Annotated in this window: 51 protein-coding genes (1 of these 51 running past the window's edge); 20 read left to right on the top strand and 31 right to left on the bottom strand. The window is 63.6% G+C overall.

The window, feature by feature from the left end:
* The 4 genes from JQ628_RS03430 to JQ628_RS03415 all read right to left on the bottom strand — a co-directional run.
* Window positions 1-116 carry the start of an ABC transporter permease gene (locus JQ628_RS03430; RefSeq protein ID WP_212219142.1) on the bottom strand. The gene continues 733 nt to the left of window position 1, outside the view, so 116 of the gene's 849 nt are visible here — the first part of the coding sequence; it begins with the start codon at window positions 114-116; its stop codon lies off the left edge, out of view.
* Entirely contained in the window at window positions 113-862 is a 750-nt protein-coding gene (locus tag JQ628_RS03425) for an ABC transporter ATP-binding protein (RefSeq protein WP_212219380.1), read from the bottom strand. The genes JQ628_RS03430 and JQ628_RS03425 overlap by 4 nt, the downstream gene beginning before the upstream one ends.
* A 68-nt stretch (window positions 863-930) precedes the next feature.
* Window positions 931-1,905, bottom strand: coding sequence for a YVTN family beta-propeller repeat protein (locus tag JQ628_RS03420; protein WP_212219136.1), 975 nt, complete (start codon window positions 1,903-1,905; stop codon window positions 931-933).
* Window positions 1,906-1,919: 14 nt separating this feature from the next.
* On the bottom strand, window positions 1,920-3,101 hold the full coding sequence (locus tag JQ628_RS03415; RefSeq protein WP_212219133.1) for an ABC transporter substrate-binding protein: 1,182 nt from the start codon (window positions 3,099-3,101) through the stop codon (window positions 1,920-1,922).
* A 162-nt stretch (window positions 3,102-3,263) separates the two neighbouring features.
* Between JQ628_RS03415 and JQ628_RS03410 the strand changes: the two genes are divergently transcribed.
* Window positions 3,264-3,773: a DUF3280 domain-containing protein gene (locus JQ628_RS03410; protein ID WP_212219130.1), complete on the top strand. Its 510-nt coding sequence runs from the start codon at window positions 3,264-3,266 to the stop codon at window positions 3,771-3,773.
* Between the two features lie 138 nt (window positions 3,774-3,911).
* On the opposite strand, the gene fghA is transcribed toward JQ628_RS03410, so the two are convergent.
* Together fghA and JQ628_RS03400 are read right to left on the bottom strand one after the other, a co-directional pair.
* Window positions 3,912-4,757: an S-formylglutathione hydrolase gene (gene fghA, locus JQ628_RS03405; RefSeq protein WP_212219127.1), complete on the bottom strand. Its 846-nt coding sequence runs from the start codon at window positions 4,755-4,757 to the stop codon at window positions 3,912-3,914.
* 27 nt (window positions 4,758-4,784) lie between these two features.
* A complete protein-coding gene (locus tag JQ628_RS03400; RefSeq protein WP_212219124.1) occupies window positions 4,785-5,405 on the bottom strand; it encodes a response regulator transcription factor in 621 nt (206 codons plus the stop codon).
* 223 nt (window positions 5,406-5,628) lie between these two features.
* Here JQ628_RS03400 and JQ628_RS03395 point away from each other — a divergent pair, with 223 nt between their 5' ends.
* The 3 genes from JQ628_RS03395 (at window position 5,629) to JQ628_RS03385 (ending at window position 11,195) form a co-directional block, all read left to right on the top strand.
* Window positions 5,629-6,984 (top strand): histidine kinase, encoded by a 1,356-nt coding sequence (locus tag JQ628_RS03395; RefSeq protein WP_212219120.1) that lies wholly within the window; start codon window positions 5,629-5,631, stop codon window positions 6,982-6,984.
* Window positions 6,985-7,112: 128 nt separating this feature from the next.
* The gene (locus JQ628_RS03390) at window positions 7,113-9,569 is read left to right on the top strand and encodes a TonB-dependent receptor domain-containing protein (protein ID WP_212219117.1); all 2,457 of its coding nucleotides are present in this window, start codon (window positions 7,113-7,115) and stop codon (window positions 9,567-9,569) included.
* 15 nt (window positions 9,570-9,584) lie between these two features.
* The gene (locus JQ628_RS03385) at window positions 9,585-11,195 is read left to right on the top strand and encodes a hypothetical protein (RefSeq protein ID WP_212219114.1); all 1,611 of its coding nucleotides are present in this window, start codon (window positions 9,585-9,587) and stop codon (window positions 11,193-11,195) included.
* A 37-nt stretch (window positions 11,196-11,232) separates the two neighbouring features.
* Here the strand turns inward: JQ628_RS03385 and JQ628_RS03380 are convergent, their stop codons facing one another.
* The 21 genes from JQ628_RS03380 to JQ628_RS03280 all read right to left on the bottom strand — a co-directional run bounded on the left by JQ628_RS03380 (window position 11,233) and on the right by JQ628_RS03280 (window position 33,428).
* The gene (locus JQ628_RS03380) at window positions 11,233-11,448 is read right to left on the bottom strand and encodes a hypothetical protein (RefSeq protein WP_212219111.1); all 216 of its coding nucleotides are present in this window, start codon (window positions 11,446-11,448) and stop codon (window positions 11,233-11,235) included.
* Between the two features lie 365 nt (window positions 11,449-11,813).
* Window positions 11,814-12,440 carry an FMN-dependent NADH-azoreductase gene (locus tag JQ628_RS03375; RefSeq protein ID WP_212219108.1) on the bottom strand — a complete coding sequence of 209 codons (627 nt, stop codon included), beginning with the start codon at window positions 12,438-12,440 and terminating at the stop codon, window positions 11,814-11,816.
* Between the two features lie 12 nt (window positions 12,441-12,452).
* Window positions 12,453-14,024 carry an isochorismatase family protein gene (locus JQ628_RS03370; protein WP_212219105.1) on the bottom strand — a complete coding sequence of 524 codons (1,572 nt, stop codon included), beginning with the start codon at window positions 14,022-14,024 and terminating at the stop codon, window positions 12,453-12,455.
* An 11-nt stretch (window positions 14,025-14,035) separates the two neighbouring features.
* Window positions 14,036-14,884, bottom strand: coding sequence for an MBL fold metallo-hydrolase (locus JQ628_RS03365; RefSeq protein ID WP_212219102.1), 849 nt, complete (start codon window positions 14,882-14,884; stop codon window positions 14,036-14,038).
* Between the two features lie 101 nt (window positions 14,885-14,985).
* Window positions 14,986-16,107, bottom strand: a complete 1,122-nt coding sequence (locus JQ628_RS03360; protein ID WP_212219099.1) for a vWA domain-containing protein — start codon at window positions 16,105-16,107, stop codon at window positions 14,986-14,988.
* On the bottom strand, window positions 16,104-16,985 hold the full coding sequence (locus JQ628_RS03355) for an AAA family ATPase (RefSeq protein WP_212219096.1): 882 nt from the start codon (window positions 16,983-16,985) through the stop codon (window positions 16,104-16,106). Before JQ628_RS03355 ends, JQ628_RS03360 begins: the two co-directional genes overlap by 4 nt.
* Before the next feature lie 9 nt (window positions 16,986-16,994).
* A complete protein-coding gene (locus JQ628_RS03350) occupies window positions 16,995-18,017 on the bottom strand; it encodes a xanthine dehydrogenase family protein molybdopterin-binding subunit (protein WP_212219092.1) in 1,023 nt (340 codons plus the stop codon).
* Between the two features lies 1 nt (window position 18,018).
* Window positions 18,019-19,605 (bottom strand): xanthine dehydrogenase family protein molybdopterin-binding subunit, encoded by a 1,587-nt coding sequence (locus tag JQ628_RS03345; RefSeq protein ID WP_212219088.1) that lies wholly within the window; start codon window positions 19,603-19,605, stop codon window positions 18,019-18,021.
* A gap of 11 nt (window positions 19,606-19,616) precedes the next feature.
* Window positions 19,617-20,096, bottom strand: coding sequence for a (2Fe-2S)-binding protein (locus tag JQ628_RS03340; protein ID WP_212219084.1), 480 nt, complete (start codon window positions 20,094-20,096; stop codon window positions 19,617-19,619).
* 4 nt (window positions 20,097-20,100) lie between these two features.
* Window positions 20,101-20,916 carry an FAD binding domain-containing protein gene (locus tag JQ628_RS03335; protein ID WP_212219081.1) on the bottom strand — a complete coding sequence of 272 codons (816 nt, stop codon included), beginning with the start codon at window positions 20,914-20,916 and terminating at the stop codon, window positions 20,101-20,103.
* 16 nt (window positions 20,917-20,932) lie between these two features.
* On the bottom strand, window positions 20,933-21,376 hold the full coding sequence (locus tag JQ628_RS03330) for an SRPBCC family protein (RefSeq protein WP_212219078.1): 444 nt from the start codon (window positions 21,374-21,376) through the stop codon (window positions 20,933-20,935).
* 2 nt (window positions 21,377-21,378) lie between these two features.
* Window positions 21,379-21,816, bottom strand: a complete 438-nt coding sequence (locus JQ628_RS03325) for an SRPBCC family protein (RefSeq protein WP_212219074.1) — start codon at window positions 21,814-21,816, stop codon at window positions 21,379-21,381.
* 12 nt (window positions 21,817-21,828) lie between these two features.
* Entirely contained in the window at window positions 21,829-24,720 is a 2,892-nt protein-coding gene (locus JQ628_RS03320; protein WP_212219072.1) for a flotillin family protein, read from the bottom strand.
* A 27-nt stretch (window positions 24,721-24,747) separates the two neighbouring features.
* Window positions 24,748-25,581, bottom strand: a complete 834-nt coding sequence (locus tag JQ628_RS03315) for a phosphoenolpyruvate hydrolase family protein (RefSeq protein ID WP_212219068.1) — start codon at window positions 25,579-25,581, stop codon at window positions 24,748-24,750.
* A gap of 3 nt (window positions 25,582-25,584) precedes the next feature.
* Window positions 25,585-27,801 carry an ABC transporter permease gene (locus tag JQ628_RS03310; RefSeq protein WP_212219064.1) on the bottom strand — a complete coding sequence of 739 codons (2,217 nt, stop codon included), beginning with the start codon at window positions 27,799-27,801 and terminating at the stop codon, window positions 25,585-25,587.
* Window positions 27,794-28,576 carry an ABC transporter ATP-binding protein gene (locus tag JQ628_RS03305; protein WP_212219061.1) on the bottom strand — a complete coding sequence of 261 codons (783 nt, stop codon included), beginning with the start codon at window positions 28,574-28,576 and terminating at the stop codon, window positions 27,794-27,796. Before JQ628_RS03305 ends, JQ628_RS03310 begins: the two co-directional genes overlap by 8 nt.
* A complete protein-coding gene (locus JQ628_RS03300) occupies window positions 28,569-29,648 on the bottom strand; it encodes a branched-chain amino acid ABC transporter permease (RefSeq protein WP_212219058.1) in 1,080 nt (359 codons plus the stop codon). The genes JQ628_RS03305 and JQ628_RS03300 overlap by 8 nt, the downstream gene beginning before the upstream one ends.
* Before the next feature lies 1 nt (window position 29,649).
* Window positions 29,650-30,660: a branched-chain amino acid ABC transporter permease gene (locus JQ628_RS03295; RefSeq protein ID WP_212219055.1), complete on the bottom strand. Its 1,011-nt coding sequence runs from the start codon at window positions 30,658-30,660 to the stop codon at window positions 29,650-29,652.
* A 232-nt stretch (window positions 30,661-30,892) separates the two neighbouring features.
* On the bottom strand, window positions 30,893-31,720 hold the full coding sequence (locus tag JQ628_RS03290; RefSeq protein ID WP_212219052.1) for an AraC family transcriptional regulator: 828 nt from the start codon (window positions 31,718-31,720) through the stop codon (window positions 30,893-30,895).
* Between the two features lie 140 nt (window positions 31,721-31,860).
* Window positions 31,861-33,111: an ABC transporter substrate-binding protein gene (locus tag JQ628_RS03285; protein WP_212219049.1), complete on the bottom strand. Its 1,251-nt coding sequence runs from the start codon at window positions 33,109-33,111 to the stop codon at window positions 31,861-31,863.
* A 140-nt stretch (window positions 33,112-33,251) separates the two neighbouring features.
* The gene (locus JQ628_RS03280; protein WP_212219046.1) at window positions 33,252-33,428 is read right to left on the bottom strand and encodes a hypothetical protein; all 177 of its coding nucleotides are present in this window, start codon (window positions 33,426-33,428) and stop codon (window positions 33,252-33,254) included.
* Here JQ628_RS03280 and JQ628_RS03275 point away from each other — a divergent pair.
* From JQ628_RS03275 to JQ628_RS03220, 12 genes are all read left to right on the top strand, one after another.
* Window positions 33,427-33,819, top strand: coding sequence for a VOC family protein (locus tag JQ628_RS03275; RefSeq protein ID WP_212219043.1), 393 nt, complete (start codon window positions 33,427-33,429; stop codon window positions 33,817-33,819). The two genes, JQ628_RS03280 and JQ628_RS03275, sit on opposite strands and share 2 nt — an antisense overlap.
* Before the next feature lie 615 nt (window positions 33,820-34,434).
* Window positions 34,435-36,375 (top strand): AMP-dependent synthetase/ligase, encoded by a 1,941-nt coding sequence (locus tag JQ628_RS03270; protein WP_212219040.1) that lies wholly within the window; start codon window positions 34,435-34,437, stop codon window positions 36,373-36,375.
* A gap of 2 nt (window positions 36,376-36,377) precedes the next feature.
* Window positions 36,378-37,202, top strand: coding sequence for an ABC transporter ATP-binding protein (locus JQ628_RS03265; protein ID WP_212219377.1), 825 nt, complete (start codon window positions 36,378-36,380; stop codon window positions 37,200-37,202).
* A gap of 9 nt (window positions 37,203-37,211) precedes the next feature.
* Window positions 37,212-38,114, top strand: a complete 903-nt coding sequence (locus tag JQ628_RS03260; protein WP_212219037.1) for a branched-chain amino acid ABC transporter permease — start codon at window positions 37,212-37,214, stop codon at window positions 38,112-38,114.
* A gap of 22 nt (window positions 38,115-38,136) precedes the next feature.
* Window positions 38,137-39,201: a branched-chain amino acid ABC transporter permease gene (locus JQ628_RS03255; RefSeq protein WP_212219034.1), complete on the top strand. Its 1,065-nt coding sequence runs from the start codon at window positions 38,137-38,139 to the stop codon at window positions 39,199-39,201.
* 50 nt (window positions 39,202-39,251) lie between these two features.
* On the top strand, window positions 39,252-40,601 hold the full coding sequence (locus JQ628_RS03250) for an ABC transporter substrate-binding protein (protein WP_212219031.1): 1,350 nt from the start codon (window positions 39,252-39,254) through the stop codon (window positions 40,599-40,601).
* A gap of 82 nt (window positions 40,602-40,683) precedes the next feature.
* A complete protein-coding gene (locus JQ628_RS03245) occupies window positions 40,684-41,532 on the top strand; it encodes an ABC transporter ATP-binding protein (protein ID WP_212219028.1) in 849 nt (282 codons plus the stop codon).
* Between the two features lie 297 nt (window positions 41,533-41,829).
* Complete coding sequence (locus JQ628_RS03240; RefSeq protein WP_349628012.1) at window positions 41,830-43,287, top strand: calcium-binding protein; 1,458 nt, start codon at window positions 41,830-41,832, stop codon at window positions 43,285-43,287.
* A gap of 160 nt (window positions 43,288-43,447) precedes the next feature.
* On the top strand, window positions 43,448-45,136 hold the full coding sequence (locus tag JQ628_RS03235) for a type I secretion system permease/ATPase (RefSeq protein WP_349628013.1): 1,689 nt from the start codon (window positions 43,448-43,450) through the stop codon (window positions 45,134-45,136).
* Window positions 45,133-46,470, top strand: a complete 1,338-nt coding sequence (locus JQ628_RS03230; protein ID WP_249127419.1) for an HlyD family type I secretion periplasmic adaptor subunit — start codon at window positions 45,133-45,135, stop codon at window positions 46,468-46,470. The genes JQ628_RS03235 and JQ628_RS03230 overlap by 4 nt, the downstream gene beginning before the upstream one ends.
* 41 nt (window positions 46,471-46,511) lie before the next feature.
* Window positions 46,512-47,678, top strand: coding sequence for a helix-turn-helix transcriptional regulator (locus tag JQ628_RS03225; protein ID WP_212219022.1), 1,167 nt, complete (start codon window positions 46,512-46,514; stop codon window positions 47,676-47,678).
* Window positions 47,679-47,710: 32 nt separating this feature from the next.
* Window positions 47,711-48,724 (top strand): M23 family metallopeptidase, encoded by a 1,014-nt coding sequence (locus JQ628_RS03220; RefSeq protein ID WP_249127418.1) that lies wholly within the window; start codon window positions 47,711-47,713, stop codon window positions 48,722-48,724.
* A gap of 66 nt (window positions 48,725-48,790) precedes the next feature.
* On the opposite strand, the gene JQ628_RS03215 is transcribed toward JQ628_RS03220, so the two are convergent.
* Entirely contained in the window at window positions 48,791-49,570 is a 780-nt protein-coding gene (locus JQ628_RS03215) for an alpha/beta fold hydrolase (RefSeq protein ID WP_212219019.1), read from the bottom strand.
* A gap of 273 nt (window positions 49,571-49,843) precedes the next feature.
* Between JQ628_RS03215 and JQ628_RS03210 the strand changes: the two genes are divergently transcribed.
* From JQ628_RS03210 to JQ628_RS03200, 3 genes are all read left to right on the top strand, one after another.
* Window positions 49,844-50,029, top strand: coding sequence for a hypothetical protein (locus JQ628_RS03210; protein ID WP_212219016.1), 186 nt, complete (start codon window positions 49,844-49,846; stop codon window positions 50,027-50,029).
* Window positions 50,030-50,153: 124 nt separating this feature from the next.
* Window positions 50,154-51,323 (top strand): Gfo/Idh/MocA family protein, encoded by a 1,170-nt coding sequence (locus tag JQ628_RS03205; RefSeq protein ID WP_212219013.1) that lies wholly within the window; start codon window positions 50,154-50,156, stop codon window positions 51,321-51,323.
* Window positions 51,324-51,571: 248 nt separating this feature from the next.
* Window positions 51,572-52,597 (top strand): helix-turn-helix transcriptional regulator, encoded by a 1,026-nt coding sequence (locus tag JQ628_RS03200; protein ID WP_212219010.1) that lies wholly within the window; start codon window positions 51,572-51,574, stop codon window positions 52,595-52,597.
* A 43-nt stretch (window positions 52,598-52,640) separates the two neighbouring features.
* Here JQ628_RS03200 and JQ628_RS03195 read toward each other — a convergent pair whose 3' ends face one another.
* Entirely contained in the window at window positions 52,641-53,951 is a 1,311-nt protein-coding gene (locus JQ628_RS03195) for an ABC transporter substrate-binding protein (protein WP_212219007.1), read from the bottom strand.
* Window positions 53,952-54,211: 260 nt separating this feature from the next.
* Window positions 54,212-54,499, bottom strand: coding sequence for a hypothetical protein (locus tag JQ628_RS03190; RefSeq protein WP_212219004.1), 288 nt, complete (start codon window positions 54,497-54,499; stop codon window positions 54,212-54,214).
* Window positions 54,500-54,726: 227 nt separating this feature from the next.
* On the opposite strand from JQ628_RS03190, the gene JQ628_RS03185 reads away from it, so the two are divergent.
* Window positions 54,727-55,149 (top strand): DOPA 4,5-dioxygenase family protein, encoded by a 423-nt coding sequence (locus JQ628_RS03185; protein ID WP_212219001.1) that lies wholly within the window; start codon window positions 54,727-54,729, stop codon window positions 55,147-55,149.
* 142 nt (window positions 55,150-55,291) lie between these two features.
* On the opposite strand, the gene JQ628_RS03180 is transcribed toward JQ628_RS03185, so the two are convergent.
* On the bottom strand, window positions 55,292-57,331 hold the full coding sequence (locus JQ628_RS03180; protein WP_212218998.1) for an acetoacetate--CoA ligase: 2,040 nt from the start codon (window positions 57,329-57,331) through the stop codon (window positions 55,292-55,294).
* Between the last annotated feature and the right edge of the window lie 340 nt (window positions 57,332-57,671).

Below are 57,671 nucleotides of genomic sequence, written 5' to 3'. Positions count from 1 at the left end.
CGTTCGCGCTGGTGCAGGAAGCGCAGGGCTTCGCGCCACACGATGCCGTTCAGGCAGGTGACGTACTGCGCCAACGAAAACCCGCTGCGTTCCTGGCTAACGGTCACTGAGCTCATGGTGCAGCCATCCCGGATTCTCCTGCCGCTCCCGTCAGGCGCATGAACGCGGCATGGATGTCATCTGCTCCGGCGTTTGCAATGACATGCGGGACCGGTCCTTGCGCAAGCACGCGTCCCTGATGCAGCACCACGAGATCGTCGCTGGCGCTGATCTCGTCGAACAGATGGGTCGCCCACAGCACGCCGATGCCTTGCTCCGTCACCAGTTGTCGGACATGGCCGATGATGTCGGCGCGGGCCTTGACGTCGAGCCCGACGGTCGCCTCGTCGAGCAGCAAGAGGCGCGGCCGGTGCAGCAGCGCGCGCGCGATTTCCAGCCGCCGCATCTGGCCGCCCGAGAGGTCGCGCACCTTGCTGCCGGCGCGATCGGCAAGGCCGAGGCGCGAGAGCACCTCTTCCCCGCGCAGACGCGCATCGGCTCGCGCGATGCCGTGCAGGGCGGCGTGATAGAGCAGGTTCTGCATGACGGAGAGATCGAGATCGAGCGTGCGCGGCTGAAACACCACGCCGAGCAGGCGCAGCGCCTCGCCGGGCGCGGTGTGGATGTCATGGCCAAAAATGCCGATGCGTCCGGCCTGAATCCCGAACAGCCGCGTAACAAGCGAGAACAGCGTGCTCTTGCCGGCGCCGTTGAGGCCGAGCAAGGCCGTAAAACTTGCAGGGGCGACGGCGAAGCTGATGTCGACGAGAGCGCGCCGTGGACCATAGGAATGGCTGACGCCGTCGATCGACAGCGCAGGCATCCCGGCCGGATCGCGCCGGGGAAGGGCGTTCGGTGGTGGCTTGCCGGCGGCAGATGCGGAGGATGCTGTCATGGCTGCGGTGCAATCGTGATGCCCCACGGCAACTCGCCGACCTGGATCGTCTTGATCACCCTTTGCGCCGCCACGTCGATCACGGAGATGTCGTTGGAGACGCCGTTGGTCACCAGCAGATATTTTTCGTCCGGGGTGAACGCCATGTGCCAGACCCGCTGGCCGACCAGAAGATATTTGGTCACCGCGTGGCTAGCGGCATCGACGACGGCGACACGGTTGGCAGGGCCGAGCGCGATGAACGCCGTCTTGCCGTCCTTGGTGATGCCGATGCCGACCGGCTGGATGGCTTCGCTCCGCAGCCCCGGAATGTTGAAGCTGATCTTCTTGGTGATGCTGCGCTTGGCGGGGTCGATAATCGACACGGTGCCGCCGATCTCCGACGACACCCATAATTCGGAGCTGTCACTCTTGAATTCGGCAAACCGCGGCCGCGCATCGACCAGCACATTAGCGACGATCTCGCGCGTCGCCGTGTCGATGAAATGCGCCATGTTGGTGGTCTCGGAGGTGTTGATCAGGATCTTGCCGTCCGGGCTGAGGGTCATGCCTTCGGGCTCGACGCCGACCTGAATTTCGCCCACGCGGACCCGCTTGGCGAGGTCGATGACCGTGACCGTGTTGTCGTTCTCGTTGGCGACATAGAGCGTCTTGCCGGCGGCATCCTGGGTGAAGAGTTCCGGATCGGGGCCGGAGGGCAGGGAATCCACCACCTGCTGGCTCTTCGCGTCGATCACCTCGATCTTGTCGTCATCGCCGACCGCGACGAACACGGACTTGCCGTCCCTTGAAAATTCGATGCCGCGTGGGCGCTGGCCGACCTTAATCGTTTTGGTGACGGTCCATTTGTCGGTGTCGATCACCGAGACGGTGTTGCTCTTCTCATTCGAGACATAGGCGACAAAGGCGGAGGCCGGCATCACGGCTGCGATCCAGCCGATCAATCCACAAAGCAGGTAGGAACGCCACATGCGCTTCTCCGTCCTCAACGCAGCTTGCACTTGGTCTCGGGCCGGTCGAACCCGAGCGTATCGAGCTCCGATACCTGATGCAGAAAACCCTCCTGCGGCGAGACCGAGACCACCATGCGGCCGTCGACCAGCAGGATGGGCTGGCGAAGCTGCAGATTCCAGTCCCGCAGCGTCAGCCGCTGTCCCTTGAACGCGGCAACGGAAAAATCCGGACGCTTGAGAAAGTCAAACACGGCTTTCGGGTCACCGGAATTGGTGCGCGATGTTGCTTCCCCGATCATGCGCACCGCGGTCCATGCCTGCATGTCGAGATCAGTCATCCGCCGCGAATTCAACTTCATGAACCGGTTCTGCATCTGTATCGCGCCCCATTGGTCGAGCGCGGGGTCCCAGCTCTTCGGCACCAGGCCCGCCGAGCCCGCGACCGGCCGCGGGTCCCATGTCCGGTAGGGCAGATAGGCGGCGAACACCTCGCTCTCGTCGGCCGCGACGAGGACGTCGTAGGCCGGCGCCTGCTGCGTGAAGAGGGGCATCTGGCGCTGGATCAGTGTTACGCCGCTGTCGGTGCGCCGGGCGCCGCCGGTATCCTCGAACACTCGTTCCTGGACAATTTTGGCTCCGAAGCGCGTGGCCGCGCGCCGCAGCGCCTCGGCATACAGCTTGTCCCGATCGTGCGAGCCGACCACCAGCAGCCAGCGCTTCCACTGCTTCCACACGAGATATTGCGCAAGCGCATCCGCAAGCATTGCGCGGGTCGGCGCAACATGGATCACATTGGCGCGGCAATCCTGCTCGCGCAGCCGCTCGTCGATCGATCCCGCATTGAACAGAACGGTCCCGCGATCGCGCAGCGCGTCGGCGGCCTTGAGTAGCGCATCTGCGGGGAGATCGGCGATGATGAAGCCGTTGCGGCTGGCGAGCTCCGTCGCCGCCTTGGCAACCTCCTCGCCCTCCTTCAGCCTGACCTCCTCCAGGGCAAACCGCTGATTGAGGAATCGGCCGGTCGTGTTGTTGTCCTCGATCGCGAGGCGCGCGCCGGCAATGCCGTTGTTTTCCGCGGGCTGTTCGATCAGGGACAATGTCGATTTGAGGCCGGCCTGACCGAGATAGCCGATGCCGATCTCGATCGGGTCGGCCGCAACCGCATGGGTCGCCACGATGCAGAAACCGATCGCGCCGACCAACCATCGGATCATCGTTCCTCCCTGACACTCGCGCGACTTGGCCGGCGATGAATGGAACCGTTGACTGGCAAGGACGTCAGCTTGCCGTCACTCTTGACTTGAACCATGACTGAATTGGCTTAGCTTGCAACCCCGCATTTTGCCGTTGCGCCGTCCGACGCCGGGATCACGTTCATGAAAGCACTGTTCGCCATCGTCACGCTGGTGCTGCTGATATCGGCGCCGGCCCGCGCCGAGCCGCCGAAAACCGCCATCTTCGATTTCGAATTGCTGGATACGAGCCTCGAGGGCGAGATGAGGGGGCCTCAGGCCGACGAGCATGATCGGCTGATCCGCATCAGCGATCTGGTGCGCCGGCAGCTGGCGGAATCCGGCAAATTCCAGCTGCTCGACATCGCTCCGGTGAAGGCGGCGGCGGAAGGCGCCAATTTGCAGGCCTGCGGCGGCTGCGACGTCCAGTTTGCGCAGCGGATTGGCGCCGACCTCGTCATCACGGGCGTGATGCGGAAAGTCTCGACGCTGATCCTCAATCTGACCATCTTCGTACGCGATGCGCATAGCGGACAGCTGATCACCGCGATGAACGCCGATTTCCGCGGCAACACCGATGAATCCTGGACGCGGGCGACCAGCTATCTCGTGCGCAACCGCTTGCTGGCGCCGAACTACGGCAAGCCGCAATAGCGCATGATCCGGAAAAGTGGGCACCGGTTTTCCCTGCGACAAACGCGAAGCGTTTGCGCGGAGATCATGCGTAAAACAAAAAGATAGAGCGAGATGACGATTCGAAGAGAAGTCATCTTGCTCTAGCCCGCGCACAATTCATGCCTCCAGGCGCGCGGCGTGCCAGCGCAGATGATCGTCCATGAAGGTGGAGATGAAGTAGTAGCTGTGATCGTAGCCGGCCTGGCGGCGCAGGTTGAGGGGAATACCCGCTTTCTCGCAGGCCGCTTGCAACAATTCGGGGCGAAGCTGCTCGGCCAGAAACGAATCGGCATCGCCATAATCCACCAGCAGATCGGAAAATCTGGCGCCATCCTCGATCAGCGCGACTGCATCGTGCTTGCGCCACGCCTGCTTGTTGTCGCCGAGATAGCCGCCCAGCGCCTTGATGCCCCATGGCACCTGTGAAGGGGCAACGATGGGCGAGAACGCGCTGGCGGCGCGGTAGCGGTCGGGATGGCGCAACGCAACGGTCAGCGCGCCGTGACCGCCCACGGAGTGGCCGAAGATGGATTGCCTGACGGCATCGACCGGAAAATGTTCGGCGACCAGTTTTGGCAGCTCTTCCGTGACATAGCTCCACATCCGGTAATGGCGCGCGAACGGCTGCTCCGTTGCGTCGACATAGAAGCCGGCGCCGAGCCCGAAATCGTAGGCGTTTTGTGGATCGCCCGGCACACCGTCGCCGCGTGGGCTGGTGTCCGGTGCAACGAAGATCAATCCGAGCTCTGCGCATGAGCGGCGGAATTCGCCTTTTTCTGTCACATTGGCATGGGTGCAGGTCAATCCCGACAGATACCAGACCACGGGCAGCCTCGCACCGTCCTCGTGAGGTGGGACATAGACCGAGAAGGTCATGTCTGTCCCTGTCTCGCGACTGGCGTGCCTGTAGACGCCCTGCATGCCGCCATGAGACTTGTTGAGCGAAACGGTCTGGATTGTCATGTTCTCGGTCTGCGGCGCGGGTCTATCTCAGGCCACGCGGTTCTCGATGGCCAGCCGCACCAGTTCGGCGGAGGTCCGCACGCCGAGCTTCTGCCGCATGATCGAGGACGTGTTGGCGACCGTCTTGTAGGAGGAATGCACCAGCCACGCAATCTCGGCGAGGCTTTTGCCGGTGCTGAGCAGGCGCAATATCTCCATCTCGCGCGAGGTCAGTTTTGCAAGCGGGCTTTGCGCATAGGCCGGTCCCGCGAAGGCGATGCTTCGCGCCATCGCCGGCGGCAAATAGTGCCCGCCGCGCGCAACCTCACGGATGGCGTCGACCAAGTCCTGCGGATCGCCCGCTTTTGAAACATAGCCCTTGGCGCCGACCTCGATGGCGCGTGCGGCGAATACCGGATCATCGTTCATGCTGAACATGATGATGCGCGCGGACGGGTCGCGCGTGAGGATGCGCCGCGCCAGTTCATAGCCTGATACGGTCGGAAGATTGATATCGAGAACGCAGACGTCGGGATGCTTCCGTTCGAAGACGCGCTCGCCGCTCTCGGCGTCGGACGCTTCCAATATCTCGATGTCGGGATCCTCGGCGAACAACGCGCGGCAACCTGACGCAACGATGCGATGATCATCGACGATCAGGACGCGCATGGCGTTGCTCCCCGGCTACCACGTCAATACTGTTGACGCACCGCGTCAGGTGAGTGCAGCGAGCAGGAACGATACTTGCCGTTGACTGCCGTGCAACCTGCGCGATGTTACTGTACGCTTTCAATTAGATCGTCGGCTTTTTTGTCTGTCAACGCTTCACTCGCCAGGAACCGAAGGCGACTTCGCTCTCAGACAAAGGCGACTTCTCTCTTGGACAAACGACATGTGGCAAAAGCTTTCCTTGCGCGCCCGGGTCAATCTGCTTCTCGCGGTTGTCCTTGCACTGGGCCTGGCGATCAATGTCGGGCGGCTGGTGCTCGAGGCGGGGCCTCGCGTTCAGGCCGAAGATCAAAGCGTGATACGGCTGGCGCGTGAATTCATTGAAACGATCGTTGCCGGATTGAACGAGGCGCCGGACGGGGAAGCGCGGCTGAACCAGATTGTTCATGATCTCAACCGTCTGCGCCACGTCAGCATCACGCGGCAGGGAGAGGCCGCCGGCGGGGCCGCGGACACAGATCGCTCCGACAACGATACCCGTTCGCCGCCCGCCTGGTTCGTTGCGCTCGTTCATCCCCAGAAGACGGCCGTAAGCGTGCCGATTTCGCTGAGGGGCAAGCCAGGCTCGCTGCTGATCACCTCCCATCCGAACGATGAGATGGCCGAGATATGGGACGGCATCGTCACCCAGCTCCTGATCGGCTCGGGCGTTGCGATCGTTCTCTTTCTGATCACGAGCATGGTCGTTGGCCGCGCGCTCTCGCCGCTCGAGGCGCTTTCGCAGGCGATCACGAAAATCGAATCCGGCAGCTATGACACCCGTGTGAAGCCGGAGGGCTCGCCGGAGCTTGCCGCCATCTGCGAAAAACTGAATCATCTCGCCGCCGCGCTGGGCGGTGCCGTCGACGACAAGAGGCGGCTGGCCGAGCGCGTGGTCTCGCTCCAGGATGCCGAGCGCAAGGAAATCGCGCGGGAACTGCACGATGAATTCGGGCCCCATCTGTTTGCGTTGCGGGCCCATGCCAGTGCGCTGACGCGGATGGCGGATACGAGCGAGCCAAATCGCGGCGCATTGCGCAAGCATGGCGGCGCCATCCTGGAGCAGGTGGACACATTGCAGCAATCCAATCGGCGCGTGCTCGAACGGCTGCGTCCGGTGGGGCTCGCGGAACTGGGCCTCCGCCAGGCGCTCGGTGCTCTCTTTCGTCTATGGGGCGAGTCCCACCCGGGTGTCGTCGTCGAGGCGGCTATTTCGCCTGTTCTCGGCGACACCGGGGAGACGGTCGATTTGACGATCTACCGCGTCATTCAGGAAGCCCTGACAAATGTGTTCCGGCACGCCAATGCGACGCACGTCAACGTCACCGTTGAGCCCGCGGAGACGACATCGGACGACCGCGGCTGTGCACGGGTGCGCGTGATCGACGATGGCTGCGGATTGAAGTCGGATCACAAGCTCGGCCTTGGTCTTACTGGCATGCGCGAGCGCATCCTGGCGCTGGGAGGCTCGCTTACGATCGCTTCCGGAGGGAATGGAGTGACGGTCGAGGCGCTGATTCCAAAAGGCTCCGTCTGCTGATCCGGGAATTTTTCCCGATTCCACCGGGAAGAAGGCGCTCGGTCGAGTGAGACGTTTTGAACGTAGCGCAATGTTGCCGACGCCCTAATATCGCTTGCACCTGACCGGCAGGGGACCAGGCAGCCGGAATGGTGGGGATGAAGTGGATGGGTGCTCGATTCCTGTCGATCGGGGCGTTGTCGATCTGTCTGGTTGCGGTGAACGATCGTGTTCAAGCCCAGGACAGGGCCGGGGAACTCGAGGCCTTACCCTCCATCGAGGTAACCGCCCCGCCGACGGCGCCAGCCGCCAGACCGTCTCGCAGCAGAAGCGCGCCGCGTACCCCCACCGCCGCCAGGAATGTGCGACGGGTTTACGTCTATCCGACGGCGCCCACGCCGACGGTGGGCTCGGGAATGAACGTCGACAAGGTGCCGGCGGCCATCAATGCCGTTGGCGCCGCGCAGATCGCGCGCACCGACTCGCTGAACATCGCGGATGCGCTACAGCAACAGGTGCCGGGTATCATCGTCAGCGATACGACCGGCAACCCGTTCATGCCGGATATCCAGTTTCGCGGCTTTGTCGCATCGCCCGTCTCCGGCACGCCGCAAGGCCTCGCGGTCTACCAGAACGGGGTGCGCGTCAATGAAGCGTTCGGCGACACCGTCCATTGGGATTTGATTCCGACGGCCGCGATCAGGTCCGTCACCGTCGTGACCAACAATCCCGCATTCGGACTCAATGCGCTGGGCGGTGCCGTCAACGTGCAGATGAAGGATGGCTTCAACTACCAGGGCGCCGAAATCAACACGATGGGCGGCTCGTTCGGACGCATCCAGAGTTCGGCGCAGTATGGCAAGCAGTTCGGCAATGTTTCCGTCTATGGCGCATTGGAAGGCGTGCGCGACAACGGATACCGCAATTTTTCGGAGTCCGCGATCCGCCGCTTCTATGGCGATGTCGGCTACCGGACCGACAGCGGCGAGTTTCACCTCAACGTAGGTGCCGCCAAGAACAATTTCGGCGCGGCTGCGACCGTGCCGGTCGAATTGCTCCAGAAATATTGGGGCGCGACCTATACGACGCCCCAGACCACGGACAACCGCGTTGCCTATGCCAACCTGACCGGAAAGGTCGATGTCACGCCGACCTGGACGATCGAAGGCTCGGCACGGGTTCGTGCATTCAGGCAGAAGACGGTAGACGGCAACCCGACCGAGACGGAGCCATGTGCGGCCCCCAATGACGCGTTCCTTTGCTTCAACGACGATACTTCCTTCGCGAATGGTCTCAACGGAGTCCCGATCGTAAATCCCTTTCCCGCCGACGCCGTGCTGGGGCAGATCGACCGGACAACGACCCGCTCGACGACGACGGGAGCAACGCTACAGGCGACCAACACCGACCAGTTGTTCGGTCACAACAATCAGTTCATGATCGGCACCAGTTTCGATTCCGGCGTCACCCGTTTCGGGGCCAGCGCGGAATTGGGCACGATCAACCCGAATTACGTCGTCAGCGGCAGCGGCATATTTCTCGGGCGATCCGGCACGCCGGTTTCGATCGGCCCGGTCGATCTTCGCGCCACCAACCGATACACTGGCCTCTATATGCTCGATACGTTCGACGTGACGGATGCGTTTTCGATCTCGGGCGGCGGCCGGTTCAATTATGCAAGCATCGTCCTTCAGGATCTGATCGGCACCGATCTCAACGGCAGCCATACGTTCAGCCGCTTCAATCCGATGATCGGCGGCACCTACAAGATCACGCCGGGCCTGACGGCCTATGCCGGCTATTCCGAAGCCAATCGCGCACCGACGCCGCTGGAGCTCGCATGCGCCGACCCGGCGCGCCCGTGTATCGCTGCCGCATTCCTCATCTCGGACCCGCCGCTGAAGCAGGTCGTGTCGCGTACCGTTGAGGCCGGTTTCCGCGGCACGACGGAGCTCAATGTCGGCACGCTCAGTTGGAAGGTCGGCGCGTTCCGCGCCACCAATGCCGACGACATCCTCGCGATCCCGAGCCCGGAGCTACAGGGCTTCGGCTATTTCCAGAATGTGGGAAGGACGCGGCGCCAGGGCATCGAGGCCCAGGTCAATCTGACGTCGAAGACGCTACAGCTATATGCCAGCTATACCCTTGTGGACGCGCGCTTCCTCGATGCGATGCAACTCGGCTCCAACAGCCCGTTTGCGGTCGACGGCAATATACAGGTTGTGCCGGGCAACCGAATTCCGGCGATCCCCCGCAATCGAATCAAGGCCGGCATCGACTACTGGATCACCGATGCCTTCAAGGTTGGCGGAGACGCGCTGTTCGTCAGCAACCAGTTCTTTGCCGGGGATGAATCCAACCAGTTCCCGAGGCTGCCGGGTTACGCCGTTTTCAACGTCCACGCCTCGTATCAGATCAACAAGACATTTCAGATTTATGGGCGCGTGAATAACATCTTCGACAATCGCTACGCGACTTACGGTACTTTCTTCCAAACCGATGACGTGCCGAACTTCTACAATGGCGGCGCGCCATTCGTTGATCCGCGCTCGGTCAGTCCGGCGCAGCCGCGCGCGTTCTACGCAGGTCTCAAGGCGACGTTCTAAAACTGACGGCGCGAGATGGTCTCTGTTCTCAACAATTGCTGCGGCAGATGCCCGCGGAAATGGCCGATCCGAGCACTGGCCGCCGCTGCGGCAATTGCCGTCGCCGCGCTCGCGGCAACGGAGGGCGCCGTTGTCCAGGCGCCAACGATTGAGGTCGCTCCTTCACGGCTACCCCGTCTCGGAACGATCGGCGAGCGCTTTCAGTCCTACAATGTGGAGATGGTCGAGGTTACCGGCGGAGAATTCTGGAAGCCGTACGCGGTCAGCGCTTCCGCTGCATCGAGCCCTGACGCTGCCAGCGCCGGCCGCTCCGACCTCTTCAAATATCGCGCGCCGATCGACCTGCTCAACCCGCGGCTACGCACATTGGCTGCTGCTCTCGGCCCGGCCTACATGCGTGTAAGCGGCACCTGGGCCAACACGACATATTTTGCCGACAGCGATCACGCGCCGCCCGCGCCGCCGCGCGGTTTCACCGCCGTGCTTGGTCGCGACCGCTGGAAGAGCGTCATTGATTTCGCCCGCGCCGTTGACGCGGACATCGTGACCTCCATGGCAATAGGCTCCGGTGTTCGGAATGCGGCGGGTCAATGGCAGGGCGATCAGGCTCGCCGCTTCCTTGCTTATACGAAATCCGTCGGCGGCAGAGTTGCCGCTGCCGAGTTCATGAACGAACCCACGCTGCCGGCGATCGGGGGAGCGCCAAAAGGCTACGACGCCACGGCCTACGGGCGCGACTTCAAAATCTTTCGGGCGCTCATCAGGGAAAGCGATCCGGATTTGACCGTGCTGGGCCCCGGCTCGGCCGGAGAAACCGCGGCATCGCCGTCAGCGGCGCAGCCCGGCTCCGACACCATCAGCACACGGGATATTCTTACGGCATCCGGACCCGGCATCGACGTCTTTTCGTATCATCACTATGGCGCGGTCTCGCAACGGTGCTCCGGCATACCGGGCCGGGTCACGGCCGAAAATGCCCTGTCGGAAGATTGGCTGGCGAGCACGGACCAGACTCGCGCGCTTTACCAAACGCTCAGGGACGAGTTCGAGCCGGGCAAGCCGATATGGGTCACTGAAACCGCTCAAGCCGCCTGCGGAGGTGACGCTTGGGCCTCCACATTCCTCGACAGCTTTCGCTATCTCGATCAGCTTGGCCGCCTCGCCAGGGCCGGCGTGCAGGTGGTCGCGCACAACACGCTCGCTGCGAGCGATTACGGCCTGCTTGACGAGACGACGTTAAAGCCGCGGCCGAACTATTGGGCGGCGCTGCTCTGGCGCAGGCTCATGGGCACGACTGTTCTCGATGCCGGCGAGCATCGCGGGACGCACGTCTATGCGCATTGCCGGCGTGGCATTGCCGGAGACGTCACATTGCTGGCGATCAATACAGCGCGAACGTCCGCCGCGATCCTTCAACTGCCGCTTCCCAGCGAGCGCTACACACTGTCGGCCGAGCATCCGGAGGGCGCCGAAGTGAAGCTCAATGGAGCAGTGCTCGAACTCGATCCAGAAGATCGTCTTCCGTCCCTTGCTGCGATCAGATCGCCGGCCGGTTCAGTCGAGCTTGCGCCGGCCACGATCACTTTCCTCACCATCGCAGATGCCGGAAATGCGGCCTGCAAGTGAATGGATCGTGCGCGGCCGTTCGATCAGCCGTGCGGACTCAGGCCTCTTTCTTCGGGACGTATGTGCCCAGAACGCATTTGTAACGTTCCAGCTTCCATGCGTGGTACGGCCCTTTGGCAAGCCAGTCGGCGATCCCGATCTGGCCATGGACCGCGCAGGCCGTCATGGTGATGCCTGACTGCTCACTGGTTGTAACGACCTTCTCCAGGCAAAGCTGGCCATTGCAGAGAATAGCGACAAGAGTAACGAGCATGGTGTCCTTCGTAGTGATGCAAGTGCTGGCTTGGCCTATGCAGAGTTCGTGCCACTGGCCCACCCGTAGTCATACGGATGCTTCGCCGGCCGCGAGGCGCACGAGCCAAACGGCTCGACGGCGTTAGGCAGCAACGCACGATACCCAGCCGAACCGGCAGGCCATTCCGCCTATGACGGGTTCTCAAAGCGTTGAACACGCAGGGAAATTTCTCTCGGCAAGGAGAACGTCGCGTTAGGTATTGCAATGTCGCGGACAAACGGATCAGCCCCCCCGGCTGAGTGCCCACTATGAAGTGATTCCGGTGATCATCCAATCGTGAGTGGGCAGCGAGCAGCGGGTTTTCCGGCAGTTTGCGGCAGCGTTCAAAAACTCGCCGCCAGTGAGATGAGGCGCTGATGGACGCTTTCGCGCGCAGCCCTGATCGGCTCGGCCGGTCCGGCGGTCGGGCCGATCGGCACGAAGCGCACATTGCTGACGCCGATGAAGCGAAGCGCCTCGCGCAAATAGGGCGTTGCCATGTCGATGCGGCCGCGGTTCATGCCGGTGACGAAATCGCTGCCGCTGGCGATGATCACGACCGTCGGCCGATCCTTGAGTAGCGGCAAGTAGCCTTGCGCGGGATCGAACCGGAATGTCAATCCGGGCTGCGTGATCACGTCGATCCATTGCTTGAGCTTGTAGGGAATGCCAAAATTCCACATCGGCGTCGAAATCAGCACGCGTTCGGCCAGCGAGAAGCGAACCGCGATGCGCTCGGCGACGGCAAAGGCATCGCGCTGCGAGTCGGTGAAACCGCGCCCACCGATGCGGGAATATTTGGCTTCCAGGATGTAGCCTTCGAATTCCGGCAGGTAATCCTTCCAGAGGTTCATCGCGTCGATGTCCCAGTCCGGCCGCGCCGTTCGGAAACGATCCAGGAAAACGCGCGCGGCTGCGGCCGATTCAGAATCGGCGCGCGGCGAGCAGGCGATGTGAAGCAGTTTTGGCACCCTGCGTGCCTTTCAGCCGAGCGCCTTGATGACGGCCTCGGCGTTGGTCACGATCGAGACGTTCTGTAGCGCGAAGTTGATCGATGCGTTGTGCCAGTCGGCGTTCATCGTCGAGCAGCAATCCTCCGGCACGATCATGAAATAGCCTTTGTCGGCGCCGGTGCGCGCGGTGTGCTCGACCGACATATTGGTCCAGGCTCCGGTATTGATGATCATGTCGCGGCCGGTCGCCTTCAAAATGGTTTCCAGCCTTGTGCCTTCCCAGGCGCTCATGCGCATCTTTTCGACCACGAAATCGCCGCCGCGCGGCTCGAGGCCTGCGACCGGCGCCGCGCCCCAACTGCCGCGCACCATCGCCTTGCTGTCGACCAGCCCCTCGAACAGCGGCGCGTTGAGGGTGACGCCGGGTGCGCCGGCCTCGACGATGAACCAGACATGGATGATGACGACGCCGCGTGCGCGGGCGGCGTCTGCGAGGCGACGGACATTGTCGACGACACGCTGCTGGCGGGCGTGGCCGGGCGATCCTGAATCTGCGAAGGCGCCGCCTTCCATGATGACGTCGTTCTGGAGATCCTGGATGATCATCGCGCAGCGTTTTGGATCGAGCTGCATATCGCCGCCGTTTAGAATAGGTGCTGGTGCAGCGGAAGCTGCGCCGGCGCCGCTAGGTTTGCCGCTCATATAGGGTTCGTGACGCGGTCCGACCCTGGTCGGGATCGCATAGACCGAATGGGTCGCGGTCAGATAAAGCGTGCGGAAATCGGCGCCGCCCCAGGCGAGGTTGGCGACCAGTTCGGGAAGGCGGACCTTACCGAGCAGATCGCCGGCGGGGGAATAGACCCAGACGCCGCCGGGCGCCGTGACCCAGACATTGCCGCGCTGGTCGCATTTCATGCCGTCGGGCAGCCCAGGTTCGAGTTCGGAGCGGATGCCGCTTGCAAACGTGCGGGGATTGGAAAGTGCGCCATCGGCCTCGACATCGAAGGCGCGGATCACCGCCTGCACGGTGTCGTTGACGTAAAGTACGCGCTCGTCGGGCGAGAAGCACAATCCGTTCGGCTGCTCGAATAGATGGCGGTCGACCAGTAATTTCGGCGCGCCCCCGGCGGGCGGAATGCGATAGACGCCCTGGAAACCGAGCTGCCGCGGCCGCTCGACGCCATAGACCGGCATGCGCCCGTACCAGGGATCGCTGAAATAGATCGCGCCGGAGGAGTGCACGCAGACGTCGTTCGGGCTGTTGAACTCCTGGTTCTCGAAATGCGAGGCGAGCACCTCGCGCCGTCCGTCGGGCCGTTCGCGGATGAGGGAAGAGGTCGCGTGCTCGCAGACGATCAGGTTCAACTCGGCGTCATAGGTCATGCCGTTGCATTTGTTCGAAGGACGCCTGACCTCGACCACACCGCGCCTGATATCCCAGCGCCGGCGCACATCGGCCGGCATGTCGGAGAACAGCAGATACTGATCCACCGGATGCCAGATCGGCCCTTCCGTGAAGTCAAAACCCGTCCCCACCTGGCCGACCGGCGCGTAGGGATCGATCAGGTCTTCAAATCCGGTCCGCAGGGTGACATGCGTCATCGGTTGCGTCCTTATGCCGGGAACCAGTCACGCCGCGGCAAGGTCTGGACCACGGGGCCGGGCACCTGGTCGTGCAAGCGGCCGACCACGACGCCACCTTCGATCTTGGCGGGGCGGTCGTGCACCGGCAGCAGATATCGCGAGCTGGAGAGCAGCTTCTTGATCGCGGCTTTTTCTGCGCGCTTGCTGGTGCCATGATTGCCTGTCGTGCGAGGCTCCCAATCGTGGATCTCGTTGAAGGGCGTAACGATCTGGTCGTTGAAATCATAGATCACGTCGCCGCAGATGGTGGCGATGCCGTCGGCGGTGTGGACGATGATGTTCATCGAGCCTTCGGTATGGGCATTGGCGGCGTCGCAATAGACGCCTGGCATCAGCTCGATCGGACCGGTGATCTCGAGATCGAGGAAGCGCAGAGCGCTTTTGGTGTGCAGGCGATCGATCAGATGCTTGATATCGGGCGCCGGATATTGCGGATGCATGAGGCCCGAAACGGAATATTCCAATTCGCGCCGGTTGAGCACGACCGTCGTGTTCATCGGGAACAGGTCATCCTTGCCGGCGTGGTCGATGTGCAGATGGGTGTGGCAGACAAAGCGGACGTCGCCCATGCGCACGCCGTGGCGCGCTAACTGGTTCTCGATCATGTTCTCGTGGTACTGCAAGCCGCGCATGCCCAGCGTTTCCATGATCTGGTTGGAGCGATAGCCGGTGTCGACGACGACCGGATAGGGGCCGCCAACGATCAGGAAGCCCAGCGTGAGGACGCGGCGGGTGCGGCCGCAATCCCGGCCGAGCACGAGAAAACTCGATTCCAGCTCGATGTCGCCATAATCCAGAATCTTGATCTCCAGCGGCATTCATCCCTCCCTTGTCTCTGTTGTTCCCAACCGTCCGTGGCGCATCGCTGCACGCGCATGGCGGTGCTCTTGAAAATTTCCTCGCGCGGCTCGGGGCGGAGTCACGCCGCTTTCCTCCGTGCCAGCGACAGGACATGCGAGACGATCGCCGCGCTGGAGCCGCCGCCGGCGAGATCGTCGACAAAGCGCGCGATCGCGAGCAGCGCTTCGGTCTGCGGCTGAAAGCCGGGCCCGGTCGCGAGCGGCGTCAGCCAGCTCAGCCGCCATGCCTGGAGCGACAGCTTTGCAACCGCATCGCGCAAGGCGGAAACATCGCCGCGCTCCAGTCCATCGGAGAGAATCACGACGGCGGCACCGCGCGCGTAGGCGGCAAAGCGCGGCACCGCGAGAAAGGCCTGTAGCGCATCGCCGATGCGGGTGCCGCCGTCCCAGTCGCTGACCAGATGCGCCGCCGCATTGAGCGCCTGTTCGGCCCGCTTCACGCGCAGCGCGCGGGTGACGCGCGTCAGCCGCGTTCCGAAGGTAAAGACCTCGACATTGGGCGCCGCATGCATCAGGGCATGGGCGAGCCTCATGTTCTCTTCGGTCCGCTGTTTCATCGAGCCGGAGACGTCGATCAGCAGCAGCACCTTGCGCGGCCGGCTGCGCCGCCTCAGCCGTCCAAGCCGCAATATCTCGCCGTCATTGCGCACGCTGTCGCGCAAGGTGCGGCGCAGATCGGCGAACGGGCCGCGGCGCGCGCGCATGCGCCGGTGGCCGCGTCTCCGCGGCAATCGGCGCGGCGCCTCGCGTGCGAGCCGGCGCAGGGCATCGCCCGTCAAACCTTGCGCGAAACGCCGGTCAACCAGCGCTTCGGCGCGGGCGGCGGTCAGGCCGGATTCGTTGATGTCGTCGGACGCGAGCGGTTCTTCCTGCCCGCGGCCTTCCTCCTGGAGCCGCACGATCTGCTCGTCTTCATCCGAGGCTGTGCCCTCGAAGGAATCGCTGCCGCGAAAATGCAGATCGAACAGCCGGTCATAGGTCGCGCGGCGCTCCGGCGGAGGGGCGAGCGTCGCAAGTCCGGCCTGGCGGATATCTTCAACATGTCGGGGGCCGAGCAACTCGATGGCCGCGAGAAACGCGGTGGTCTGTTCCGGCGCGACGGCAAAGCCGTTCACGCGCAGCAGCGCCGCGAAGGAGATGAACACGCCCACGGCGCGCGGCAACTGCGGCCCGGCGATCATGCGGTGGCCTCTGCGAGCAGCGCGTCCAGCCGCGGCGAGATGAAGTGAAGATCTTCCTCGTCCTTGAGCGCCACGCCGATCGAGCGCCGGAAGGCGTCCGGCCAGCGGGCGCCGCCCTGATGCAGCAGCGTTGCAGCTTCCGCCCAGTCCACCGCCTCCGCGATACCCGGCGCCTTGGCGAGCGGCTCGCGCCGGAGCTTGCCGACCGCGGCGACCACGGCGCGCGCGGTCGCTTCCGCGACGCTGGAGGCGCGCATCATGATGATGTGCGCCTCGCGCTCCGCATTGGGATAGTCGATCCAGTGATAGACGCAGCGGCGCCGCAGCGCCTCGTGCAGGTCGCGGGTGCGGTTCGAGGTCAGCACCACGACCGGCCGCTCCACCGCCCGCACTGTGCCGCGTTCGGGAATGGAGATCTGGAAGTCGGACAAAAATTCGAGCAGGAAGGCCTCGAACTCCTGGTCGGCGCGGTCGATTTCGTCGATCAGGAGCACCGCCGAATCTGGCGCGCGCAGCGCGGCCAGCATCGGCCGCTCGATCAGGAACGTCTCGCCGTAGATGTCGATGGTCTCGTCACCGGCCTGCCGGATCGCGAGCATCTGGCGCGGATAGTTCCACTCGTAGAGCGCGGCCGAGGCGTCGATGCCTTCATAGCATTGCAGGCGGATCAGGCGCCGCCCGAGCACCGCGGCAATGGCCTTTGCGGCTTCGGTCTTGCCCACCCCCGGCGCGCCCTCGAGCAGGAGCGGTTTGCCGAGCGCGAGCGCCAGGTAGGCGGCGGTCGCGAGCCCGTCGTCGGCGAGATAATAAGCGGCGCGCAACGCTCGCTCCAGCGCCTGCGGGCTGTCGATGCCGACGATGTTGCTGCGCACGGCCATATCGGGACCTTAGCGCCGCGCCTGCGGCCGCGCGCCGCCTTGCGCCTTGATCGCGCGCAGCACTTTCTCCGGTGTGATCGGCAAGTCGTCGATGCGCACGCCGACGGCATTGAAGACGGCATTCGCGATCGCCGGCAGCACCGGATTGGCGCACATCTCTCCCGGGCCCTTGGCGCCGAACGGCCCGTCCGGGGCAGGGCGCTCCAGCACGGCGATATCATGCGGGCAGATGTCGCCGGGCCCAGGCATCAGATACTCGACGAAGTCGCGCGGTCCATGCTTCGGGTCCGGATAATACGGCTCCGGCGTTTCATACAGTGCGTGGCTGACGCCCATCCAGGCGCCGCCGACCAGTTGCTGTTCCACCAGGCGCGGGTTGAGCGCGCGCCCGAGCTCATAGGCGCTGTCCATCCGGATCATCGCGACCTCGCCGGTTTCGTCATCGACCTCGACTTCGGCCACGAGGCAGGCATGGGCGTAGCAGGTGGCTGGCGACATCTCGCCGGTCTCGGGATTCACGTCGGAGAGCGGCACCAGAAAGATGCCGCGGCCGGAGATCGTCTTGCCCTGTTTGAACTGCGCCGCGATCGCCACGTCCTTGGTCGAGATCGAACGGTGCGGTGCGCCTTTGACATGAATATTGCCGCGGCCGTCGGTCTCGAGATCGGCGGCGTTGACCTCGAGTTCCTCGGCCGCCGCTTCCATCATCACGCCGCGCGCTTCCCTCGCCGCGGCCATCACCGCATTGCCGACGCGGTGGGTGCCGCGCGAGGCAAAGGAGCCCATGCAGTGCGGCCCGGTATCGGAATCGGCGGTGTCGACATAGACGTCTTCGACCGGCACGCCGAGCGTCTCCGCGCAGATCTGCCGCGTGACCGATTTCATACCCTGGCCGAGATCGATGGAGGACAGCGCCACCGTGAACTTGCCGCTGGGATTGGAATGAACCAGCGCCTGGCTGGGATCGCCGCCGAGGTTCATTCCGATGGGATAGTTGACCGATGCGATGCCGCGTCCGCGATGCCTTGTCATGTCAGCGCCTCCGCGTGCCGAATACCGAGGAGAAACGGGTCGCGCCGTGCGACGGCGCGGCCGGTTGCGGCGGGGAAGGCGGCGGCGGTGGCGGCTCGCGCGGCGGTTCATTGAGCGGCGCGGCAAGGCTGCGATCGTAGGCCGTGCGCTGTTGCGCCGGCGCCGTGGGCCGGGGACGCGTTTCGCCCGGCGTCGCCGGAATGGCGGCGCGGCCGCCGCCGCCGTCCTTGCGCGAGGACATCCGCCTGAACTCCTCGCGCAGCGTCCATTTGGACTTCTCGGCCGCGACCTGCACGCACTCGATCAGTGCGCAGTTCTTGGCTTCGCGCCGGTGCGCCTTCATGTCGCCGTCGCGATAGGCGTTGAGGATCCGGAATTCCATCGGATCCATGCCGACGAGATGCGCGAGCTTGTCCATCTGGCACTCGATCGCAAAATCCATCGCGGTGACGCCAAAACCGCGCATCGCGGTCGCCGGCGTGCGGTTGGTGAAGACGCAATAGACGTCGCCATGGACGTTCGGGATGGTGTAGGGCCCCGGGAGATGCGCGACGCATTTGACGACGGCGTAGCTCGACAGCCGGGTATAGGCGCCGCTGTCGAAATAGGCACGGACCTTGCGCGCGATGATGCGTCCGTCGCGCATCACGCCGTCCTTGAGGTAGATGCGCTCGGCGCCGCGTGGTGAGCCGAACTGCATCTCCTCTTCACGTCCCAGCACATAGCGTACCGGGCGCCCTGTCAGCATCGCGCCAAGAATGCAAAGCGGCTCGGTGAGGGTGTCGACCTTGCCGCCAAAGCCGCCGCCGACGGTGCCGCCAACGAAATGGAAGGTGTTGGACGGCACGTCCAGGATCTTGGCGCTGGTATCCAGCGAGAAGAACAGGGCCTGCGTCGAGGTGTAGACGACGTAGCGGCCGTTGGTATCGGGTGCGGCGATCGAACCGTTAGTCTCGGTCGGCGCGTGCTCGATCGGCGACATCTGGTAGCGCTGCTCCAGCACGTGATCGGCCCCGGCAAGCGCACGATCGGCATCGCCGAAGCGCAGCTTCTGGTGATCGTAGACGTCGTGATAGATGAAGGTGTTTTTTGGATAGACCTCGTTGACCACGGGCGCGCCGGGCTTCAGCGCGTCCTCGACGTCGAACACGGCCGGCAGCGGCTCGTAGTCGACGCGCACCTTCGCCATCGCCTCATGGGCTTCGCGGGGACTGTCCGCCACGATGGCAACGATCGGCTCGCCCTTGTAGCGCACCTTGTCGACCGCCAGCGACGGCTCGTCGTCCTTGCCGAAATTGATCAGGCTCAAAAGGGTATTGAGATTGCGCGGCACGTCGGCGCCGCGGATGATCCGCCGCACGCCCTGTGAACGTTCGGCTTCCGCGGTGTCGATGCGGCGCAGCCGCGCATGGGCGTGCTGGCTGCGCAGCACCTTCATGTGCAGCATGCCCTGCAGCTTGTGATCGTCGAAATAGGTCGAGGTGCCCGTGACATGGCCGAGCATGTCCTGGCGCTGCGTACCCTTGCCGATCTCCTTCAGATTGTCGTCGCGCTCATCGGCGAAAATGTCCTTGCGCAATTCCAGCATGGCATTCCCTCTCACGCGCTGGCGCGGCCGCCCGAGGCGGCGGCGAGCACGGCATTGATGATCGGTTCGTAGCCGGTGCAGCGGCAGATATTGCCGGAGATCGCCTCGACCACTTCGGCGCGGCTCGGCTGGGGATTGCGGTCGAGCAGCGCTTTTGCCGCCATCAGCATGCCCGGCGTGCAATAGCCGCACTGGGCGGCAAAATTCTCCATGAAGGCGCGCTGCAGCGGATGCAGTTGCGGTCCCTGCTTGATGCCATCGAGCGTTTCCACCGATCGTCCGGCGACGGTCTCGGCGAGCGTCAGGCATGACAGGTGCAGCGCGCCATCGATCAGCACGCTACAGGCGCCGCAACCGCCCTGACCGCAGCCGAATTTCGGCGTCATGTCGCCGATCAGCTCACGCAAGGCGACAAGCAGGTTGGTGCCGCCGTCGACGAAGATCGCGACCTCGCGGCCGTTGTGACGAAATTGCAGGGGAATCTTGCTCATGATCCTATTCCTGTCCGGAGAGCAGCCGGCGCAAATGGACGCCGACGATCTCGCGGCGATACCAGGCGCTGGCGAGCGCATTGTCGCCGGGTGACGTGCCCTCGGTGGCCGCGGCTGCGGCAGCGGCGATTGTTGCCGCATCAAGCGCGCGTCCTTCCAGCGCACGCTCGACTGCTCGCGCCCGCGTCGGCACCGGCGCCATCGAGCCGAGCGCGACGCGCGCGCCGGCGATCCGCCCGCTGCTGACGGGCAGATGCGCGGCCAGCGTAATGACCGAGCCACCTTTTGGCTGGATGCGCGCGACCTTGCGATAGCGGAACGACTCGCCGGCGATCCTTGGGAAGGAGACCGAAAGCACCAGCGCGCCGCCTTGCCGCTCGCGCGCCTGCAAAAATTCGTCGAGGGGCATGTCGCGCCCGCCAAAACTGCCCTGGATCGCCACGGTTGCATCCAGCGCGAGCAGCGCGACGGTAAAATCCCCATAAGGGATCGGCGCGAATAGATTGCCGCCGACCGTGCCCATGTTGCGCACCGCCGGGCCGCCGATCGAGCGGGCAGGGGCGTGCAGGAAAGCCAGGTCCCGTTCGGCCAGGATGCGGGCGAAAGTGACGCTCGCGCCGATGGTGACCCGCGAGCCTGTTGCGTCGATCCGGGTCATCGCGGCGTCGGTGGCGCGGACGATGGTCGAGATGGAAATGTCGCCCTCGTTCAGCGCGCGCATCACCAGCGTGCCGCCGCCGAGATAGCGCGCCTCGCGCTCCGACGACAGCGCTGCCGCGGCTTCGCCCGCATTCGTGAAGCTCTTCACGATTACCGGCATGGTGTCGCCTCCGTGGTCATGCCGCCTCCTTGAGGTGCTGGCGAATGGCCTCAAAGCCGGCCTGGTAGATCTGCTCGGAAACCATTTGCGTGATGGAATCCCGATCTTCCGGCCGGGTGGTGAAGCGCGATTCCCACTGCCAGAAGGTCCGGTCGCCGTCGGTCACCGGCAACAGCCGCACATGGGCGACGTAGTTGAACAGCGCGATCGGCGTATCGAGCAGGCAATAGCTGAAGGTCTGTTCGAGATCGGACAGCGCCAGCAATTGTTCGCGCAGCTCCGAGCCGTCCTGTAGCTTGAACCGCCGCACGCAGCCGATCTTGTCGGAAGGCTGGGCGCGCTCGATCGTGCTGGTGGCGACCGCCGGGTGCCAGCGATCATGCCCGTTGAAATCGCGCAGCACGCTCCACACCGCGTCGGTCGGTGCATTCAGGATCGTGCTTTTGACGATATGCGGCACCGCTAGCCTCCGAATGCCCGTTTCAGCGCGTCGAAGCCGCCCTGAAACACGCCGCCGCCGATATTGCTCACGAGCTCGGTTTCGCGTTCGGGCGCGCAGTCGAATTCGGCGGTCCACTCGACAAAGGTCTGGTCGCCGTCGGTGACGGGCGTAAGCCGCAAGGTGGCGACGTAGTTCTCCACCCCCATCGGCGATTCCAGGATGGAGTAGGTGCAGAACATGTCGTAGTCCGACAGCCCGAGCAGCTTTTCGCGGATGCGGTCGCCATTGCGCAGCCGGAAGTCGCGTACGCATCCGATCTTGTCGGCGGGCTCGCCGCCCTCGATGCGGCTTTCCGCGATCGCCGGATGCCAGTTCGGCAGGCCGTTGAAGTCGCGCACGCGCGCCCAGACGCGGTCGTTGCGGGCATTGACGACGGTGGAGATGTAGACGCGGGCCATCGCTCAACCCCTTCAGCTCTTCTTCCGCGGGCTGCGCTCGGCCGGCGGCTCGCCCGAAGGCGTTTCGCTCGCGGGCTTGGCCTCGCCGCCCTTGCGCGCGGACTCGCGGATGCCCTGCATGTCGCGCGCTTCGCGGATCAGGCCCGGCATCCTGGCGAGGCTGCCGCCTTCGACGCCGATGTCCGATAGAATCGAGTCGATCAGCGGCGCCTGCACGCGATAGCGCAATGCCGAATCGATCACCTCGTCGGTGGCGCTGCGCGAGCCGTTAGGATGCGCCCCGCCGCCGCCATTGAGGCCGTCGACCTGGAGGATGCGGATGCCCTCGATCTTCTCCATCGGCTTGACGCTCTCGCGCACGATGCCCTCGATGCGGTCGAGCAGCTTGCGGCGGAACAGCGAGTAGCGCGCCTGGTCGGTGAGGACGTTCTCGGCCTCGTTAAGCAGCCGCTGTGCCTCGGCCTCGACCGCGGCGCGTACCCGTTCGGCCTCTGCCGCGATGCGCGTCTCCTCGGCCTGCTTTTCGGCTAGCAGAACTTCCACGGTCTTGCGGCGCTTGGCGATCTCGCTCTCGCGCGCCGTGACCACCCGTTCGGCGGCCTCGGTGGCGCGCACCCGCGCTTCCTCCGCGGTCACCCGGGCCGCCGATTCCTCCAGCGACTTCTGATGGATGGCGACGGCCTTTTCCATCAGCGCGGTCTCGACGTCCTTCTCGCGATTGATCTCGAGCTTGCGCAATTCGCGCTCGCGCCCGATCCGCGCCTCGTCGAGGCCGCGATCGGAGGCGATGCGGGCGCGCTCGACCTCCTCGCGGGCGGAAATCTCGGCTTCCTGTAGCGATTGGTTGCGGGCGACTTCGAGCTGCTCGATGGCGCGGCGGCGTTCCAGCCGCGCCGCGTCCAGCGCCTGTTCGCGTGAGAGATCGGTGGTCTCGACCTCCTTGCGCGCGACGATCTCGGCCTGCTTGACCTCGCGGTCGGCCTCGATCCGCTCCGAGCGCTTGGCGGCGAGCGCGATCACGCGCTCTTCGTCCGCGATCTCGACCGCCTGCTTCTGCTCGATATTGAGCACCTCGCGCGTGCGCGACGAGGCGATGCGCTCGGATTCCAGCGCCAGCTCGACGCCGATGCGGCGGCGCTCGACCGCGTCCCGTCGCTTCAGCTCCGCTGCCTCCAGCGCCTCGGTGCGCTCGATTTCCAGCGCACGCGTCTGCCGTTCTGCGTTGATGCGTTCGGCGGAAATCGCCTTCTCCTGCGCGATCCGCGCCGCCTCGATCGCTTCGCGCGAGGCGATATCGGCCTGCTCGACGGCGCGATTGCGGGCGATCTCCAGCGAACGGACGCGTTCCTCCTGGGCGATGCGCGACGACTCGGTCGCCTCGCGCGCCGCGATGCCGGAAACTTCCAGCGCCTTATTGCGCTCGATTTCGAGCTGTCGGGTTTTCTGCTCGGCGGCGATGCGGTCGGCGGCGATGGTGTGCTCGCGGGCGATGCGCGCGGCCTCCACCGCACGCTGCGCCTCGATCTCCGCCTCCTGGATGGTGCGCACCTGCTGGATTTCCAGCGCACGGGTCCGCTCGTCGGAGGTGATGCGATCGAGATTGACCGTCAGGGTCTGCGCGATGCGGGCTTTTTCGGTGGCCTCGCGCGCCGCGATCTCGGCTTCCTCGACCGCCCGTGTCCGCTCGATTTCGCGGCGGCGCGTCTCTTCTTCATTGGCGATGCGCGCATCGGTGACGGCCCGGTCCTGCTGAATGCGGGCTTTCTCGATCGCCTCACGTGCGGCGATTTCCGCTTCCTCGATCGTTCGCATCCGTTCGATGTCGCGCTGGCGTACCTCGCGCTCGGAGGCAATACGCGTCGTGTCGATCGAGCGCTGGTTGGAAATCCTTGTCTTCTCGATCTCCTCGCGGGCGAGCAGTTCCTTTTCCTCGACCGCGCGGCTGCGTTCGATTTCCTTCTGCCGCGTCTCGCGTTCTGAGGCGATCCGCGCCTCGGCGATGGCCTGCTCGTTGGCGATGCGGGCCTTCTCGATGGCCTCGCGTGCGGTGATCTGCGCCTGTTCCGCCTCGGTCTCGCGCAACGCGCGCTCGCGCGCGACCTCCGTGCGCTGCAAGGCACGGCGCATCTCGATGTCGCGTTCCTGTTCGAGGCGAGCCGTCTCGCTCTCGCGCTCGATCTCGAGCGCCTGCCGCTCGGCCTCGAGATTGCGGGTACGGATCTTGATCATCGAATCCTGTTCGATGTCGTTCCGCAATTTACGCCTTGCTTCGATGTCCTCCATCAGCCGGGTCAGGCCCTCGGCGTCGAACCGGTTCGATGGGTTGAAGAATTCGAGATCAGTCTGATCGAGATCGGTGATCGCAACCGACTCCAGTTCAAGGCCGTTCTGCGCCAGCGCTTCGGCGGCATTGGCCTTGACGCGCGCAACATAGTCGCCGCGCTGCTCATGCATCTGCTCCATCGTCATCTCGGACGCCACTGAGCGGATCGCGGAGACGAATTTGCCGGCGAGCAGCGCGTGCAACTGCTCCGGCTCCATGGTGCGCCGACCCAGCGTTGCGGCGGCGATCGACACGGCTTCGCGGGTTTGCTGCACGCGGACGTAAAAGTCGGCCTCGATGTCGACCCGCATGCGGTCTCGGGTGATGACGGCGTCCTGCCGCGCGCGCACGATGCCCATCGGCAGCACGTTCATGTTGACCGGCGTATAGTCGTGGATGAACGGCAGCACGAAGGCGCCGCCATTGATCACGACGCGTTCGCCAAGGAAACCGGTTCGGACGAACGAGGTTTCCTTCGACGAGCGGTGGTAGAGCCAGTTGACGATGTAGACGCCGATCACGATCACGACGATCGCGACGATCAGCCAGAGGATCAATTCGCCTATCAAAATCCCTGACATTGTCTTCTCCTTCGAACGTATCCGGCGTTAATGCGCGCCGATCGCCTTGAATTTGCGAACCTGTTCCGTGAGCGCCCGCTCCACCGGCAGACGCTCCATTGACGAGGCGCCGTAGAAGCCGTGGCAATAGCGGGTGTGCTTCATGATGAAATCGGCGTCCGCGGGATCGGCGATCGGACCGCCATGCGCGAGCACCAGGATGTCGGGATTGACGCTGAGCGCCGCATCGGCCCAGGCGTCGATCTGCTTCGGGCAATCCGCGAGCTTTGGCGCGGTCTGCGCGCCGATGGTGCCGCCGGTGGTCAGCCCGAGGTGACAGACGATGATGTCGGCGCCGGCGATCGCCATCGCGGCGGCTTCCTTCTCGCTGAACACGTAGGGCGTGGTCAGCATGTCCTTCTCGTGTGCCTTGGAGATCATCTCGATCTCGAGCGCATAGGAGATGCCGGTCTCTTCGAGATTGGCGCGGAAGATGCCGTCGATCAGGCCGACGGTCGGAAAGTTCTGCACGCCGGAGAATCCGAGCGCCTTCAGCTGGTCGAGGAACAGATCCATGTCGCGGAACGGATCGGTGCCGTTGACGCCGGCAAGCACCGGCGTTCGGGTGACGACCGGCAGCACTTCGCCCGCCATTTCGACCACAATCGCATTGGCATCGCCGTACGGCATCAGCCCCGCCAGTGAGCCGCGCCCGGCCATGCGGTAGCGGCCGGAATTGTAGATCACGATCAGGTCGACGCCGCCGGCTTCCTCGCATTTGGCCGAGAGCCCGGTGCCGGCGCCGCCGCCGACGATCGGCTCGCCACGCTTGGCCATGTCGCGAAACTTCTTGAGCAACGCTGCTCGTTCGAACCGGGCCATGCTTCACCTCGCCATCTTCCGCCGCGCGCCCGTGCGACCCAACAGGGATCGGAACGCACCGACAATCGCGGCGGTAAATTCGGGATCGTTGATGTTCTTCTTGATACGGATGATCTGGCGATTGCTGGTCTGCCGCACCGTTCGTTCCAGCGCGCTGAACAAGGCGCTGTCTGCTTGCGGGTCCCAGAACGGCTGCCCGGCGGCATCGAGTGCAGAGACGCCGCCCTCGGGGATGTAGAAGCGCACCGGGCCGTTCATCTGGTTGAGCCGTTCGCCGATCCAGCGCCCCATCCGCTCGTTTTCTTCTGCCGTCGTGCGCATCAGCGTCACTTGCGGATTGTGAACGTGGAATTTGCGTCGGGCGTAGCGTTCCGGAATGGTGTCGGGCGCGCCGAAATTGACCATGTCGAGCGCGCCCAGCGACCCGACATAGGGAACGCGGGTGCGGATGATCGCGCCGAAGCGGTCTTCGGTCGCCGGAAACACGCCGCCCATCAAGAGATCGCAGATCTCGGTGGTGGTCAGATCGATCACGGCGGCGAGCTGGCCGGAATCGACCAGCTTCTCCATCGAGCGGCCGCCGACGCCGGTGGCATGGAACACCAGGCATTCGAACTCCTGTGCCAGCTCGGCGGCGATTTTCTGCACTGCCGGCGTGGTGACGCCGAACATGGTGATGCCGACTGCCGGCACGCGAGGTGCATTGCGCTCGTTCCCGGGCCGCTGCGCGAGCCGCGCCTTGACCATGCCCGCGAGGGCGTTCGCGCCATTGGCAAGCACCGCACGCGAGATCGAATTCAGTCCCTGCACATCAGTGACCGAATACATCATCGTGATATCCGCAGGGCCGACATAGCGCCCGACGTCGCCGGAAGCGACCGACGAGATCATCAGCTTGGGCACGCCGACCGGCAGCGCCTGCATGCCCGGCGTCACCAGCGAGGCGCCGCCCGAGCCGCCTGCGGAGATGATGCCGGCGACATTGCCCTGGCGCCGCAGCCATTTGGCGAAGGCGTCCGCCATCGCGGTCACCGCCACGCCGCGGTCGGTGCCGAACACTGCGGCGCCGCCGCGACCGTGGTTGAGTGCGATCTCCTGCGCCGGCACGTCGCAGCTCGACAATTTGCCGCTGGTCGAGACGTCGACCAGCCGCGTGCGTAACCCACTCTCGGCGATGATGTCGCGAATGAAGCGGAGCTCCGCGCCCTTGGTGTCGAGCGTGCCAACCACCAGCACCACTGGCGGCCCACCCGCCTGGGCAACGGCCGCTTCGCGTGTCCTCCGAGTGGCATCTTCCAGCCGGGCCACGCCGGTAGATACCGTGCGTGCGGCAGCCTCGATCCTCGCGATCGGCACCGGCTGCGTCCAGCGGGTAGGCGGGCTTGGATTGGAAATGTAGATGCGGATCGGCCTATTCGCGGGAGCGTGCTGCGATGCCGGCTTCAGCTCGGCGCGCCCCGGCGCGAGAGCGATATCGGTCTCGAGCTCGGCATGCAGCCCAACCCCCAGCAATCGCTGCTGCAGATCGCGGTCGGCAGAAAGCCGGGCGGAATCGATGATACGATTGATGCGCCCGTTGACCATGATCGCAACGTTGCGCGACACCGCGGTCGCAACGCCGATGTTCTGCTCGATCACCAGCACCGAGATATCGTCATCCTCGCCGAGCCGGACCAGCATCTCCTCGACCTGGGCGACGATCACAGGCGCAAGCCCTTCCGTCGGCTCGTCCATGATCAGCAGATGCGGATTGGTGAGCAGCGCCCGCGAGATCGCCAGCATCTGCTGCTCGCCGCCGGAGAGCTGTCCGCCGCCGTGCTCTTTGCGCTCGGCCAGGCGCGAAAAGGTCTCGTAGATGCGCTCGACCGTCCAGGGCCCGCGGCGAATACCGGCGGCAAGCCGCAAGTGCTCGTCGACGGTCAGCGAACGCCACAGCCGCCGTCCTTGCGGCACATAGCCGACGCCAAGCCGGGCGATGCGCGCCGGCGGCTGGCGCGTGATGTCCTCGCCACGCACGCGGATCGAGCCGCCGCTCACCGGCACGAGGCCCATGATCGCCTTGCACAGCGTGGTCTTGCCCATGCCGTTGCGGCCGACCACCGAAAACACGCCGGAATCGAGGGTGAGGTCGACGCCCTGCAGCGCGTGCGAGTGGCCGTAATAGACGTCGAGCCCCTTGACTTCGAGCGCGGGCGCGGAGGTACGGCGGACGTCACTCATGCCCGCCTCCGAGATACAGCTCCTGAACCTCCGGATCGGACTCGATCTCGCGCGGCAGGCCTTCCTTGAAGATGCGGCCGTTGTGCATCATGGTGACGCTTTCCACCACACGCAGCGCCACATCCATGTCGTGCTCGATGATGATGTAGCCGATATGGGCGGGCAGCGAGGTCAGGATCTCGATCAGCTCGAGCCGCTCGCCGGGCGACAGGCCCGCCGCCGGTTCGTCGAACAGGATGAAGCGCGGCGCCCCGGCCAGCGCGAGCGCGATCTCGAGCTGGCGCTGCTGGCCGTGCGCGAGTTCGGCAACGCGCTGGTCCTTGACCGCGCTCAAATGAACGGCCTGCACCAGCGTATCCGCGGCATGCACCAGCGCGTCGTTTTGTCTTGGCCGCAACAGCGAGAAGCGCCCGCGCGAAACGCCGCGGCAGGCGAGATAGACATTGTCCTGCACCGTCAGGCCGGTGAACAGCGCGGAGATCTGATAGGTGCGGCGCAGGCCGCGGCGGATGCGCTCATAGGGCGGGAAATGCGTGATGTCTTCGCCGAAGAAGCGGATGGTGCCGGAGGAGGCGGGAAAGTCGCCGGTGATGCAGTTGAACAGCGTGGTCTTGCCGGCGCCATTGGAGCCCAGCACCGCACGCCGCTCGCCCGGACGCACGGTGATGGTGACGTCGGTGAGCGCGGCGAGGGCGCCGAACATGCGGGTGACGCCGCGCAACTCCAGCGCCGCTCCGGCGCCCACCAGCGACAGGCGTTGCGCCACGCTATCCATGGCCGCCTCTTCCGGTTTGGCGGGGCGTTGCGCCGCGTTGCCGCCAGTGTTCCCACAGGCCGATGACGCCATCGGACGACCAGAACACGATGGCGAGGAAGCCGAGCCCGATCAGCAGGCGGAAGCGGTTGCCGTCCAGCCCGAGCTGCACCAGGAAATCCAGCGTGAAGGTGCGCAGGAGGACGAAGATCAGCGCCCCGATGAACGGCCCGACGGCGCGCGTGATCCCGCCGACGACGGCTATGATCAGGATATCGATGCAGCGCTCGACGCCCACGGAGCCCGGCGAGATCTGCCGGTAGTTCCAGACCTGGAGGACACCGCCGAGCCCCGCCACGAACGAAGCAAAGGCATAGGCGGCGACGCGATGGGCGTTGACGTTGAAGCCGAGCGCCGCCATGCGGCGCGGATTGTCGCGCACGCCCTGTAGCGCGAGCCCGAACGGCGCGCGAGAGATATATTCGACCGCGAAATAGCAGAGCGCGGCGGTGCCGAGCACGACATAATAGAAGGGAATATCGGCGCGCCAGTCGACGCCCCAGAACATGGGCGTTGCGACATTGTTCATGCCGGTATGGCCGTTGAAGATCGCCCAGTTCTGGTTGGTGAAGTAGTAGAACGCCGCACCGATCGCGAGCGTGATCATGATGGTGTAGATGCCTTCGGTCCGCACCGCGAGCGCGCCGCCGAGGGTGCCGAAGGCGGTGGCGAGTGCGAGCGCCACCGGGGTCGCCAGCCACCACGGCCAGCCGAGGCTGATATTGACGTTCCCCGAAACGCCGAACACCGCGACCATGTAACCCGCAAAGCCCGCGATCGTGAGCTGCATCAGGCTGACCATGCCGCCATAGCCCGCGAGGAACATCAGGCTGAGGGCGATGGTGCCGAGAATGAGCGTGGTCGCGAAGATCTCGATCAGGAAGAACTTGCTGGCGATCAGCGGCATGATCAGCAGGATCACCGCGACGGCCCAGGCGGCAGGATTGTTGATTTCCGGCCACATGCGCACCGTCGGCGGCGCCGCGGCGGGCGAGCGGAGCTGAACCTTGGCGTCGTGGGTCACAAGCGACATGTCAGCGCCTCGCCACAAGGCCCTGCGGCCGCAGCGCCAGCACCACCACCATGATCAGGAACGTGACCACGATGGCGTAAGTCGGGATGTAGACCGAGCCGAGCTGCTCGGCGAGGCCGATGATCAGCGCACCCAGCGCGGCTCCGGGGATAGATCCCATGCCGCCGACGATGACGACCACGAGCGAGGCCAGCAGGAAACGCGTGTCTTCGCCCGGCGAGATCGACTGAAAGGTGCCGCCGACGACGCCGGCGATTCCGGCGAGCCCCGCGCCGAGCGCAAACACCAGCACGAAGACGAGTTGGATCTGCACGCCGGTGGCGGCCAGGATGTCGCGGTCATCGACGCCGGCGCGGATGATCATGCCGACACGCGTGCGGTTCAGCGCCAGCCACATCGCAACGCCGATCACGACCGAGGCGGCGAAGATCACGAGCCGCACCAGCGGATATTGCAGATAGACCATCTCGCCCGACGGCCTGACCGCGCTCACCAGTGGCAGTGCGATGGGGCCGATGAGCCAGCTTGGCGTCTCGATCTGGTAGAAGTTGCCGCCGAAGGCCCACAGCATCAGGTCGGCGAACACGATCGAGAGCCCGATGGTCACCATGGTCTGCCTGAGGTCCTGCCCCTCCATGCGGCGGAACACGATGATCTGCAGCAGCACGCCGACCAGCGCCACGGCGACAAAGGCGACGATGAAGCTGAGAATCCAGGAGCCGGTCGCGGCGCTGATGGCGTAACCGACGTAACCGCCGAACAGATAGAGCGAGCCGTGCGCGAGATTGACGTTGCGCATCAGGCCGAAGATCAGCGTGAAGCCGCTCGCGACGAGGAAATAAAGTCCGCCCAGCGTGATGCCGTTCAGCACCGCGTTGAGGAAAATCCGCTTGCGTCCGATGGCCTGTTCCAGTCCCGGCGGCCACACCGCAAAGATCAGCCACAGCAGGACCGCGACGGCGATGATCGTGATCAATGCCCAAGCCGGGTGGCGTTCGATGAACCGCGTCACGCCGACCACCTCTTGTTCGCCTGTTCCAGCCGGCGGGGAGAGGGGGCACGGAGATGCGAGCGCACAGAGCACCGCGCTCGAAGCAAACCCAAATGCCCGGCACAGGCCGCAAGCCCTGCCATGGAACAACGCTCCCTGTCGTGTCGCGACCGTCTTTGCGGGCCGCGTTCGCGACTATCCTAGCGAGAGCGGTGGGCTGGCATTTGACCGTCAGTATCTTTTCGCGCCGGCGTTACGCCCGCAACACCTTGGCAACGCGGCGGTAATCGGTCGGGGCCATGCCGACATTGGCGGCGAAGAAGCGGGTAAAACCGCTTTGGGAGGAAAAGCCGAGATCGAAGCCGATGTCCGCGATCGGGGTTTCCGTCGCCACCAGCGCGTCGAGCGCCTGCTCCATGATCAGCGTGTTGAGATAAAGATGCGGGGTGACGCCGGTCTGGGTGCGGAACAGGCGATAGAAATGCGGCCGCGACAGGCCGGACTCGCGGGCGATCGTATCGAGTTCGACCTCGGCGCCCGGGCTCTCCGACATCAGCTTGATGCATTTGCGCACCCGAAAATCGGTGACCGCCGCGGCGTCGCGCATCTCCTGCGTAACCTGAGCCTGTTGCCAGCTTTCATCGTAGCAAATGTCGATCAGGCGCCGCAGTTCGCTGTCGAGACTGCTCAGCGAGGGCGCGCCGCAAACCAGCGCTGCGGTGCGGCGAATATGCTTGTCGAGCGCAACGGTGCGCTTGAACTGCGTGCGGCCGAACCGCAGGCGACAGGTTCGCGTCGCGTCGGGCGCAAACCATTCGGCGTTGACGTAGAGCACGAAAAAGATCGCGCCGTTGCCGCAGTCGGCGGGAATGAAATTGTGCGGTTCCCAGGGATTGACGGCAACGACCGCGTCTTCGCTCAACTGCCAGCGTGACTCGCCGACATCGATCGACGCAGGAACTCCGCCGACGTGAAAGATCAGATGACCCTCACGATGCGCATGCGTATTGAACGGGCGGTTCAACTGGTAGACCGTCGCACGGCCGAAGCGGCCATGGAAGACGGCGAGCGCCCTGCTCATGTCCTCCCTCCCGGAAATATTCTTTTGTCTTTTTCCGGTAGCCTTTCTCAACCCGAGCGAGAATGCAAGAGCGGCGGTTGCCGCTCTTGCTCAAACGTCTCTCTACGGAATTGGACTGACCGGTCGACGCGACAACAAGGTCAGTATTTCTTACATTCCGGTATGGTGCGGCCGGGCAGGCCGATCTTGGCGAACACGGCGGGATCATAGCCCAGCGTCTGGTTCACGTTGGGAATGACCTTCACCACCTTGCTGAACAGTGCGCCTTTGCCGTCGTCGACGACTTCGGTGACGAAGTTGGTGCCGATCGCCTGGCGGTTAGAGTCGAGCTTGATCTTGCCGTTCGGCGCATCGAGTTCGATCTTGGCGAGCGCTTCCCTGTACTTGGCCTGGTTGTTGCTGAGGTCGCCGTTGACCTGACGCAGCGCCAAGATCAACGCCATCGTCGAGTTGTAGTAGTTGGTGGCAAGCAGGGACGGGCTCGGAAAACGCTTGTTCGGCGGGAATGCGTCCTGATACGCCTTCACGAATTTCTGCCAACCCGCGTCTTCCCAGGTATCGGCCTGGCCGCTGGCGGCAATCGTGCCGATCAGGGCGTTCTTGGCATTGCCCTTGGCGGACAGAATGGTCTGATCGACCATGATCGAGCCGCCCATCAGATGCGCCTTGCCGCCGGCCTGCTGGTACTGGTTGAGGAAGTTGACGGCGTCAGCACCGCCAAGGCCAAGATAGATCGCATCGACATCGTCAGGCAGCGCCGCGATCACCGAGGCAAAGTCCTTGGTGCCGAGCGGCACCCATTGCCGGCTGGTGATCTGCCCGCCCAGTCCGCAGAATTCGAGCGCCAGCCCGAATACCTGCGTATAGATGAAGGAGTAATCTTCGCCGACAGTGGCAATCTTGCGATATTTCTTGTCCTCGTAGGCATATTTGCCAAGCCCGACCTGCCATTGCGCGCCGTCCATATTGTAGCGGTAGAAGTTCGGCGAGGGGTCGACATAGGTGGTTTCCTGCGCGCCGGACGCCGCATTGATGAAGGTGAGTTCCGGCCGCGTCTTGGCGAAATTCTTCACCGCGATGCCTTCGTCGCCGGAAAGCGGCGACAGCAGGATCTGCACCTTGTCCTGCTCGATCAATTTGCGCACGGCGCGCACGGCGGAGTCGGGCGTCGCATCGGTCGAGGCGACGATGAACTCCAGTTCCTTGTCGCCGACCTTCTTGCCCAGCACATTGAGTGCGGTCTGGTGGCCGCGCATGCCGTCTTCGCCGAGGACCGTGTAGGTACCCTCCAGCGTCGCGGTGACGCCGACCTTGATCTTCTCCTGCGCGAACGCGGTCCCCGAAAGCAAAATGCTGCCCAAGGCGACCAAACCCACACTGCCTCTCAACATTGCCGTCCTCCCTGTCTGTTGGCCGACCGGCCGCGCTGCCGTCTGTGCGGTTTTCACTGCGTCCGGTTGTTGCCCTGGAGGCTAGCCGATGACTGCTGCGGCGCGGGTGTCGTCGGCGCGCGATCCCTTGACAGGCAGTCTCATTTTGCATGCTGCATCGCAATGCGAAACGCCCCCCTGCGGCGATCAGGCACGGCACGATTGACGGCCGAATTCACGAACTTGCCAAAAAAGGTCACTTCGTCCCGATCACGTTTTTCGAACGGCCGGAACAGTCCTTCGACCATCGACTTGATTGCAGCGGAGACTTCCGACATGGCCATCGACTTCAACCACACCATCCTGTCGGCGCGCGACAGCAAGGCCTCGGCCGATTTTCTTGCCGCGATATTGGGGCTGCCGGCGCCGCGGCGCTGGGGACCGTTCTACGTGGTCACCACCGACAACGGCGCCAACCTTGATTACATGAATGCCGAAAGTGGGATCACGCGCCAGCACTACGCCTTCCTGGTTGGCGATGCCGAGTTCGACGCGATCTTCGATCGTATCCGCGCGCAGAAGCTCCGCTACTGGGCCGATCCCGCGCAGCGAAGAGAGGACGAGATCAACGACCATGACGGCGGACGCGGTCTCTACTTCGAGGAGATCAACGGTCACCTGCTCGAAATCATCACGCGTCCATACGGCAGCGGCGGCTGGAATCCGTAAAGCGAAGCGCCGCGAGCGATAAGGCAGTGCAGAGAGCGTCGCCGCTTGAACGCCGACGAATTTCCAGAGATCGCAACGTTCTTGGAAATTCGTTAGTGAAATAACGCCGCGTGAAGCGCAGTCCATTCGCCACAGTGCATCATTTCTCATCAGGCAAAAGCCGGACCTTCAATCGAATATCCAAATTGTTCGATTTGGAAATGCAATTGATCGGCGTGAAAAGCTTCGCAACCCATAGGCTTTGCCTATGTCGAGCTGTCTGTGTTGCTGCGTGTGTCATGCGAGCGCACGCAAGTTGGAACGAATCCAATCTTCGACTCCGCATCATTGATATAGCATCCTAAAAAAACCTGACTTGCGCGGTCAGAGGAAAAGCATGCGGGCGGAAGAGGGGACGTCGTCACACGCAGGGATTCGGCATCACTTTGATTTCTGCGTCGGACGAAATGATTTCGAACATCAAGTGCCGTGTCGGCTTTCGACGCATCAGGCGCGTGAGTTTGCAGATCGGCGCACGCTGAACGCGGCGCATCACTTCTTTATATCCCGACATTCGGTGGGTGGCTTTTCGCGGCTTGTCATAGACAGCCGCGGAAGCGTTGGGGAATGCGGCAAATGACAAACGAGAATTCCGGCGCGGATACTTTTCCGAAGCTGCTCCTGCATCATGCCGAACAACGCGGCGATCGTCCGGCGATCCGCGAGAAGAGTCGCGGTATCTGGCGCACCGTGAGCTGGCGCGAACTCGCCGACGAAGCCGCCGCGCTTGCCGCAGCAGTGGCCGAACGGGGGATGCAACGCGGCGCGCACGTCGCCTTGCTCGGTGATAACCGACCGCGGCTTTATGCCGCGATGTGCGCAGCGCAGTGGCTCGGCGCCATCGTGGTGCCGCTCTATCAGGATGCCACGGCTGACGAGATCGCATCCGCGATCCAGAGCGCGAAGGTGACGCACGTCTTTGCCGAAAACCAGGAGCAGGTCGACAAGCTGCTCAGGATATTGCCGCTCTGTCCCACGGTCCAATGCATCGTCTACGACAAGGACCGCGGCATGCGCCACTACAAGCAGAAGGAGCTTGTCGGCTACGACGCGCTGCTGCAGCGGGGCAGGGAGCTCGTCGCGGCCAGGCGCGACTTCCTGCAGGCCGAAGCCGCGCGCGGCACCGGGCAGGACACGGCGTTTGTGTTCTTTACGTCGGGCACGACCGGTCCCGCCAAGGGCGTCGTGCTCACCCATGCCTCGTTGATTGATCGCGCGCGCGTCGCCGCGGCCAGGGGAGAATTGACCGACGCCGACGTGGCGATGGCCTATCTGCCGCCGGGATGGATCGGCCAGAACCTCTTTGGCTATGTCCAGCCGATGGTAGCAGGCTATTGCATCTGCTGCCCGGAATCTTCGGACACCATGCTCGCCGATATGCGCGAGATGGGGCCGACCTACCTGCTCGCCACGCCGAGCGTGCTGGAGGCGCTGCTCAAGCAGGTGTCGCTCCGCATGGAGGAGACCGGCGGATTCAATCAGCGCCTTTATCGCAATTGCATGGCGCTGGCGCGCCGGGTCACCGCGCAAAAGCTGGCCGGCAAAGCCGTTTCCATGGGCGATCGCCTGCTGTCCTTTGCAGCCGACCTCGTCATGCTCGGTCCGCTGCGCGACGTGCTCGGCATGAGCAAGGTGCGCGTGGCCTACACGGCCGGCGACGCCATCGATCCCGATCTCCTGATGTTCTTCCGTGCGCTCGGCATCAACCTGAAGCAGCTCTACGGCTCCACGGAGACCGGCTTCTTCGTTGCCATGCAGCCCGACGGCGCGATCAAGCCGGGCACGGTCGGCCCGCCGGTCGAAGGCGTAGAGCTGAAAGTGACGCCGCAGCGTGAAATCCTGGTGCGCTCGCCCGGCCTGTTCAAGGAGTATCACGGCGACTCCGAGAAAACGGCGCGAGCGAAGGGCACTGAAGGATGGTTTCACACCGGCGACGCCGGCGTCCTCGGCGAGGACGGACAACTGCGGATCATCGACCGCATGGCCTATGTCGGCGCGTTCAACGACGGCACTCTGTTTTCCCCCAAGGTGATCGAGAACAAGCTCAAATTCCTGCCCTACATCAAGGAGGCCGTGGTGCTCGGCAACGGCCGCGACAGGGTTTGCGCGCTGATCGACATCGAAATGGCCGCCGCCGGAAGATGGGCCGACCGGCAGAACATCGCATATACCGGCCATGCCGATCTTGCCTCGCGCGACGAAGTCTATGCGCTGCTTGCGGATTGCATCGCCGGCGTGAACGCGCAACTGGCGTCGGAGCCCTCGCTGGCCCCGTCGCAGATCCATCGCTTCGCCATCCTGAACAAGGAGTTGAGCGCCGATGACGGCGCGCTCACGCGCACTGGCAAGCTGCGCCGCGACGTCATCGCGGAGAGATACCGCGCACTGGTTGACGCGATGTATGACGGCCGCGCCGACGCGCGGTTCGAGACCATGGGCGACGAAGCCACGTCTGCCGAAGTGAAAATCCGTGACGCAAAAGTCGTTGCACCCGCGCCGGCCCGGAGAGCGGCATGAACATGACGGCCCCCGTGCAATCCTCCATCCTGCAATCCTCGGAACGCGCCTTTCCGTTCGGCGCGCCGATCCTGGAGCTGTCTTCGATCTCGCTGCGCTTCGGCGGCGTGCAGGCGCTGACCAATATCTCTTTCAACGTCCTCGAGCACGAGATCCGCGCGATCATCGGCCCGAACGGCGCCGGCAAGAGCTCGATGCTCAACGTCATCAACGGCATCTATACCCCGCAGGAAGGCAGCATCACCTTCCGCGGCGAGCGCCTGTCGGAAATGACGCCGACGCACGCCGCCCATCTCGGCATCGCGCGCACCTTCCAGAACATCGCGCTGTTCCGCGGCATGTCGGTGCTCGACAACATCATGGCGGGCCGCAATCTGAAAATGCACGCGACCTTCCTGGAGGTGGCCTTTCAACTCCCTCGCGCCCGCCGCGAGGAAACCGAGAACCGCGCCAAGGTCGAGGAAATCATCGAGTTCCTCGAGATCGAGCACATCCGCAAGACGCCGGTATCGCGCCTGCCTTACGGCTTGCAGAAGCGGGTGGAGCTCGGCCGTGCGCTTGCCGCCGAGCCGACCGTGCTGCTGCTCGATGAGCCGATGGCCGGCATGAACATCGAGGAGAAGCAGGACATGTGTCGCTTCATCCTCGACGTCAACGATCACTACGGCACCACGGTCGTGCTGATCGAGCACGACATGGGCGTCGTGATGGACATCTCGGATCGCGTCGTCGTGCTCGACTACGGCAAGAAGATCGGCGACGGCACGCCCGACGAGGTGCGCTCGAACCAGGACGTCATCGACGCCTATCTCGGCGTGGCACATTAGGGAACGGCGATGATCGATTTCTGGTTTTTCATCGAGGTTCTGGTCGGCGGGCTGCTGTCCGGGACGATGTATTCGCTGGTCGCGCTCGGTTTCGTGCTGATCTACAAGGCCTCCTCCGTGTTCAACTTCGCGCAGGGCGCGATGGTGTTCTTCGCGGTGCTGTCCTTTGTCGGCTTCATGGAGCTCGGCCTGCCGTTCTGGGCGGCGCTGCCGGTGGCGGTCGGCGTCATGGTGCTGGTCGGCATGGCGACCGAGCGCTTCGTGCTGCGGCCGCTGGTGAGCCAGAGCGAGGATACGCTGCTGATGGCGACGATTGGCCTCGCCTTCGTAATCGAGGGCGTGGCGCAACTGGCTTGGGGCGTCGACGTGCGGCGCCTCGATCTCGGCATCCGTGACGAGCCCATCAACTGGGTGATGGACACCACCGGCATGCTGATCAGTCAGCTCGACATCACGGCGGCGGTGGTCGCCGGCATCATGGTGGTCGCGCTGGCCCTGCTGTTCTCCTACACCAAAGTCGGTCGGGCCTTACGCGCCGTCGCCGACGACCATGCGGCCGCGCTGTCGATCGGTATTCCCTTAAAACACATCTGGATGCTGGTGTGGGCGACCGCCGGCATCGTGGCGCTGGTCGCAGGCATGCTGTGGGGCGCGCGCAGCGGCGTGCAGTTCGCACTGGTGTGGGTCGCGCTCAAGGCGCTGCCGGTGCTGATCATCGGCGGCTTCACCTCGGTGCCGGGCGTCATCATCGCCGGCCTGATCGTGGGCGCGGTCGAAAAGGTCGCGGAAGTCTATATCGGCCCGTTCTTCGGCGGCGGCATCGAAGGCTGGGCGCCGTACATGCTTGCCGTGTTCTTCCTGCTGATCCGGCCGGAAGGCCTGTTCGGCGAGAAGATCATCCGGCGCGTCTGACATCGGGCAATCGGGGGGATAAATGTTCTACAGGGAAGCCGGACAGTTCCGCACCAGCTACGCGCAGGACTCGCAGATCTTTCCGCTTCGGCAGGATCGCATCGGAATCGCCATCCTGCTGATCGCCGCGGTGATGCTGCCGTTCGTCACCAACAATTACTGGCTGAGCGCGATCCTCATTCCATGGCTGGTGCTGTCGCTGGTGGCGCTCGGGCAGAACATTTTGATGGGCTATGCCGGCCAGCTTTCGCTCGGATCGGCCGGCTTCATGGCTGTCGGCGCCTTCGCCTGCTACAATTTGATCCTGCGCATCGAAGGCATTCCCTTCGTGATCGCGGTCGCGCTTTCCGGCGTGTGCGCGGCGCTGGTCGGCATCGTGTTCGGCCTGCCGAGCCTGCGCATCCGCGGACTTTATCTCGCAGTCGCAACGCTGGCGTCGCAGTTCTTCATCGTCTGGGCGCTCGACAAGTTTCCCTGGTTCAAGAACTACGATCCGGCCGGCGTGATCACGGCGCAGCCGATCATCATGTTCGGCCACAACTTTGCTTCGCCCCGTGAAAAATACTGGGTGGTGCTGGCGATCGTCGCGGTGCTGGCGCTATTGGCCAAGAACATGGCGCGCGGCAGCGTCGGTCGCGGTTGGATGGCGGTGCGCGACATGGACGTTGCCGCCGAGGTGATGGGCCTGTCGCTGCTGCGCACCAAGCTCCAGGCGTTCGCGATCTCTTCGTTCTATTGCGGCGTCGGCGGCGCGCTGTTCGCGTTTGCTTATCTACAGACGGTCGAGCCGTCGGCCTTTGGCATCGACCTGTCGTTCCGCATTCTCTTCATGGTCATCATCGGCGGCCTCGGCACCATCATGGGCTCGTTCCTGGGCGCTGGATTCATCCTGCTGATGCCGATCTTCCTGAACATCTTCTTCCACACCGTCTTCGGCAAGTCGGTCGATGCCACCATCACGTCCGCGCTCGAGCAGGTCATTTTCGGCGCGATCATCATCATGTTCCTGATCTTCGAGCCGCTCGGCTTCGCGCGTCTCTGGCAACTGACCAAGGAAAGGTTGCGGCTCTGGCCGTTTCGCCACTGAGCCGGATGTCGTTCGTTCAAAAAACGTCAACAAGGGGAGAAGCAGGCATCATGATGAGAGATACGATCCTTCGCCGGGCCATGCCCGGCATCTTCGCGCTGGCGGCCGCGTTCGCGGTCGGCGGCGCATCTTCGACCGCGATGGCGCAGGAGCAGGAGCAGTATTTCGGGATTCCGAGCAGCCGCGTCGGGCCTTATTCCGCGATGGGCACCGGCTACTACGGCGGCATCATCGACTATCTCAACTACGTCAACATGAAGTTCGGTGGCGTCAACGGCGTGAAACTGACCTATGACGAGTGCGAGACCGAATACAACGCGGCCCGCACCGTCGAATGCTACCAGCGCCTCCTCAACAAGGGCGACCAGAAGATGGTCGTGTTCGACACGCTCGGCACGCCCGGCGCCTACGCCGTCATTGGCCGCATGGCCACTGACAACGTCGTGCTCGCGCAGTACGGCTACGGCCGCACCGACGCCGCCGACGGCCGCGTCTGGCCCTGGGTGTTCAATGCCGCAGGCCATTACTGGGGCCAGATCGCGGTGAAGATGAACTTCATGGCGCAGAAGGAAGGCGGCGTCGACAAGATGAAGGGCAAGACGATCGTGCACCTTCACATCGATACCGCCTACGGCCGCGAACCGATTCCGGCGATGCGCGAGATCGCCAAGGAATGGGGCGTAAAGCTGATCGAAATCGCCGTGCCGCCGCCAGGCCTCGAGCAGCAGTCGCAATGGTTACAGATCCGCAGGGAGAAAGCCGATTGGGTCACGTTCTGGGGCGCCGGCTCCGGCATGAACTCGACCGCGATCACCACCGCTGCCCGTGTCGGCTTCCCCCGGGAAAAGATGATGTATGTGACCTTCGGCGGCGCCGAGGAGGACATGATTCCGGCCGGCGATGCTGCCAAGGGCACCTACGTCGCCGCCAATGCCGCGCCCGGCAAGTTCCCGCTGATCCAGGACATCGAAAAGGTCGTGTATGGCGCGGGCAAGGGCAATATGCAGAACCCGCAGCGCGTCGGCACGGTCTACTATAACCGCGGCGTCGGCGCGGCCGTGATGTGGGTCGAGGCGTTGAAGAATGCCCAGCGCATCCACAACAAGACCGGCAAGACCGTCACGGGCCCGGAATTCCGCGACGGCTATGAAGCGCTTGATATCACCGACGACAAGCTCAAGGAGATCGGCATCCTCGGCATGTCGGCGCCGTTCAAGATGTCCTGCGCCAAGCACGACGGCTCCGAGCGCTTCCGGATGATGCAGTGGGACGGCACCAAGTTCGTGCTCCTGACGGACTGGGTGCCGGCGCCCAATCCGGCTTTCATTCGCAAGCTGATCGAGGATTCGGCCGAGAAGTACGCGAAGGAAAACAACTTGCCGGTCCGCCAGTGCTCGTGAGCGGACGTATCTGACACGACGTGAACGGGTGGGAGATGATCTCCCACCCGTATTTCGAAATCCGGATGTTGGGGATGCGGCCATGAATGTTTCCGTCACATCGACAAGCGCGGCGGCTTCCGCGGTGGCGGCTGCCTCTGTGCTGGCGGTCAAGAACATCGAGGTGGTCTACGACCACGTGATCCTGGTGCTGCGCGGCGTATCCCTCGAAGTGCCCAAGGGCGGGATCGTTGCATTGCTGGGCGGCAACGGCGCCGGCAAATCGACGACGCTGAAGTCGATCTCGACGCTGCTGGCATCCGAGCGCGGCGCCGTGACCAAGGGCTCGATCGAATTTCGCGGCGAGCGCACCGACCAGCTCACTCCCGGCGATCTCGTCGGCATGGGCATGGTGCAAGTGATGGAGGGGCGGCACTGCTTCGGCCATTTGACGGTCGAGGAAAACCTGATCACCGGTGCCTATACGCGGCCGATCAGGGGAGCAGAGCTGCGCGACGCGCTCGATAAGGTCTATGCCTATTTCCCGCGCCTGAAAGTGCGCCGAAGCAGTCTGGCCGGCTACACCTCGGGCGGCGAACAGCAGATGACGGCGATCGGCCGCGCCATGATGGCCAAGCCGAGCATGCTGCTGCTCGACGAGCCCTCGATGGGCCTCGCCCCGCAGATCGTGGCGGAAATTTTTGAAATCGTCCGCGACCTCAACCAGAAGGAAGGGGTCAGCATCCTCCTGGCCGAGCAGAACACCAACGTCGCGCTGAAATATGCCGACTACGGCTACATCCTGGAGAGCGGCCGCATCATGGTCGACGGGCCGGCAAAGGCGCTGGCGGAGAACAAGGACGTCAAGGAATTCTATCTCGGCATGTCCTCGGAAGGCCGCAAGAGCTTTCGCGACATGAAGTCCTACCGTCGCCGCAAGCGCTGGGTTTGAGGGGCGGCCCGTCTCGGGTGGCCGTATGCCTCTTTCGTTATCCCGCACGGCCTCGCCAGCACTGTTCGTCCTGCGGCGCGAGAACGAAGCTGCGGCGTGATCTCCTCAGTCTATTGAGATGATCGAGGCGGGACCGGCTTTCACCTGGATGGTGCTTGCCACCATGCTCTTGACCACAAAGCACCCTGCCTGACCGGCGCCGCGTTTCTTTTGTCCCCAAATGGGGATTGCGACATTGCCTGTCATTTATTCAAATCGCCTTCATCGAATGCACGATCGTGAAATCCCGTATCGATCGTGACGGAGATCGAGCCAACTACAAACACAGGTTCCGACGTGGATGACGGGTCGCTGGCCGACCCGCCTCGCGGACGGTTGTGCGCAAGGAGCAGATGCATGGCACTCATCAATGGAACGCCTGGCGACGACACCCTCATCGGCACGCCAATGGACGATCAGATCAACGGTCTGGCGGGCGTCGACACGATAACCGCTTTGGAAGGCAATGATGAAGCAAGCGGCGGTCCCGGGGACGATTCAATCGACGGAGGAGCGGGCAACGATACGCTGAACGGCAATGCCGGGAACGACGCAGTCATGGGTGGCGACGGCGATGATGCGATCAATGGCGGCGCAGGCGACGATACGCTGGACGGCAATGCCGGCATCGACACGATCAATGGAAATGCCGGCAATGACATTATCGACGGCGGAGCCGGCGATGATGATCTGTCTGGTAACGCAGGCGACGACGAGATCAGCGGCGGAGATGGCAATGATGTCATCAGCGGCGGCGCTGGCGTCGACGTCCTCTCGGGCGATGCCGGCGACGACATGTTGACTGGCGGGGCCGGCGACGACGAACTGAATGGCGGCGGCGGTATCGACCAGCTCAACGGCGGCGCCGGCGACGATGTCCTCAACGGCAACGCGGGAACCGATACGCTCAACGGTGGCCTCGGCGACGACGAGCTGAACGGCGGTGACGACAGCGACGTGCTGAACGGCGCTGCTGGCAACGATGCGTTGAACGGCGGTGGCGGTGACGACACGCTGAACGGTGGCGCCGGCAACGATGAGCTGAACGGCAATGCCGGTAGCGACACCATGAGCGGTGGCGACGGTGACGATGCCATGGATGGCGGCGCCGGCAACGACATGATGTCCGGCGACGACGGTGACGACGTCATGGCCGGTGCCGGCGGCGACGATGAGTTGAGCGGCGGCGAAGGAGCGGACGAGCTCAGCGGCGGCGCCGGCCTGGATACGCTGAACGGCGATGCCGGGGATGACATGCTCGCCGGCGGCGCCGATGACGATACGCTCAATGGCGGCGACGGGGCCGATACGCTGGAAGGCAACGCCGGCAACGACGTGCTGAACGGGGAGGCAGGCGACGATGAGTTGAGCGGCGGCAACGGCGCCGACGAACTCAACGGCGGTCTCGGCGACGATGTGCAGAGCGGTGGTGCAGGCACCGACATGCACAATTTCGGTGACGGCACCGCCACCAACTTCGGTGACGATGAAGTCTCCGACCTGAACTTTGCCGACGGCGACGAAGTCAATGTCGATGCCGATCCGACGTTCGATGTGACCACCATCGTCGTGGACGACGACGGCACCAACACAACGCTCGACTTTGGATTCGGCACCATCACGCTGACCGGCGTCAGCGGAGGCGCCGGTACGGAGTTCGAGTCGATCGACGACATCAATACTGCGGCAGGTTATACCGCCGTCGAAGTCGTCTAGCGTTCGATCCGGCGGGGCGGCCGAGGCCGCCCCGCTCCTCTGCCTCGGCAGTACTCCGTTAGCGATAGTGCCGCCACTCATGTACTCGCGTAACCGTGGTGAGATTTCAGCGGCTGGTCGAAGATCGCTGCTTGCATCGCTTCCGGGACGATCCGCTTTGGTGTGGATCGTCGCCTTTAGCGTGTCCATCAACGTGCTGCTTCTGGTCCTGCCGTTCTATTCCATTGAAGTGTTTGACCGGGTGATCAGCAGCGGCAGCGTCGAAACCCTTGTTGGTCTCACGGTCATTGCTGCCTTTGCGCTTGTTTTCAGCGCTTGCTTCGACACCCTGCGCAGCCGGCTGCTCAGTCGCTTCGCGGTCAGATTTGAGCGATATCTCGCTCCTATCGTGCTTGAAAGCACGATCGTTGATGCCACCGGTCGCGGCGATGGCAGGGCACACGACCTGGCAAATCTGCGCGAGTTGAGGACGTTCCTCTCCAGTAACACCGTTGCGTCGCTGCTGGACGCGCCCTTTCTTCCGGCATTCATCTTCATCCTCTTCTTTCTGCACCCCTGGTATGGTGTGATTGCGCTGATCGGATCGGTAATTCTGCTCGCCATGGGGGTCGTAAGCCGCTGGGTTGCCAAGGCCGAAATCGCGCAGGCGCAGCACGCCGCACAAGCGGCCCAGGCTGCCCTTGACGGAATCGTCCGGCATTCCGGCCTGGTGCGCGCGATGGGCTGGACCAAAGGCGCGGTCCGCGAGTTCATGGACCTCAACGATCAGACCTTGTCGCCTGTGGTTCGAGCCAGCGAACGCGTTTATGCAATCGGCGCGGTGGCCCGCATGGTGAGAACGATGTTGCAGGTTGCCGCGATCGCCGCCGGCGCCTGGCTCGTGCTTCAGAACGAAGTGCTGGCAGGCAGCTTGATTGCGAGCTCGATCCTGATCGCCCGCACACTACAGCCGATGGAGGGCCTGATCTCGGCGTGGCGCGCGCTTGCATCCGCACACGAGGCCTGGAAGCAGGTTCAGGCGGCCGCCGCTCCGATGCTGGTTCGGAGCAGGCGAACGCTGCTGCCGTCGCCGTCCGGCAGGGTGGAAGTGAAGCGCATGACTTACCGGATGGCCACGGTACAGCGTCCGGTCCTGGCGGGCGTTACGTTTGAATGCCGGCCTTCCGAGATTGTTGTCGTCATCGGCCCGACCGGTGCCGGAAAATCGACCTTGCTGCGCTTGATGGCGGGGCTGGAGCGTCCGAGTGCCGGCACGATCCGGCTGGACGACGCAGCCCTACAGGACTGGGACGCCGATCAGCTCGGGCAGTTTATCGGTTATCTTCCTCAAGACGTGCAGCTTCTGGGAGGCACCGTAGCCGAAGCTATCGCCGGCTTCGACGAAGATGCGGGGGACGAGGACATCATTGCCGCAGCGGTGCACGCACAGGCGCACGAGATGATCCTGTCTCTGCCCGCCGGCTACCAGACCGAAATAGGGCGCGATGGTAACAGGCTTTCCGGCGGTCAGCGCCAGCGCATCGGCCTTGCCCGGGCATTCTTCGGCAATCGCAAATTGATCCTGCTGGATGAACCGAATGCCAATCTCGATCCGGAAGGCGAGCAAGCACTGTGCTCGGCGATCGAGCGGGCGAAAGCGCGCGGCGCCACGGTGGTGATAGTCACCCATCGGCCCCGCCTGTTGACCATCGCGGATGCGGTCCTTCTTCTGAGGGATGGCGGGCAGCTTGCCTTTGGGGCACCGGCCGAAGTCCTTCGCCGGCCTGTCACGTCGCCCGTCCCGAAGCCGCATGTCGTAAGCGTCAACACTGAACATCAGAAACTGTCCGCTCGGGAGACAGCGCGATGACGCAGGACCAGCATCGTCGGATAGCCGCCGTTTCACGCACGGAACGGCCGCGATCCGATATGCGTCGTATCATCGTATGGGGCTGTGCGCTGCTTATTCTGCAATTTTGCGGCTTCGGCGTATGGGCCACCACTGTTCCGCTTCGCGGCGCAGTTATGGCGCCGGGCGTGATAAAGGTTCATTCGAAGCGCAAGTCCGTCCAGCATCTCGAAGGCGGAATAATAAAGTCAATTCATGTCAGGGAAAACGATCAGGTTAAGGTCGGCCAGCTCATCGCGCGGCTCGACACAACCCAGATCGAAGCGATGCTTGGCTCGCTGACGACAAAATACTTCGCGGATCTCGCGCTGGAGGCTCGGCTGGCGGCGGAGCAGTCCGGCGCCAAGTCGATTACGTTTTCTGACGAACTGAAGAATAACGCGCGCCATGCATCTGCGCGGATCGCGATGCAAACCCAGGAAGCCGAGTTTGCGGCGCGACTGGCCGCCATCGAGAACGAGCGCAAGATGGTCGATCAGCAAATGCTGCAACTGACGGATTCGATCCGCGGTACCGAAAGCAATACCCAGGGTGTCGAGCAACAACTCAAGCTGTTGCAGGAGGAAATCGCCGACACGAGCTACCTGCTGGCAAAAGGTCTCGCCCGAAAGCCGCGCGTGCTCGCCTTGAAGCGGGCCGAAGCCGAAGCCAGCGGACAGATTGCCCGCAACTCGGCATCAGTGGCGGAGATGAAAGGGAAAATGGCGGAGCTGGAGGACAAGCGACGACAGCTCGGCTTCAATCAGGGGCAGGAAATCGCCAGGCAGCGTCACGCCACGAGCGAGGAAATCGGAGATATCAGGCACAAAATTGCCGCATTGCGCGATCAGCTCGGCCGGTCCGAATTATACGCGCCGGAGAGCGGAAAGATCGTCGGTCTCAACAGCAGGGATCTCCGCGCCGTGCTTGCACCCCGCGAGACTCTTCTGGAAATAGTTCCAACGGAAGACCGGCTTGTCATCGAGGCAGCGTTGAGGCCGGCGGATCGCGAGGAAGTTCATGCCGGACAGATCGCACGCGTGCGCGTTCAGGCGCTGAATATCCGGCGGCGGCCGATGCTTGATGGAAAAGTTGTCGCGGTGGCGGCGGATGCGCTCACCGACACCAAGACTGGCGTTACGTCGTACATGGCGGAGGTGGAGCTCGATATTGACGGCCCGACGTCCGCCTATCTTTCTTCATTGATGCCGGGAATGCCCGTTGAAATATTTGTTGAAACCGGCGAGCGGACTTTTGCGCAGTATTTGGTGCAACCTTTGGAACTTCGCGTCAACCGTGCGTTTAGGGAGCACTAGCTTGTCGGCATGGGGCTTGCGCGACGTTGCAGGAGGCGCCCGTGTACGGACGTGGTTTCAGGCAGTATCAGTTTCGCGTCAATCATGCCGAGTCCGACAAACCGGTTCGGAACGCTGACGAGGACCAGGCAGATCGACCCGAGCGGCAAGGTCCGAACCAGAGCGCGATCGAATATTTCGGTGAGGCCGTCGCTGAGCTTTTCGATTGTAACAGTTGCTACGTAGCGGTCGTGCCGCGCACGATCGGGTCAGAGCTTCAAGAGGCCCGGATCGGAAACGCCGTCATCGATCCGTCGTGCGCCACGACCGTCGCCCGGATCGCCCGCAAGGGTGCAGGCGCAGATTGCGCTCTTCTCGAACCCGAGAACGCGCGTACTACTTTCGTGCGCAAGCTGATCGGCCGCGAGCCCGGGTCAAGCAGTCATTCCGTCATAGGAAGGTTTGCCTCCCGCGACAGGTCGACTGTCGTATTTGTGGCGGGATGGCGCCGGGCTGCGCTGACGCGGGCTGAAATCCCGTGTCTCGCCCGTGCGGTGCGCGCGGTTTGGAAGACCGCCGATTCACTTGCGCCACGGCCAGTGGATCGGGATTCCGACGCGGCAGCCTGGCTGGAGAAATTGGCTTGTCCTGCCTTCATCGTCGATGAGAACCTGCACGTTCACGAGGCCAATCCCGGTGGGCAGGATCTGCTTTCAAGGCGCGAACTTGTCCAGATGGACGGCGGCAGGCTCGCAGGGGCCAGCGGCCCGGTCACCGAGAGCCTGAGGGAAGCAATCCGGGAGGCGCTGGTTCCGCGGCCCGGTCAGGTCCGGTTGAACACTACAGTGCCCCTTTCGACCGAGCGCCAGCAGTTTGCCTTCGCCAAGATCGGAGCCGCGCCGACACACTATGACAAGAGCAAGGCATTGGTCATTGTGCCGCAATTCGATGAAGAACTGGGCGCGCACCGTATCGCATCCGCCTTCGGCTTGAACTGGGCTGACGAGAGAATCATCGCCCGGATTCTTCAGTTCCAGTGTCCGCGCGATATCGGAGCGGGCTTGCAACTGACCGAGGCAACCGTAAGAACCTATACCAAACGGATCATGCTGAAACTGGGCATCAATCGGCAAGCGGAGTTCTTTCTGCTCTATCATCTCACGCAATCTCCGTTCGGGGCCGCCGGTCGCGAGAAGGCGATCGGCCCGGCGCCGTCGGATGCCGGTTGACAAGCGGTGACTGAACCGATGCGCAAGGTGTCATGATGGTCCGGGACGTTGTTCGAAGAGTGAACGTTCTCCGAGCGGCCGCTATCGCGGTAACACTCGGCTTTTCGCCCGATGCGATTGCGCAAGGCATTCAACTGGGGATGCCAATCGCCTGCCAGCCCGGACGAACCTGCTACATCCAGAATTACGTTGACATCGATCCGTCCTCGTCGGCGCAAGATTATAAATGCGGCACACTGACATATAACGGGCATAACGGGACGGACTTTCGCTTACCGTCGTTGGCTGCGCAAAAGGCGGGCGTCGAGGTGATTGCTTCCGCGAGCGGGCGGGTTCTTCGCACACGAGACGGTATGCCAGACGGTGCGTTTGGCAAATCGTCACGAGAAGCCGTTCGCGACGTTGAGTGTGGCAATGGCGTTGTGATTGAACATCCAGAGAACTGGGAAACTCAATATTGCCACATGGCCAACACGAGTCTGTCGGTAAAGCCTGGCGAGATGGTGAAAGCGGGGCAGCCGATCGGCCGGGTCGGCCTCTCGGGACTGACTGAATATCCTCACCTGCATTTCACAGTCAGGCACAACGGAGCAATCGTCGACCCATTCGCATTTGGCGCTGCTTCCAACGCTTGCGGGAGCGGCAAATCGCTGTGGTATCCCGAGACTCACGCGCAACTCGCTTACGAGGAGCGCGCCGTCCTGAACGCGGGCTTCTCGGACGCTCCGGTGACAATGGAATCTATCGAGGATGGAACTGCGAACAGCGAGTCGCTGTCTGCCAGCGCGGCGGCACTCGTCTTCTTTGTGCGCGCGATCGGCCTGAAGGCGGGCGATGCGCAACATCTGGTCCTCAGGGATCCAGCGGGGAAGGTCATCGCCGAAAACAGAGCCTCACAGCTTGATAGGGACAAGGCGCAGTTCATGCTGTTCACCGGCAGAAAGCGCCCAGCCTCCGGCTGGGACCGCGGCACTTACAAGGCCTCCTATGTTGTCGAACGCGACGGCCGGGCTGTTCTGAAGAAGGAGATCGAACTCACTCTGTAGCCGGCGAGGCGTTGCGGATCGCCAGGCGCCAGCCGGGAACCTTGGCTTCAGCGGCGCCCGGCCCTGTCAGGGCTGCTGTCCCGTGGCTTGAAGGATGAGCTGTGTGATTTCCTCCGGCTGCGAGATCATCGAGAGGTGGCTCGCCTTTACTTCAATCGTTTTCGCGCCCATCCGCTTGGCCATGAAGCGCTCGAGGTCCGGATTGATGGTGCGATCTTCCGTCGAGACGGCGTAGTAGCTCGGTTTGCTTCGCCATGCCGCCTGCGTCGTCTTGCCGGTGAGCAGCGCCTTGTGGAACGGCTCCTGCACGGCATAGAGCACCTTCGCCTTCTCCTTCGGCAGGTCGCCCGCGAAATCGCGCAGGAAAGCTTCTTCGGAAAGGCGCCCCTCATCGCCGTCGAACACGATGCCGGCGCTTGCCGGCGGCGTCGGGAATGTCTTGGCGAGAGCCGCATAATCCTCGCCCGCATCGGGCGCGCGCGCAGCCACATAGACCAGCGCCGAAACATTGGGATGCACGCCGGCTTCGGTGACGATCATGCCGGAAAAGGAGTGGCCGACCAGCACCGTCGGACCATCCTGCCGCGCCAGCACGCGCTCGGCGGAAGCCACCGCCTCGGGCAGCGTCGTCAGGGGATTTTGCACGGAAGTGACGTTGAGTCCCGCCGCCTGCAATCGCGCAATCACCTCGGTCCAGCACGAGCCATCGGCGAACAGTCCGTGCACGAGCACGACATTGCGCGCCTTCGGCAGCGTTGTGTTGGCGGCCATGCCGCCGGTGGAGATCAGCGAAGCTGCCGCGCCGGCAAGCAAGGCGGTCGAAAACGCGCGTCGGTTCATCATCATGATGTCCACTCCTGTTGAGGCGTCAATCGAAGTACGATTGGCGGCGCTGATCGTTACCTCCGCTCCAGGCGGGGTAGCGGTCCTGCGTTTCGTACTTGCGAGCAGCGTGGCCATAGGGATAGCTCACCGTGACCCGGAAGGATTCCGAATGGTTCCGAATGATTTCGAGATCGCACGGCGGGCGCTGCAAATCGCTGGCGATCCCGTTCACTTGACGGTGGCGCCGGCGCGGCTTAGGAGCGATCGACGGGGTTGTCCCAGAGGACGCTTCCCATGACCGAGTGCTACCTTGTTTGGGTCGAGGGCCTGCGCGGACCAGAACCGCAAAAATGGTCGTCGGACGCGCTTTGGGGCCAGCTTGGACGTCAGGACGTCATCGTCCGCTTCCAGCTCTCGGATCGGGAAGCAAAGCTGCCGCTCGACCAGTTGGCAAAGCTGCATCCGATCCCGCGCGAGTGATAGCGCGAGCGTTCGCGCGCCGGCCTCTTGTCCGCCTCATGACGCTGTAGGACAATCGGAGCGCAATCAGGCGGTGCCAGCCGCAACGCATTTCCTGCCGACCGATCACTGGAGACATCCGCAAATGACCAAAATAAGAGTCGGCCTCGCCGGCTGCGGCTTCGTCGCGGAGCTGCATATCTACGCCTACAGGCGCGTCTACGGCGTGGATGTCGAAGTGGCGGCCGTCGCAGCGAGGGGCGAGCATGTGCTCGATTTCGCGCGCCGGCACAACATCGCGAGAACCTGTCGCAGCTTTGGCGAGTTGATCGCCGACCGCGAACTCGACGTGATCGACATCTGCACGCCGCCCAATGTGCATGCCGAAATGATCGTCGAGGCAATGCGCGCGGGCAAGCATGTGATCTGCGAAAAGCCGTTCGCCGGCTATTTCGGGCGGGAAGGGGACAAGGCGCCGATCGGCAAGCATGTGCCCAAGGCGCTGATGTACGAGCGGGTGCTGAAGGAAATGCAGGCGACCCGCGCCGCGATCGAGGCAACCGGAAAACTCTTCATGTACGCGGAAGACTGGATCTATGCCCCGGCGGTGACCAAGACGGTGGAGATACTGAAAGCCACCAGGGACAAGATCCTGTTCATGAAGGGTGAGGAGAGCCACTCGGGCTCGCATGCGGCGCACGCCGCGCAGTGGGCGCTGACCGGCGGCGGCTCGCTGATCCGGATGGGATGCCACCCGCTATCGGCGGTGCTGTATCTCAAGCAGGTCGAAGCCCGCGCGCGCGGCCAGCAGATTACTGTGGCGAGCGTGACCTGCGACGTCGGCAACGTCGCGGCCTGCCTGCCGCCGCATGAGCGCGGCGTGGTGAAATCAAATCCGGTCGATGTCGAGGATTGGGGCACGCTGACCGTCACCTTTTCCGACGGCACCAAAGCCACCGTATTCTCCGGCGACATGATCGCGGGCGGTGTGCGCAACCTGATCGAGACCTATACTAGCGGCGGCGCACTGTTCGCCAACATCACGCCGAACAATCACATGATGAGCTACCAGACATCGGAGGAAAAGCTCGCCGGCGTCTACATCACCGAGAAGGTCGATCGCAAGACGGGCTGGCAGTACATCTGCCTCGAGGAGGAATGGACGCGCGGCTACTTGCAGGAGATCCAGGATTTCATGGAATGCGTCGCGAGCGGACGACAGCCGCTCTCCGATCTCGCGCTGGCCTTCGAGACCATCAAGGTGAATTACGCCGGCTATTGGGCTGCGGAGGAGGGACGCAGGATTACGTTGTGAGGGTGCGCTGAAGAAAGTCTGCTGCGGCGAGAGGGTCGGGCAACCCTTTCAGGGGCTCTCGCCCGATCGGGTGATATGGTCCGCGACCGGGCCATGCTACACTCGCCGATGGACGGGTCTGGAGCGCGGAGCCGCGAATGGCGGGCGATGAGCGACTCATTGACGACATCTATTCTGTCGTGGCCGATCCGGCTCGCTGGCCAGGTTTACTGACAACCGTTTCCGATCGACTGGGCGTGCTCGGGGGAATGGCCGCTTACGTCAACCTTCGCCGCGGCGAGAGCATGATGGAGATCGGCCGGCTGTCGCCCGTTTTTGCCAAGGTGTTCGAGGACCGTCATCTCGCCAACCCCTGGACCAAAGCCATGGAAAGGGTGGTCCCGAATCGGCGCGTGGTGATGATGTCGTCGCTGGTCCCCTTTTCATCGGTCAGCAGGACATCGTTCCACGATGACGTGTTGGCTCCGGGCGCAATCGTGGACGGCATGAGCGTCATGCTGCCGTCGCTGGCGATTGACGGTGGTTTCGGGGGCCTGCATTTCTCGATTCAACGCCGCCGCGAGAAATGGGCCGCGGAAAGTGCGCAGCGGCTTGACGCGCTGGCCCCGCACCTTTGCCGGGCGCTGGAAGCCAGCATCAAGCTCGCCCCGCTGATGGACGGCACCAGGCAGCTCGAGCGGATCCTGAACCTGATGCCGAGCGCCGCATTGTTGATCGACGGCCGGCAGCGCGTCCGGTTCGCCAACGCGGCGGCAGAGCAGCTCTTTGTCCGCCGCGACGGCCTTTCGCTCGACCGCGACAGGCGGTTGCAGGCCGGCAGTCCGTTTCCGGTGGAAGTCGCTGCGTTCTCGCAGGCATTGAGCGATGCGCTCGATGTCGCCTCGGGCGGCGACAGCCGCATCGGCGAGCCGGTCAGGATCACGCGCCTGTCCGGCAACGGATCGTTGCTGGTGGTTCCGGTCCCGCTTCCGCCGCCCGCGTTCGAGCTATGGAAGCTTGCCGACTCCGCCCGCGCACTGGTGCTGATCCTCGATCCCAATGCACGACACAAGAACACCGTGAGAGCACTACAGTCCGCCTTTGGACTGACGGCAGCGGAGGCGCGCGTTGCCAGTCTGATCGCCAGCGGCTTGAATGGCCCCCAGACCGCGAAGGTGCTGGGAGTAACGCCTGCGACCGTGAAGACCCACTTGGCCCGCTCGTTCGAGAAGACGGGCACGAATTCGCAGGTTGGCCTCGCTCGCCTGCTCTCGGCGATGCCGCCCCTGGACTGATTGCTTCACCGACCGGTCACAGGGGGCACCGCGCGAGGAAGGCTTAGCTCGCATACACCGACGATTTCGGCAGCGGGAACACCGGGTCCTGCGTCCGGATGTTGGTCGGCCACACCACCGAGATGTGCTGGCCTGCATTCTGCATCACCACCGGCGTCGAGCGCTCGTTCTGGCCGGAGAGCGGCGTGCCCGGCCGGAAGAATTTTACGCCATAGCCCTGGATGGTGCCGCCGGCCGGGATATCGACGTCGAGCGCCGCTTTCCGGATCGCTTCGGGATCGAAGCCGCCATACTTGTCCTTTGCCACCGGCAGCACGTTGTTGAGCAGGATCCAGGTCTGGTTGAATCCCATCGAGCAGTGCGGCGGCACGTCGGTGGCGTTGGTCTTCTGCTTGTAGCGCGCGACCATGGTCTTGGTGAGATCGCCGATCCCCGGCGCCAGCTTGGAGGCATCGAGCAGTTGCGCGGGCACCGGATCGATGTTGCAGAAATTGTCGATGTCGGCGCCGAACGTCTCGCGCAGCTTGTCGAGCTGGCTGTAGCCCGCGCCGGCCCCGAACAGCATCTTGAACTTGAGGCCGTTCTCGCGCGCCTGGCGCAGGAACAGGGTGATATCAGGGTTGTAGCCGGCATGCGAGATCACATCGGCTCGCGCGCGCTTGAGCTTCGTCACCAGGATTCCAAGGTCCGGCGCGGAGGCCGAATAGCCTTCCTTCATCACGACCTGAAGCCCGGCCTCCTTGCAGTAGGCTTCGTCGGCGGCGGCAACACCGACGCCATAGGGGCCGTCCTCATGGATCAGCGCCACCTTGACGTCCTTTGGCTCCATGCCGAGCTTGGCCTTGGCATGCTCGGTGAGGAAGCCCGCAAAGGCCTGGCCGTACTGGTCGGAATGGATTTGCGCGCGGAACACGTATTGCAGGTTCTTGTCCTTGAACACGGCAGTCGAGACCGCGGTCGTGATCCAGAGGATCTTTTTCTGCTGCTCGACCTTGGCCGCCAGCGGCACCGCGTGCGAGCTCGCATAGACGCCGTTGATGATGTCGACCTTCTCCTGGTCGATCAGGCGCACGGCCTCGTTGATCGCGACCTCGGGCTTACTCTGGGAGTCCGCGCTGACAGGGGCGACCTTGTGCTTGCCGCCGATGCCGCCCTTCTCGTTGACGAGATCGACGGCGATCTGCGCGCCGATCGAGGAGGCCACCGAACCGCCGGCGGCGAACGGGCCGGTCAGGTCATAGACCATGCCGATGCGCACGGTTTCCGCTTGCGCCTGCGCACAGGTCCAATCCAGGCTCAGCACGGCGGCGGCAGCCGCGGAATTCTTGAGCAGCGTTCTGCGTGACGTCCGCATCGTTTCCTCCCCACTGAATTTTGGTTTTTTCTTCCTTGGGGCGAAATAATTCAGAGAACGTGCCGGAAAGTCAACTCGGGTTGGCTAGTCATAACGGCGCAGCGATGCGTCCCGCCGGGTAGGCGCGGGAAAAAGTGTCACGGGAGCAGGGCCGGACACATGACTTCCGGCCCTTCATTTCAAGGTATCTGCCTCAGGGGCGTGCCGAGCCGTTCTCGTTGCGGGGCAGCAACGAATAGCGTGTCTGCGGCCCGCAGGGCTTAATAGGCGTAGCCCGGGTAACCCATGTAGTAGCCCCCTGAGTCGTAAGAGTAGGAGGGCTCACAGGGCGTGGAATTATCCCACGGCTGCGTTGCGAATGCGCCGACGCGCGGAGCCGGGGTGCAGCCCGGTCCATAGGCGTAGCCGTAGCCGCCGGCCGGGGCGGCATACACCTCCGCATCCGGCGCGACATTGCGATGGCTCGGATGATGCACGCGCGCCATGGCCGGAGTTGCCAGCATGCCTACAGCGATCAGTCCGGCCGACAAGAGTTTCAGTGTGGTCATCGGTTATCTCCATTGCGATACGGCAAGCCAAAGGGATCGGCCTCCCGATCCCGCAGAGATGGCATCGCTGCAACGCACTTAAAGGCGCGTTGCTTCACGTTGCTTCAACACAGCGGGAGGTGGTGATGGCGAGATGCGGTCATTCGAGCTAGACATGCGAACAAGAATAACCGATGGATCGCTGCAACGTGATCGAGCAGCGTGACTTGCGATAAGGGATATCAGCAATGACCAATCAGAAGGCCGATGACCCGCGCCCGCTCGGCGAGATCGCCAGCTATCACGCCCATGTCTATTACGATCCGGCGACGACGCGCACGGATGCCGAGCGGCTGCGCCGCTGGATCGGCGAGCGCTTTTCCGTCACGCTCGGCCGCTGGCATGATGCGAAGGTGGGGCCGCACGATCAGGCGATGTACCAGGTCGCTTTTGCGAAGGAAGTATTCGCCGAACTGGTGCCCTGGCTGATGCTCAACAGTCTTGGCCTCAGCATCCTCGTGCATCCCAACACCACCAATCCGCGCCGCGATCATCTCGACGATCCCCTGTGGATCGGCAAGCCGCTCGATGTTCACGGCGACAAGCTGCCGGAGGAGGCGGAAGCCGAGCTGCCGCTTACGCCGAATACGACGCCGACGCTGCGGCCGTGATCAGGTCGTAGCCCCACCGTCATTGCGAGCCAACGGGTCGCGCGAATGCGCGCCCGATGACAGGCTCCGCGAAGCAATCCAGCTTGGCCGCAGCAAGGAAGCTGGATTGCTTCGTCGCAAGCGCTCCTCGCAATGACGGTTCCTAGCTATTCCGCTTCGCGTAATCCCTCGCGAACGCCAAATACCACTCAAGACACCCCGGATTGGCCATCGCATCCTTGTTGATCACCTTCTCGATCGGGTGCCCCAGCAGCAGCTTCTTGATCGGCAGTTCCTGCTTCTTGCCGGACAGGGTGCGCGGGATTTCCGCCACCGCAAAAATCTCGTTCGGCAGGAAGCGGCGCGACAGGCCGGCTTCGATCGCCTTGTTGATCCGTGCCTTCATCGCATCGTCCAGCGCATGGCCCTCGCGCAGCACCACGAACAGCGGCATGTAGCTTTCGCGCCCGAGATATTCGAGGTCGACCACCATGCTATCCAGCACCTCCGGCAAGGCCTCGATCGCCGAATAGAGTTCGCTGGTGCCCATGCGCAGGCCGTGCCGGTTGATGGTGGCATCGCTTCGGCCGTAGATCACGCAGGAGCCGTCGGCCTGGATCTTCAGCCAGTCGCCATGCCGCCACACCGGCCCGCGGCCGCTGCCGTCGAAATTGTCGCCATAGGTGTCAAAATAGCTGCCGAGATAGCGCTCGTTGTTTTCATCGTTCCAGAAATATAGCGGCATCGATGGCAGCGGCTCGGTGCAGACGAGCTCGCCGACCTCATCGATCACGGCACGGCCGTGCTCGTCGAACGCCTCGACCGCGCAGCCAAGGATACGGCACTGCATGCTGCCGGCCACCTGCGGCAATTCGGGATTGGCGCCGATGAAGGCGCCGGCAAAATCGGTGCCGCCCGACATATTGGACCAGCGCATGTTCTTCTGCGCCTCGCTGCCGTTGAGCTTGGCGAGACGCGCAAATCCGTCGGTGAACCACTGCTGCGTTTCGGCCGACAGCGGCGAGCCGGTCGATCCGAGTGCGCGCAGCCGCGACAGGTCGCCGGCGGCGGCAAGATCGATTTCCGCCTTCTGGCAGTTCGCAAAGAACGCGGCACCGGCTCCGAAGAATGTCGCCTTCGCTGCGGCCGCAAAGCGCCACAGCGTGGTCCAGTCCGGCTTATCCTTTGATCCGCCGGGACTGCCGTCGAAGATGCATACCGTGGTGCCGCCGAGCAGGCCGGCGACCTGGCAGTTCCACATGATCCAGCCGGTCGAGCTGTACCAGTGGTAGCGCTCACCGAACGAGTTCTGTGCGTAGCTACAGCCGATGTCGTTGTGCAGCACGTTGAGCGGCAGCGCCACGATGATGATGCCGCCATGGCCGTGCACGATCGGTTTCGGCAATCCGGTGGTGCCGCTGGAATAGACAATCCAGAGCGGATGGTCGAACGGCAGCCATGCCGGCTCGAACGCGTCGATCTCGTCGCCGGTGGCGGCAAGGATATCCGCGAGCAGGGGATCGCTGCCGATAGCAGCCTCGCCATGCCGGATGAAATGCGCAACCGTCGGCAGCGCACGGCGTAGTTCGTCGATCACACCATTGCGGTCATGCCGCTTGCCGGCATACGTCACCGCATCGCAGGCGATCAGCACCTTCGGCTCGATCTGCTTGAAGCGATCGATCACCGCGGGCGCCGCCATGTCTGGCGCGCACACGCTCCAGATCGCGCCGATGCTCGCGGTGGCAAGGAAGGCAATGATCGTCTCGGAAATGTTCGGCAGATAAGCCGCGACACGATCGCCGGACCCGACGCCTTGGCGCCTCAGATGAACCGCGAGCGCGGCGACCTTGCGCCGCAACTCGCGCCAGCTCGTTTCCTTCAGCACCCCGTCTTCGCCGCTGGAGACGATCGCCGGCACGCCAGCCGCGTCCGCTGCCTCGACATGACGCAGCACCTGCCGGGCATAGTTGACGGTAGCGCCCGGAAACCAGACGGTATCAGGCATCTTCCGCTGCGCCAGCACCGCGCTGTGTGGCGTCGGCGACTGGATTTCAAAATAGTCCCAGATGCTCTGCCAGTACGCGTCGAGATCGCGGACCGACCATTGCCGCATCTCCTCGAACGAGGAAAATTTCAGCCTGCGCTTGTCGGCGAGCCATTGGCGGTAAACGGCGATCTGGGGGACGTAGGGGGCTGTCATGGCCCTTCGATATCATCCTGCGTCGCACGTCAACAAGGCGGTGTGCCAGCGGAATTTTCGGGCGCTAGCCGGTCTACTTGCGACGTTGCCCGCTTCTCTCGTCATGGCCGGGCCTGTCCCGGCCATCCACGTCTTTCTTCATTTGAGAGTGGTATTTGGTCACGCTGCGCCACGGGTGCGCCGGACGACAAGGGGCGCTTGACACCAGCGCGATGGTGGGGCAATGCCAGTGATTTGCCCGACGTGTCAAGCCGTCTTGCAGGCCGGCTGCGGCCGGCCCGCTACTGTGCATGGGGTTGTTTTCGATATTTTGGTTGGAAGCAAAAAATAGCGCCGGATC

It is taken from the genome of Bradyrhizobium lablabi, assembly GCF_018129385.1.
Lineage (GTDB): Bacteria > Pseudomonadota > Alphaproteobacteria > Rhizobiales > Xanthobacteraceae > Bradyrhizobium > Bradyrhizobium lablabi_C.
The sequence above is the reverse complement of the archived record's forward strand: the minus strand, read 5'-3'. Positions and strand labels throughout refer to the sequence as shown.

Coding starts and splice junctions, on each gene's coding strand:
- JQ628_RS03255 (WP_212219034.1), top strand. CDS start 38,137: ATGTTCTACAGGGAAGCCGGACAGTTCCGCACCAGCTACGCGCAGGAC.
- JQ628_RS03280 (WP_212219046.1), bottom strand. CDS start 33,428: ATGTCGGAAGTCTCCGCTGCAATCAAGTCGATGGTCGAAGGACTGTTC.
- JQ628_RS03210 (WP_212219016.1), top strand. CDS start 49,844: ATGACCGAGTGCTACCTTGTTTGGGTCGAGGGCCTGCGCGGACCAGAA.
- JQ628_RS03190 (WP_212219004.1), bottom strand. CDS start 54,499: ATGACCACACTGAAACTCTTGTCGGCCGGACTGATCGCTGTAGGCATG.
- JQ628_RS03205 (WP_212219013.1), top strand. CDS start 50,154: ATGACCAAAATAAGAGTCGGCCTCGCCGGCTGCGGCTTCGTCGCGGAG.
- JQ628_RS03305 (WP_212219061.1), bottom strand. CDS start 28,576: ATGGATAGCGTGGCGCAACGCCTGTCGCTGGTGGGCGCCGGAGCGGCG.
- JQ628_RS03325 (WP_212219074.1), bottom strand. CDS start 21,816: ATGGCCCGCGTCTACATCTCCACCGTCGTCAATGCCCGCAACGACCGC.
- JQ628_RS03380 (WP_212219111.1), bottom strand. CDS start 11,448: ATGCTCGTTACTCTTGTCGCTATTCTCTGCAATGGCCAGCTTTGCCTG.
- JQ628_RS03415 (WP_212219133.1), bottom strand. CDS start 3,101: ATGATCCGATGGTTGGTCGGCGCGATCGGTTTCTGCATCGTGGCGACC.
- fghA (WP_212219127.1), bottom strand. CDS start 4,757: ATGACAATCCAGACCGTTTCGCTCAACAAGTCTCATGGCGGCATGCAG.
- JQ628_RS03285 (WP_212219049.1), bottom strand. CDS start 33,111: ATGTTGAGAGGCAGTGTGGGTTTGGTCGCCTTGGGCAGCATTTTGCTT.
- JQ628_RS03260 (WP_212219037.1), top strand. CDS start 37,212: ATGATCGATTTCTGGTTTTTCATCGAGGTTCTGGTCGGCGGGCTGCTG.
- JQ628_RS03200 (WP_212219010.1), top strand. CDS start 51,572: ATGGCCGCTTACGTCAACCTTCGCCGCGGCGAGAGCATGATGGAGATC.
- JQ628_RS03180 (WP_212218998.1), bottom strand. CDS start 57,331: ATGACAGCCCCCTACGTCCCCCAGATCGCCGTTTACCGCCAATGGCTC.
- JQ628_RS03315 (WP_212219068.1), bottom strand. CDS start 25,581: ATGGCCCGGTTCGAACGAGCAGCGTTGCTCAAGAAGTTTCGCGACATG.
- JQ628_RS03215 (WP_212219019.1), bottom strand. CDS start 49,570: ATGATGATGAACCGACGCGCGTTTTCGACCGCCTTGCTTGCCGGCGCG.
- JQ628_RS03395 (WP_212219120.1), top strand. CDS start 5,629: ATGTGGCAAAAGCTTTCCTTGCGCGCCCGGGTCAATCTGCTTCTCGCG.
- JQ628_RS03340 (WP_212219084.1), bottom strand. CDS start 20,096: ATGAGCAAGATTCCCCTGCAATTTCGTCACAACGGCCGCGAGGTCGCG.
- JQ628_RS03345 (WP_212219088.1), bottom strand. CDS start 19,605: ATGCTGGAATTGCGCAAGGACATTTTCGCCGATGAGCGCGACGACAAT.
- JQ628_RS03350 (WP_212219092.1), bottom strand. CDS start 18,017: ATGACAAGGCATCGCGGACGCGGCATCGCATCGGTCAACTATCCCATC.
- JQ628_RS03385 (WP_212219114.1), top strand. CDS start 9,585: ATGGTCTCTGTTCTCAACAATTGCTGCGGCAGATGCCCGCGGAAATGG.
- JQ628_RS03290 (WP_212219052.1), bottom strand. CDS start 31,720: ATGAGCAGGGCGCTCGCCGTCTTCCATGGCCGCTTCGGCCGTGCGACG.
- JQ628_RS03185 (WP_212219001.1), top strand. CDS start 54,727: ATGACCAATCAGAAGGCCGATGACCCGCGCCCGCTCGGCGAGATCGCC.
- JQ628_RS03410 (WP_212219130.1), top strand. CDS start 3,264: ATGAAAGCACTGTTCGCCATCGTCACGCTGGTGCTGCTGATATCGGCG.
- JQ628_RS03370 (WP_212219105.1), bottom strand. CDS start 14,024: ATGACGCATGTCACCCTGCGGACCGGATTTGAAGACCTGATCGATCCC.
- JQ628_RS03250 (WP_212219031.1), top strand. CDS start 39,252: ATGATGAGAGATACGATCCTTCGCCGGGCCATGCCCGGCATCTTCGCG.
- JQ628_RS03300 (WP_212219058.1), bottom strand. CDS start 29,648: ATGTCGCTTGTGACCCACGACGCCAAGGTTCAGCTCCGCTCGCCCGCC.
- JQ628_RS03310 (WP_212219064.1), bottom strand. CDS start 27,801: ATGAGTGACGTCCGCCGTACCTCCGCGCCCGCGCTCGAAGTCAAGGGG.
- JQ628_RS03425 (WP_212219380.1), bottom strand. CDS start 862: ATGCCTGCGCTGTCGATCGACGGCGTCAGCCATTCCTATGGTCCACGG.
- JQ628_RS03365 (WP_212219102.1), bottom strand. CDS start 14,884: ATGCCGCTGGAGATCAAGATTCTGGATTATGGCGACATCGAGCTGGAA.
- JQ628_RS03195 (WP_212219007.1), bottom strand. CDS start 53,951: ATGCGGACGTCACGCAGAACGCTGCTCAAGAATTCCGCGGCTGCCGCC.
- JQ628_RS03220 (WP_249127418.1), top strand. CDS start 47,711: ATGATGGTCCGGGACGTTGTTCGAAGAGTGAACGTTCTCCGAGCGGCC.
- JQ628_RS03245 (WP_212219028.1), top strand. CDS start 40,684: ATGAATGTTTCCGTCACATCGACAAGCGCGGCGGCTTCCGCGGTGGCG.
- JQ628_RS03360 (WP_212219099.1), bottom strand. CDS start 16,107: ATGATCGCCGGGCCGCAGTTGCCGCGCGCCGTGGGCGTGTTCATCTCC.
- JQ628_RS03420 (WP_212219136.1), bottom strand. CDS start 1,905: ATGTGGCGTTCCTACCTGCTTTGTGGATTGATCGGCTGGATCGCAGCC.
- JQ628_RS03230 (WP_249127419.1), top strand. CDS start 45,133: ATGACGCAGGACCAGCATCGTCGGATAGCCGCCGTTTCACGCACGGAA.
- JQ628_RS03400 (WP_212219124.1), bottom strand. CDS start 5,405: ATGCGCGTCCTGATCGTCGATGATCATCGCATCGTTGCGTCAGGTTGC.
- JQ628_RS03275 (WP_212219043.1), top strand. CDS start 33,427: ATGGCCATCGACTTCAACCACACCATCCTGTCGGCGCGCGACAGCAAG.
- JQ628_RS03355 (WP_212219096.1), bottom strand. CDS start 16,985: ATGGCCGTGCGCAGCAACATCGTCGGCATCGACAGCCCGCAGGCGCTG.
- JQ628_RS03335 (WP_212219081.1), bottom strand. CDS start 20,916: ATGCCGGTAATCGTGAAGAGCTTCACGAATGCGGGCGAAGCCGCGGCA.
- JQ628_RS03320 (WP_212219072.1), bottom strand. CDS start 24,720: ATGTCAGGGATTTTGATAGGCGAATTGATCCTCTGGCTGATCGTCGCG.
- JQ628_RS03390 (WP_212219117.1), top strand. CDS start 7,113: ATGGTGGGGATGAAGTGGATGGGTGCTCGATTCCTGTCGATCGGGGCG.
- JQ628_RS03270 (WP_212219040.1), top strand. CDS start 34,435: ATGACAAACGAGAATTCCGGCGCGGATACTTTTCCGAAGCTGCTCCTG.
- JQ628_RS03265 (WP_212219377.1), top strand. CDS start 36,378: ATGACGGCCCCCGTGCAATCCTCCATCCTGCAATCCTCGGAACGCGCC.